Genomic DNA, 47542 nt, shown 5'->3' with positions numbered 1-47542 from the left:
TAAGTAAAACCCATAGCCCGCCTGGGAATGAATTCCCAGTCTAATAGCAAAAGTCATCTCAAGATGACTAAGAATTGTCTAAATCCTCAGTTTACTTTAGTAAACTTTGGCTATTAGACCTGAAATGAATTTCAGGGCGGGTGTGGCAGCAAACAGATAAGCCATTTCTAACTTAAGTAAAACCCATAGCCCGCCTGGGAATGAATTCCCAGTCTAATAGCAAAAGTCATCTCAAGATGACTAAGAATTGTCTAAATCCTCAGTTTACTTTAGTAAACTTTGGCTATTAGCCCTGAAATTCATTTCAGGGCGGGTGTGGCAGCAAACAGATAAGCCATTTCTAACTTAAGTTGACACCAATGAGCATTGCTAAACCCCTACACTACACCAAAATAATAATTCTAAATTTAAAATTGCTGATGTGACTCGCAAATCATTAACCGAAAAACAACGGGCTTTAGAAATTCTTTCCCGTATCCAGCATCTTTATCCAGACGCAACTTGCTCCCTAGATTATGCCACCCCTGTACAATTATTAGTAGCAACTATTCTTTCCGCTCAATGTACAGATGAAAGGGTAAACAAAGTAACGCCAGGATTATTTGGCAAATTTCCTGACGCGGAAAGTCTAGCAAATGCAGATTTAACAGAGTTAGAAGAATTGGTACGTTCGACAGGTTTTTATCGTAATAAAGCCAAGAATATTCAAGGCGCTTGTCGAATGATTGTTCAGGATTTTAACTCTGTTGTTCCCAACAAAATGGAAGACTTATTAAAGCTTCCAGGAGTAGCCCGGAAAACTGCAAATGTGGTTTTAGCCCATGCTTATGGTATTAATGCTGGAGTAACTGTAGATACTCACGTAAAGCGCTTAAGTCAGCGTTTGGGATTGACAAAAAATACTGAACCTGTGGGAATTGAAAAGGATTTAATGAAGTTATTACCCCAACCAGATTGGGAGAATTGGTCAATTAGATTAATTTATCATGGTCGGGCTGTCTGTAAAGCCCGTTCTCCTAGTTGTGATATTTGTAAGTTGATTGACTTGTGTGATATGAATTTATCTGAAGCAAAGTCACAAAAAACAAAGTAACTCATTCATAATCTAAATGAGTCATTGCAATCCTACAGGACTTACGCAACTGGCACATTGGTAGGGTGCGTCAGACTTGCATAAATCCTGCCAAGAAACAGATTATTGATATCTGACGCACCCTACAACAGATTTTTAGTGTGACTGAGGTAATTAATAAAGATGCTATTTTTGATTATTACAATTCATCAAAATAATAAGTTACGACTCCAGAAATGGGGTCATTACCAATTCTGATATGATTTGATTTCAGCATTTCTTGGAGTGTAGCTTCGACTTCTGCAAAACTCATTCCTGTAGCCTTAACACCTTGAGTTACAGTTAAACTACCACCCTTAGCTTCTGCGGCTTCTATTAGTTTAACAATCATTGGTTTCTCCGCCGGTTTGTGAACTTGGGAAATAAATATCCGTTCATTCATGGATACGCCTAAAGGTGATAAACCTGCTTTTAGTAGCAATTTCTGCTCATATTCGTCCACCATATTAGGTATGATTAATAAATCATAGATTTGTCCCAAGTAAAAGAACCCACAGGTAAAGAACCATAATAAACCAGTAAGTAGGTTGGCGTTGAAAATTGTCGTTATGGCAAGGCAAAAGGCAAGAGGCAAGAGTGAAGAGGGTTTAGGCGATTTTACATTTCTTTACACAGTTTGGTTTTATTGTGTTCACCTACTTAGCCGTTTTACCATTATATAAGCGATGTAAACCACCTATTCCCAAAAAACCAGCCCCACACAAGAGGTAAGAGACAAGAAGACGGTCTTTATGTTCAGTATTTTTTATAGTCATCTTATTTATGTCCATTAGGATTTACTGGTTTAAAAACCCACACTGCAATTAACTACCCTTGGTTAGTCTTCGATTCCCCAATTAACCATTATATTTATTTATCACCATGATTTCCCTTTCACCTGAACTCCAAGCTAGACTTTCCACACCCCTAAAAATCGGCTCATTTGAGGTTAAAAGCCGTGTTTTACAGTCTCCTTTGTCCGGGGTGACTGACTTGGTGTTTCGGCGTTTGGTGCGTCGTTATGCCCCAGAATCTATGCTATATACAGAAATGGTAAATGCTACAGGCTTACATTATGTTAAGCAATTACCAATAATTATGGAAGTAGATCCTAACGAACGTCCAATTAGTATTCAATTATTTGATTGTCGTCCCGATTTTTTAGCAGAAGCAGCCATAAAAGCAGTTGCTGAAGGAGCAGATACTGTTGATATTAATATGGGATGTCCTGTGAATAAGATTACTAAAAATGGTGGCGGTTCTTCTTTATTACGTCAACCAGAAATTGCGGAAGCAATTGTACGGGAAGTTGTCAAAGCGGTAGATGTGCCTGTAACTGTAAAAACTCGCATTGGTTGGAATGATCAGGAAATTACTATTCTTGATTTTGCGAAAAGAATGGAAGACGCGGGAGCAAAAATGATTACTGTGCATGGACGCACTCGCGCTCAAGGTTATAATGGTAATGCGCGGTGGGAATGGATAGCTAAAGTCAAGGATATTTTATCAATTCCTGTAATTGGGAATGGGGATATTTTTTCTGTGGAAGCTGCGGTAAAATGTTTAGAACAAACTGGTGCAGATGGAGTAATGTGTTCTCGTGGAACTTTAGGTTATCCCTTTTTAGTTGGTGAGGTTGATCATTTCTTAAAAACTGGAGAATTATTAACACCACCTAACCCAATTCAACGCTTAGAATGTGCCAGAGAACATCTTTTTGCTTTGTGGGAATACAAGGGAGATAGGGGAGTCCGTCAAGCTCGTAAACACATGACTTGGTATGCAAAAGGCTTTATGGGTGCGGCTGATTTACGGGGTAAGTTAAGTTTAATGGAAACTGTCCAACAAGGTTTAGATTTAATTGATGGTGCGATAGAAAGATTAGCAAATGGTTATGAAGTTGAAGAAGAAGTACCAGCTATTATTGCACTTTAGCATTGATTTCTAGATTAGGTTAAGCGATAGGTTAACACAAGCTAAGGGACTTCCAAATAAAAAAATACTCAACCACCTAACGCAAAAATCTCTCAAACCCTTATTCCTCTGTGTCCTCTGCGCCTCTGTGGTTCGTTAATCAGGATAATTTATTTCTTGGAAGTCCCTAAGTAGGTTGGCGTTGAAAATTGTCGTTATGGCAAAGCAAAAGGCAAGAGTGAAGAGGGTTTAGGCGATTTTACATTTCTTTACACAGTTTGGTTTTATTGTGTTCACCTACTTAAGTGCGATCGCTAATTCTTTAAACTCCCACTTTTTATAACAAACCCCGATAACGAATAAAAATCAAAATCACAGCCCAAGAACCTAATGCCACTTTAACAGCAACTAAGATATTTAATATTGGCAAAATTCCGCCACTAAAAAGCATTCCTAACTCACCGTGTGGTAACTCAAATCCCGACAAAGTTATCACTGATAAAACAATAAAGACTAACACCGAAATCTTTTCCCACATAGCCGCGTGCCAACGTTGGTAAATGTCCTGCATCCATTGGTATGATGAGGTAATTGCTATCAGTCCGATTGCTGTCCCTCCAGCGACTCCAGCCGCAAAACCACCCCCCGGACTCAAATGCCCCCTAATTGCTAATTCAATGCCCACTAATGCCGCAATTGTCGCCCCTAGACGAGCTAATATTATTGATGGTTGATCTTTAAATTGATAGATGCTGCAAGATGGTTTTTCATTAGCTAATAAAAAATTAGCTCCGAGAATGGCTATAGTAAAAACAATAACTTCAAAGATTGTATCATATAGCCGATTTCTGAAAATAATCCCTGATACTGCATTGGGAACACCACTTTCTTTAACCACTGTTTCCACAATGGAAATATCTGGTAAATTTAGTTCGGAATTAGGCATGATCAGCATTTTTACAAATAAAGCTATTCCGGCTAAAATGTAAACTAATTTCATAAATTTTGCTCCCCTGAATCTAAAACATTGAAATATCTTAAACCTGTCTTTGGTGATGACAGTTCGCTTTTTATGATGTTATAAATGCGTTGCACTCTAATCACGGTTTGGTATGTTTCTTCTGCTTCCACAAACTTTTCTAATGGCGCACAGGTAGCATGAATTTCTTTTTCTATTAACGCCTGTTGTAAATTTTCTTTAGTAGTGTAAGGTACGAGTTCTAGACGCAGATAATGTTTCTTGAAAATGCGGCGAAAGTCGCTCATAAGTTGTTGAAAATTGCCGTCTTGATTTTTTTCTATTGACTGATCTTCCATGACACCAAGACGTAATACTAAGGATGAACGAACTGCGATCGCATAGAGAGTAATTGATAGCATTGTTCCCATTAATGCTTCTGTTAAAGCCACATCTGCTGCACCTAAAACTGCATCTACCATTGCTGCAACTGCACCGAGTACCCCACGAATTACTAAGGCATGATAGGGATTAGTTTGAGTTACTAACATCCCCGCAGTTAAGGGTAATAAAGCAATGATTAAATAGAGATAAGTATCATTCATGTTTTTCCTCTTCTGTTGAACAGTATGCTAATACATAACCCAGCATAGTATTCCAAATTGCTAAGGAAATAATGCCAAGAACAAGTAATGGCCATTCACTGGGTATTTTCAGTAGTAGTCCGACAATAATCATCATTGAACCTAAAGTATCCGCAACAGAAAGTCCATGTAATTTGAATAATACTGATCTGTTGCTGACTAAATGAGAAGTTCCCCAAAACCAAAAAACTATGCCAATACTTATGCAGGTATAACTAAGAAGGTTAATCATACTTCACCTAATCTTCTGAGGATATGTGCTAATAACATTAAGCCGGCATTTCCTACTGTCAAAATAATCGCTGCAACTACACCAATCATCCAATCATCTCGCAAAACGGAAATTACAAGAATCATGATGGCTACTTTACTGGAAATGCTACCAAAAGCTAACATTTTCTGCCAGGTATCATCACTTTTCCAAGCTTCATAAATGGGAATAAGTAAAGCCAAAATCATTGCTATTAAGACTATTTCTAGGTTCATGCTTGTTTTTTCCTGGGTTTAATTTGGTGAACTTCATACCATCCTTCTTCGTGGTACTTCAAAACTATGGTTTTGGGGGTAAAGGTAATCAGAAATATATCGAGGAAAATCAATAAAGGTGATCTGTTTAGTTTGACTTTCTCCATGATAATTTCTTCTTGGTTATGGGGACGGAAGATAATTTCAAATGCCTCCATAAAAGCTACCGGAATCGCAATAAGGATCTTAATTATTACCTTTACCCAAGATTTTAATTTTTCTGGTGATGACTTACCACGTGGTAAAATTAAGGCAATAATTACACCGATGATAATATTTGTTAAACTCACATTAGCAGTGAGTAATAACCAAATTGTTAGTCTTAATATGAGATGTCCAATCATGGGAAAGCCATCCAAAATAATAGGATTAAAGTTAAACTCATGACACCAACTAAATGCTCAAATTCTTCAAATACACGAGGTAGAGATATGGATAATTTCTTGAAAATGAAATGATATCCTAACCAGCCCGCAGCAATAGTTAAAAGTGCTTTTGTGATATTGGTGATTTCATAAGCTGGAAGATAGACAATATTTGCCACAAATAATCCAGTAATTAAAAAGATTACTGATATCCAAAAACCGGATTTTGTTTTCTGTTCTTCTTCTTCTGCTTTTGCATGGGGGAGAAAAATAAATTTAGCAAAAGATATGGCTGTACCAACTGCGGCAATATTCATCAGTATAAATTGCCAAGATTCTAAATTTTTTGTCGTTAATACTTTTGCCTCAAAACCTGACAACAAAGGTAAACCAGAAATTGATAAACTAGCGATCGCTAAGGCTATCCAAATATTAGTATGAACGGGTTTATTTTGCAGTTCTTTAAAATTGCGACTGGGTAAAGAACCCGCAATCAAAAATAAAGATGACTTGACTAATCCATGGGTGAGGGCATAAAATCCACCTACAGCCGGTGCAGCAAGAATAAAGCCTAATTGGGAAATTGTGTGAAACGCCAACATTCGCTTAGTATCTTTTTCAAAGACAGCATAGGAGACACCCATTAAAGCTGTTCCCACAGCAAAAATTCTGACTATGGTATCAATTTCTTCGGAAACGAATGCACAACGTAATAAAGGTAAAACACTGGCTTTAACGACAATTCCTGACATCAATGCGGAAACTGGTGTTTCTGATTCAGAATGAGTTAAAGGTAGCCATAACCCGGAGACAAAAATCCCCGCTTTGATTAATAATCCCAGAAAAATTAATGCTAGTGCTTCTGGTGGTGATCCCTTTAAACTGGCAAAACTAAAGGAATGATGCGTCTGATAAACCAGCACTGCACCAACCAGATAAAACAACATTGCAGTATTACTAACAAAAAGATACCGTAAACCTACCCAAATTGAGCGATCGCTACGAGAATAAGCAATCAATAAGAAAGCCGCAATACCGCTTACTTCTAAAGCCACATATAAACTAATGAAATCTGCACAGACAAAGGCAGCATTCAGGCTACCATGCACAATAATCATCTGGGCATAGAAAAAAGCCGTTTTATCACTGCGCCAGCAGTAGAGGGCAACAGCAGCCGTTACCAGGGCATTTGTGAAAATAAAGTAACCGCTTAACTGGTCAGCTATTAAGGTGATCCCGAAACTATCCAGTAAATTCAGGGTGATGGGTGATGGTTCGATAAATAGCTGCAACCCATAAGCAGCAGAAGCAATAGTCCCCCACATTGTCAAATGTCGGTTAAGTTTGGGGACTAGAAAAATGATGAACCCTAGAAAAAATGGGGTAGCAATCCAAGCCAGTGTAATGGTATTCATGGTGTATTATTTTTCTCAATCTCGTTACTTTCCAATGTGGGATTATCCCGTGCTAATTTCATCACACCAACTAGCATCAAAGCCTGTATCGAGAAACCGATGACTATCGCTGTTAATATGACTGCTTGGGGAACAGGATCAGCATAAGCAATATTTTTTACCTCGGAAATAATGGGAGTAAATAATCCTTCTCGTGATGCAATTAGTACATAAAAGGCAATCACACCCGTACTCATCACATCCATTGAGACAATTTTCATTACCAAGTTTTTTTTGAAGATGATGCCAAAAAAACCACACAGTATTGTTATCAGTACGCACGCTTCTAACACGGGAATTATTTAATTTTTATATAAAGTGCTAACTCTATATAAGCACGAAATCTTAGTGCTAGAATAATTTCAACACTAGAATATTCTTATGATTATGATAGTTATACTCAATGATTTATGTTTTCACAACTTTTAAAGTTTGCAAACTTTCATCTGCACAACCAGTGATAAAACCACCCATTTTTTGAATTTCTTGCAAATGTTCTAAAGCTGATTCTGTAATGAGTTCTCCAGGCATTAATACAGGAATTCCTGGAGGATAAGGGCAAATAATTTCCGCGCAAATCCGATTTTGAGCTTTCTCGAAAGGCAAGATTTCACTATTAGCAAAAAAAGCCTCACGGGGAGAAATAGCTATAATATTACTTGTGTTATCTTTTTTGGGTTTACACAATAAATTTTGAATTTTTAATGGATTAACATGAGTAAGATTACTTAGAGATCTAATTAAATTTTGAATATCTGTTTCTGTATTTCCTAAGCTAATAATAAATGTGATATTTTGCCAAGATGAAAATTCTGGAGTTACATTAAATTTCTCATCTAAAATTTCTTCGGCTGCAAAGCCAGTAAATCCTAATTTACTAACATTAACTGTTAATCTAGTTTTATCTAAATCTATAAATCCCGGTGATTTTTCTTTTTGAGAAAGGGGAGTAGATAAACCAGGAATTTGATTAATTTGAGTTCTGGCTGCTTTCCCTAATTCCAAAGTTTGAGACATGAGCTTTTTTCCATGTATTGCCATTTGCTGACGTGCAGCATCGAGAGAAGCTAAAAGGATAAAACTAGGACTTGTAGATTGCACTAATTGTAAGGCTTTATTAACCCTATCAATATCAATTCTTTTACCTTGAATATGTAACATTGATGCCTGTGTCATTGCTCCCAATGTTTTATGAATTGATTGAACAGTTAAATCTGCACCTGCGCTTAAAGCTGACGTGGGTAATTCTGGGTGAAAATGAAAATGTGCGCCGTGTGCTTCGTCTACAATCAGAGGAATATTATATTGATGAGTAAGGTGTATAAATGCTGGCAAATCTCCACAAACACCATGATAAGTAGGATAAACTATCAGCACTGCTTTTGTATCTGGATGTTTTGCTAATGCTGCTTTTAATGATTCTGGTGTAATGCTGTATGCAATATCTAAATCTTCATCGTATTCAGGATTTATAAAAATAGGAATTGCCCCCGAAAGAATCAATCCAGAAATAACAGAAGAATGGACATTTCTAGGCAGAATTATTTTTTCTCCCATTCTACAACTAGCAAGAATTGCGGCTTCAATTCCGCAGGTAGAACCATTAACTAAAAACCATGTTTTCTCTGCCCCAAAAGCCTCCGCTGCTAGTTCTTGTGCTGCAAGAATTACGCTTTCTGGTTTGAATAAATTATCTAACTCTGCTAATTCCGTTAAGTCAGCCCGAAAGATATCTTTACCAATTAAATCGGTTAAGATTGGCGAAATTCCCGCACCGCGTTTATGTCCTGGGGTGTAAAAAGGTGCATGAGAACGGCTTGTACAGGCTTTTAAGGCATCTATGAGGGGGGTTTGGTTTTGATTTGGCATTTTTGGAGAAAGAAGCGTTGAAAGCTTAAAGTAAAAATTGATAAAATCTAGAATCTAAAGAAATAATATGATATATTATATTTAAATTCAAATCTTTATGCAGACTAAAACTATGCCTAACGAAGAAGTAATCTTATTTGAAGAAGAGGAAGATCAAGAAATTGAATTTGAGCCGCTGAGTGGATTAATTCCTGAATTAAAGCAAATTCCAGAAATTGTTGTTTCTGGTAGTGACTGGACAACAGAGACAATCTTTAATCAACTTGATCGGGGTAATATAGAGCTAAATCCAAGATTTCAAAGACGAGACGCTTGGGATATCACTCGTAAAAGTAGGTTTATCGAATCACTTGTACTTGGATTTCCAGTTCCACAAATAGTATTAGCTGCTAATCGTCAGGAAAAAGGTAAATTTATTGTTCTTGATGGTAAACAACGATTGTTAACTATTCTGCAATTTTATGGTGGAAGTGATGAAAATATATCGAATAATAACAATGCCTTTGCTTTAAGAAATCTAGAATTTAGACGTGATTTAATAGGCAAAAAATATGAAGATTTTAAAAATGATGTCTTTTTGAGTTCTGAACTTAATGCTCTCGATAACCAAACTATTCGTACAGTATTAATTAGGAATTGGCCTAACGAAAACTTACTATATAAAATTTTTCTGCGGCTGAATATAGGAGGCACTCCATTATCTCCTCAAGAGCTAAGACAAGCATTACATCCAGGTGATTTTATCAATTGGTTAGATGATCAATCAGTTGAAAGTAAGGCTCTGAGAAAGATATTTAAATCATCAAATCCTGATTCTCGGATGCGTGATGTTGAATTACTATTACGTTATATAGGATTTCATTATTTTTTATCTGATTATCGGGGAAATCTTAAGGAATTTCTTGACATGACTTGTGAAAGGCTTAATAATCAGAGATGTAATGATATTACAAATGTAGTTAATCAATTTGAAGAAGCAGTACAAACAACTATTAATATATTTGAAGAGAAAAACTTCTCTCGTTTATGGTCGAGCAGAAATAATAAATATCAAAGCCAATTCAATCGAGCAATTTTAGATGTGATGGTTTTTTACTTTTCAGATGAAATAATCAGGAAATCTGCTGAAGATCATCAAGAAAAAGTTAAAGTTGCTTTTCAGGAATTATGTTCATCAAACAGTGATTTTAGAGAAGCTGTTGAACGCAGAACACAAAATATTCCTGAAATTTACAATCGTCTGAGGTTGTGGGGTGAAAGTCTACAAAAAGTTTTAGAAGTAAACTTTAATTTACCTGAACTAGATGGGAATCGGATTATTTTCAATGGTTTGAGGTAGGTTCTTAATAAGATATGCCAGAATCTGATAAATTTATTACTTTAAGAACGCAGCTAAACAGGCTAAAAGACGAATTTATTCCTGAAATTAGCCCGACAGGTTCATATTCCGAGAGTCAGTTATCTAGAACTGCTGCATACAGAGTTCTTGCTCATGCTGAAATTGAGTATTATCTTGAAGAAAGAGCTTGGAAAATAGCTTTAGATGCTAAAGGAGCTTGGGATAGTACAGGTAAAACCTCTCGCACTCTGATATGTTTACTTGGTTTCTCTGATTTAACTATGGATAAACCACCAGATACACTTAACAAACCCAACAATGTAAGTCAAGATAATCACGACAAGCGATTGAAAATAACTGAAAAAATAAATTCAGCTATCAAGAGCTTTAAGAAGGTTATTGATAATAATCATGGAGTAAAAGAAAAAAATATTTTAGCATTACTATTACCCATAGGAATAAATAGTAATGACTTAAATACTAATACTGCTTGGCTTAATACCATGAATACATTTGGAGAAAAACGAGGTCTTGTTGCACATTCTTCAGCTACATCGTACATGACTAGTCAAATGCTAGATCCTGCAACTGAATTAAATAGGGTTCAACAAATTACTGAGGGACTTTTAAGAATAGATGAATTAATGAATAATTTAATGCAATAAAATGTAAAATACTCTTGGCTAAAAAAAAATCAAACAACATGAACTTAAAAGATATTAAACAAAAACTATTCCCCATCTTCAAAATTATATCCATTACACTCACAACCAGTGCAGTAGGCTTAGAATTATGGAATATCCAAACATCAATCACTAACAGTCAACTACCGAGAATCTTAACTCCAGCTTTAATTATCACTCATATTGTGCTGTTGGCTCATTTTCTCGAAGCCTTAATTGCTGCTTATTATGCACCTGCTCGCAATCAAGCATCAATCAAATATGCAGCTTATACATTTTTTGTAGGGATATTTGGTTTATTAGAATTATTTGACAATGATCAAGAACAAGGATTAAAGGAAAAAAGTTAAACGTTTTTTCTTGTCCCCTGGACTGACCAGCATTCATCCCAACCGTGCTTTAACAGCATGGCTGAATTCTGGTTTCTTGTACGGAATTTATACCGTGATTTATGAGTCAACGCATTGCCCAACCTTGTATTCTAGAACTAGCACTGATTTAATCTTGTTAATAAACTTTGTTTGTTTTCGATAACCATTCATTATACAATATACACAGAATCTCAGTGCAAAATAAATCCTGGCTTTAGGCTACGTCCCTTATTTGATAGCCTGCACGGCGTAGAAGTAGCACAGGTGTGTCCTCTTGAGTGGGGCGCACCTTTAAGGGTTTTGGGCATTTTTCTGATAAGCTCGAAAATTGTGTTAAATATGACACGATTAACTATGTGTTTCTAGATTGAATACTAGAGTGTTTATGGTTTTTAAGGTTTAATAAAGACTAAATCTAGTATTATCGAAAAGTCGGAAATTAGGTGTGGTGTGAAAATCAAGACAGGAGTGAACAAAATGGATTTACGTGGAGATGCGTTGCAAATCCTTAAAGACACTAGTAGAACTTTTTATATCCCAATTAGTATTTTACCATCAGGATTACAAGAAGCAGTGGCATCAGCATACTTGTGTATGCGTGCCATTGACCAAATTGAAGATGATCCAAACTTGGATAACGAGACTAAAAAACGCCTGTTGCAGAATATTAGCCTCACATTGCAAGCTGGAGTAGATGGTTTTTCGCTGGATGCTTTCTCTGTAGGGTTTAAAGGTTACGAAAATTCTTTACAAGAAGTTAGTTTACGGATTAGAGAATGGTCAATATTAGCACCTGAAAGTATTGCTCCGCGAATTTGGGATGCAACAGCGGCAATGGCTGATAGAATGGCTTATTGGGCAGATAAAAATTGGAAAATAGAAACAGAAGCGGATCTAGACCGTTATACCTTTGGGGTGGCTGGTGCTGTGGGCTTGTTACTCTCAGATTTATGGAACTGGTATGATGGAACTCAAAGCAACCGCACTCAAGCCATAGGATTTGGTAGGGGTTTGCAAGCGGTCAATATTCTGCGTAACAATGGTGAAGACCTCACTCGTGGGGTCAATTTTTACCCAGCAGGTTGGGATAATGACAATCTCCAAGAATATGCCCGTCGCAATCTTATCTTAGCAGATGCCTATACGAACTCTCTGCCCAATGGACCGGCTTTGCAATTTTGCCAAATTCCTTTGGCTTTGGCTCATGGTACTCTAGATGCTTTGGCTAGTGGTAAGGAAAAACTCAGCCGTAGTGATGTTGTTTCCCTGATTGAAAACCTCATGGGTGTGAACGCTAAAGCTAGTTAGGAAATAGGGTATGGGGAACAAATCCGCCCGGAACTTAAGTTCCGGTCTAAAAGCTAAAGTGCGTTAAAACGCACTCTGGTTAACTCAAAATCAAAAACTATTCTATTTATGTCAAAGTAGTCGGTTTTAACCGAGTTTAGCTTTTAGACAGGGAATTCATTCCCTGGTTGGCTTAAGTTGACAACTAACAACTAACAACTAAGTAGGTGAACACAATAAAACCAAACTGTGTAAAGAAATGTAAAATCGCCTAAACCCTCTTCACTCTTGCCTCTTGCCTCTTGCCTTTTGCCTTGCCATAACAACAATTTTCAACGCCAACCTACTTAACAACTAACAACTGACAAGAAAAATATTCATGAAAACTACTTTATTTTTGAGTCCACCTTCTTTTGATGGTTTTGATGGTGGTGCGGGGGCGCGATACCAAGCAAAACGAGAAATTACTTCTTTTTGGTATCCCACTTGGTTAGCACAACCAGCGGCTTTAGTTCCTGGCAGTAGGTTAGTTGATGCACCTCCTCATGGGCAAACTGTGGATGATGTGTTGAAAATTGCCAAGGATTATGAATTGGTAATTATGCACACCAGTACACCATCGTTGGCTAATGATGTTAAGTGTGCAGAAACAATCAAAGCTCAAAACCCCAATGTACAAATTGGCTTTGTGGGGGCGCACGTTGCGGTTTTACCAGAGGCAACTTTGCGAGAAAATCCAGTAATTGATTTTGTTTGTCGCAATGAGTTTGATTATACCTGTAAGGAATTAGCAGAAGGAAAACCTTGGGATGAAATCAAGGGTTTGAGTTACCGGGATAAGTTGGGAAATATCCACCAAACTGAGGAACGTCCTTTGATTCATGATTGGGATGCTATGCCCAGTGTGTTGCCTGTTTATGCTCGTGATTTGGATATTAGCAAGTATTTTATTGGCTATTTGCAACATCCTTACATTTCTTTTTATACTGGGCGGGGTTGTCCAGCAAAATGTACTTTTTGCTTGTGGCCACAAACTATTGGTGGACATTTATACCGTCATAAAAGCCCCGATGCCGTAGGCAGAGAAATGGAAGAGGCTAAGGTTCTCTTTGGAGATAAGGTGCGGGAGTATATGTTTGATGATGATACTTTTACCATTGATAAACATCGAGCGATCGCAATTAGCAAACATATGAAGCGACTCAATTTAACTTGGAGTTGCAATGCCCGTGCAAACTTAGATTATGATACTCTCAAAACTTTACGAGATAATGGTTTAAGATTGTTATTAGTAGGTTTTGAATCTGGCAATCAAGAAGTTCTCAATAATATCAAAAAAGGTATTAAGCTAGAAGTGGCGCGAGAATTCATGAAGAATTGCCACAAACTTGGTATTACTGTCCATGGGACTTTTATTATCGGGTTGCCAATAGAAACTAAGGAAACTGTAGAAGAAACAATTCGCTTTGCTTGTGAATTAAGTCCCCATACAATTCAAGTTTCTATTGCTGCACCTTATCCTGGTACAGAGTTGTATGAACAAGCCAGAGAAAAAGGTTGGTTTGCGAATGAGTCTTTAGTTGCAACTTCCGGTATTCAAACTTCAACTTTGCAATATCCCAGTCTTTCGAGTGCGGAAATTGAAGATTCGGTTGAACAAATGTATCGCAAGTTTTACTTCCGTCCGAAAGCAATTATTCCGATTGTGCGGGAAATGCTGGCTGATAGACAAATGTTAGTGCGTCGTTTGCGAGAAGGTAAAGAGTTCTTTGGTTATTTGAATGACCGTCGGACTCAAGCTTTAGCTAGGTAAATCGTCAGAATCAGGATTTACAAGATTTTAGGATGTTGAGGATTTGATTTAATTATCTTCTGAGAATTTTTTAATTAATCCTGTTAATCCTTTAATCCTGGTTATCCTGATTCTGACATTTTTAATCCTAATTATCTATATACCAATGTCTTATTTAATTATTAATGCTGATGATTTCGGGTTTTCCCAGGGTGTGAATGCAGCGATTATTCAAGCCCATGAGGAAGGCGTTTTAACTAGCACTAGTTTAATGGTAAGTGGTGATGCTGCACAAGAGGCGATCGCACTGGCAAAAGATCATCCTCAGTTAGCAGTTGGGTTACATCTAGTTTTAGTTTGTGGTAAATCAGTTTTACCACCTTCGCAAATTCCCCATTTAGTAGACTCTCAAGGTAACTTTTCCAGTAATCCCACCCAAGCAGGATTAAGTTATCAATTCAATCAAGCTACCCGTGCAGAATTGCGATTAGAAATATCTGCTCAATTAGAAAAATTTCGGGATTCTGGTTTAAATCTGGCTCATGTTGATGGACATTTACACCTTCATGTACATCCTGTTATTTTGAATATTTTAACAGAATTTGCCGCAGAATTTCAGATTAAATTTATTCGTCTACCTTCAGAAGAATTAAGCAAAAACCTCAAAATTGATAACCGTAATTTACTCACTAAAATAGTTTGGTCTATTGTTTTTGGACAATTACGCCGTTATGGAGAGGGTTTATTAAAAGCTAATAATATTAAATTTGCTGATAGAGTTTATGGATTGTTACAAACTGGTGACATGAGTGAAAAATATTTACTAGGTTTGATACCACAAATAGAATCTGAATTGGTAGAAATTTATTCTCATCCGGCTTTAGTAAATACTGAGACAAATAACGGTGGTGAAGTAGAATTAGCGGCTTTATTGAGTCAGGAAGTGCGTCAATTATTGACTGTGAAAGATTTTAAATTAAGTAATTATAATCAGTTAATTTAATTAACAATTTTGTATAAATATTAATATATAAAATATAATGTTGTTTAGCAGCGTCTGTTGTTGTCCATTCTAACTTTTATTGAATTTGTGTAGAATCTTCGAGAATAATTAAACGCAGATAAACGCGGATAAACACAGATAAATACCCTGATTTTACTTGCATCTACTATTATGGCACGCAAAACAAAAACAGTATCCTCAACTACAGTCACTCCTCTCGCGCTTTCTGACTTACATCTCCAGTTACAGGGTTTAGAGAAAGAACACCAATCTCTATTAAAGCAAATTAAGAAAAAGCGGACAGAATTAAATAACTTTGTCGAAAAAATGCGTTCTTTAGCGACAGAGGTATTTCATCGAGTTAGTCCAAATATGCAAACAATGGCCGAATTAGATGCAGAAATTAATGCTTTATTTGCAGAAATTTTAACTACGAAAAAAATGGGTAAACAAACCCAGAAAAATATCCAATCATTGTACAGAAGTTTACAAATGGGAGGAATTATTAGTTATAAACCTATTGAAGAAGAAGATGATGATGATGAAGAATTAGATGAACTATTTGAAGATAATGATTCTCAAGAAAATCATCAACGTCGTCGTCAATTTTGGGAAGCAGAACAAGATTCAGAATCTCCCACAGTAGCGAGAACAGATGAATCTAGAAAAATCCGACAGACCTTTTTGCGGTTAGCGGAAATCTTTCACCCTGATAAGGTTAAAGATAATGAAACCCAAATGACTCACACGGAAATAATGAAAGAAATTAATAAAGCTTACCAAGATGGAGATTTAGCGCGACTTTTGGAAATTGAACGTAAATATGAAGTCGGAGAAACAATTGATAATAATAGCGAAGATGATTTAAGTCGCAGATGTAAAAATATAGAACAACACAATCAAATTCTCAAAAATCAATATGAGAAATTGAAACAAGAACTTCGGTTAGCAAAAAATACCCCGGAAGGATCAATGGTTGCGGATTACAAAAAAGCAGCTAAACAAGGGATTGATTGTATTGAATTAATGCTGGAAACTATCCAATCTCAAACTAAGATAGTTGCGGAAATTCGTGATTTTGTTCAAGACTTTAAAGATAAAAAGATCACTATTAAAGAATTTCTCGCAGGTCCAGAAAGTCTCCGTTCTGTACAGGAAGATATGATGGAAGAACTACTGGAAAGAATGATGGAAGAATTTGGGGGGATGATGGATTTTAATTAGCAAATTATTTCAAGATTTGCTAATAATTATTAAGAGGGTGTTTGAAAAGTTATAGTTGATGTATCAAATATTTTTTACCCCACCCTAACCCTCCCCTTGTAAAGGGGAGGGAACTGGATTTTTATTGTTTCCCCCCTTTACAAGACAGGTTTCATCTTGATTTTTCAAATTATTACTCTAATTCCTGTATTTAAATGTTACGCAAAGTGCTGTAATCATGAAGATATAACCGAAAACTGTGATGATATAATTGATATTTAGTTTCCTTATTTGTGTGTATTTCTTGCAGAAATTCTAACCAAGTTTCCATAATTTCCGCCACATCAAAAACATCAGCTTTGATAATTTGACTAATAGCTACCGTTGACATCGGTTGAGTTTCTTCAGCAGTTAAAACCCGCAATATATCCATCGCAACATCAGATAAACCATCACCTTGCATCTTTTGCCATCGAGGGTAATGGTGATCGCATTTACCGAGTTACTATGACCTTTAAGGGTGAACTTTTCTGTTCCTGTTCCCAAATCCCAGATTTTGATAGTAGAGTTAACTTTTTTCTTCCTATTGCTAAATTCCAGATTTTGATAGTCTTGTCAAGTGAACCAGAAATCACGGTTTTTCCATCAATTTTTGGATATTTTGTCTCGAACATCCTATAAGTTTTGCAACATCCGTTATACCAACAAAATCAGGTGAAGCTTCTATAAGTTCTGCTTGTGGAATGGCTTTTCTTACATCTTTTATTGCACTGGATATCGCCTCACACGCAGATGATGCCTCACGAATAAAATCAAGTCCAATAAAACCTTTCATACCAATACCAATAATTGCATCATCACAGCCTGATTCATAAAGGACTTCAATGTACATATCAGGATCAGTAACAGGGTTGGGAAGTTTGAATTTTAGAGTGAATTCATATTCTTGCATTTTGCATTATCCTTCATTAGAAGTAGTCGGTTGTTTTTCCTCTAAACGAATACACTTATCAACTACTTTCCGAATTAGTTTTGCGTGATTAGTAGGATTTCTGGGTGTACTCCAAATACTATTGATACAAAATTGTCCACATCTGCATTCAGAATCATTGTAAGGGCAATAAATTTTACCCCAAGCGTGAGAACCTCCTACTTCTACAGACCAGCCTTTCGTAACCGCATAATCCAATGCAGCTTGTATTTCTTTATTAGGATGTTGTTTATTTGCCATTATTCTAGACACCTATAATCTTAGTCTGTAAAAAGTAGGTTGTCAACTGACAACTTACTTAACAATACCTTATAGCGGTATGCACTTGAGTGGGCGTAGAGAGCGGGTGGGGAATACCGAAAAATAGAGGAGATAAGCAAGAAAGTTAGATAACCTAAGCGATCAGGGCTATTTCATTCTAAAATCTGACATTTTGTGTATTTACGAGAATGCGCCATTTTGGGCTTGGTGGGATTCTATCTCACGATGGCTGGAAATACCTAAATTCGTTGCTTAAATCTAGAATGAAATCTGTCCGTTCGCTGATTTTGAAGAGACAAGAGGAATTAAAGCCTTAATGCAAAAGGAAACAGGTGATTTTCAAGTAATTCGTTAATTATAGGTAAAATTTATGACCATCACAGAAGGCTTCCAGAGGTGATTATTTAAGGCACAGGGATAGCATCAATCATAAAATGGCAAAAGCTCTATATGAGATGAAAATGCCTGAATCAATTGAATTGCCTGGATTACAAGCCCTGTAGGGCTTAATTAAATCTTGCGGGTTAAAAATGAGCGAACGGACTGTGAAATAGCCCTGGCATCAGCAATTTTAACATTATTTGATGTGGGTATTCTTTCTAGGTTAATAATTTTTAAATCTACAAATGAGTACAACACCATTAATCAAGTTTAGTGTGCCTTACGGCTTTGCCTAACACACCCTACAAATGCTATATTTACTAATAATTATTAACCATTTTCCTCATTACGAATTACCCGATGTTTTTGCAAATCTGCTAAATTACAAGCCTCTAAAGCCCTAGCATGAGTAGCTTCTAAAACTACGGTCGGTGCAACACCATCTTCTAAAGCTTCTTGCCATCTTGCAGCGCATAAACACCAACAATCACCGGGTTTTAAACCGGGAAAACTAAAATGATATACAATACAACACTTTGCGCGACTGAGACAGGTTTCATCTTGATTTTGCAAATTATTCCTTTAATTATTGTATTTAAATGTTACGCAAAGTGCTGTAATCATGAAGATATAACCGGAAACTGTGATGATACAATTGATATTTAGTTTCCTTATTTGTGTGTATTTCTTGCAGAAATTCTAACCAAGTTTCCATAATTTCCGCCACATCAAAAACATCAGCCTTGATAATTTGACTAATAGCTACCGTTGACATTGGTTGAGTTTCTTCAGCAGTTAAAACCCGCAAAATATCCATCGCAACATCAGATAAACCATCACCTTGCATCTTTTGCCAATGTTGTTGATAATAGGTTTCTAAATCTAGGGGAATTTGCTCAAAATTATTGACAGAATAAAAACCATCAGCCATAGCTTTTAAAACCTGCTGCACATACATAAAATTATCTTCATTTTCATTAATTAATTCAATTATATTTCTCTGCGAACTCTGCGTCTCTGCGGTTCGTTTCTTCCGAATATATGCTTGAATATCCTCCCGATTTTCCACTGGATAATCTGCTAAATCTAAAACCTGTGAAGGTGCTTCAATTAACAACCCACTATGGGACTTTTTATAAGGACGACGAGCGAAAATAAAATAAATTTGATCCGGTAAATATCGCGGTAGATAAAATAAATTTGTTCCTACAGCTTGACTATTTATATCAATTCCATCCAAACCATCAATGACAATAATTATTTTCTGATCTGGTAAATTCTCGCTGACTTGTTGCAATAAAGTAGAAAATAACCAACTTCCCTCATGTGCATTGATAAATCCTGTCTCCGTCATCCTTTGCGGGGAGGGTTGGGGAGGGGTGCTAGATAAATTCTCTAACAATAAATTTAACTGTGTACAAACCTCTGGAAAAAATGCCTCAACTCGATTTTTACCGGCAATTTGGACATTGTAATAAATAGTATGGGGATTTTGGCGCACAAATTGGGCAAGAATGGCACTTTTACCGCTACCGGGAACACCCACAATGGTGAAATAACCCTTGAGGTAACGGTGGAGAAAATTATTAATAGCAGTGAAGACAAAATCACGACCAACAAAATTTTCACTCTTTGCTGAAGCAGAGAAAGATAAACTATTCATCTGTCACCTTTCCTTGCAAACGCAGAAAATGTAACCTTCCTGATTCTTCTCTCGCAACTATTGTCACCCCATCGTGAGCAACTACACAGTGAGTTATAGAACGTTCTCCGGTGAAAGTTGCTATTTCCTTTCTGGTTGCTAAATTCCAGATTTTGATAGTGTTGTCATCAGAACCAGAAATCACAGTTTTTCCATCGGGTGTTACTACGATCGCATTTACCAAGTCACTATGACCTTTGAGGATGAACTTTTTTGTTCCTGTTCCCAAATCCCAGATTTGGATAGTCATGTATGAACAAGAAATCACGGTTTTTCCATCGGGTGTCACTGCGATCGCTTTTACCCAGTTACTATGACCTTCAAAGGTGAACTTTAATCTTCTTTTAATAAAGTTTTTCAGAAAACTAAAAAATCCTGTTCCCACATCCCAGATTTTGATAGTGTTGTCAAATGAACCAGAAATTACGGTTTTTCCATCGGGTGTCACTGCGATCGCACTTACATAGGAACGATGACCTTGAAGGGTGAATTTTTCTGTTCCTGTTCCCACATCCCAGATTTTGATAGTGTTGTCAGATGAACCAGAAATCACGGTTTTTCCATCGGGTGTGACTGCGATCGCACGTACATAGGAACGATGACCTTGAAGGGTGAATTTTTCTGTTCCTGTTCCCACATCCCAGATTTTGATAGTGTTGTCAGATGAACCAGAAATCACGGTTTTGCTATCGGGTGTGAGTGCGATTCCAATTATTAAGGAACTATGACCTGTGAGGGTGAACTTTTCTGTTCCTGTGACCAAATCCCAAATTTTGATAGTGTTGTCACCCGAAGCAGAAATCACAGTTTTTCCATCGGGTGTGAGTGCGAGTGCTGTTACCCAATCACTATGACCTTGAAGGGTAAAATTTTGTGTACCTGTTTCCAAATCCCAGATTTTAATAGTCTTGTCCCAAGAACCTGAACCAGAAATCACAGTTTTTCCATCGGGTGTGACTGCGATTGCTTTTACCCGATCACCATAACCTTCAAGGGTCAACTTTTCTGTACCTGTTTCTAAATCCCAGATTTTAATCCAGATTTTAATAGTGTTGTCCCAAGAACCAGAAATCATCGTTTTACCATCGGGTGTGACTGCGATCGCTTCTACTACCTTATGACCTTTGAGGGTGAATTTTTCTGTTCCTGTTCCCAAATCCCAGATTTTAATAGTGCTGTCCCAAGAACCAGAAATAAAAGTTTTGCCATCGGGGGTGACTGTGATCGTACTGATCACACTTACCGGGGAACAACTATGAACTTCAAGAGTGAACTTTTCTGTTCCTGTTTCCAAATCCCAGACTTTGATACTCTTGTCCCAAGAACCAGAAATCACCGTTTGTCCATCGGGTGTGACTGCGATCGCTTCTACCGAGTCACTATGACCTTCAAGGGTGAACTTTTCTGTTCCTGTTCCCAAATCCCAGATTTTGATAGTGTTGTCATCAGAACCAGAAATCACCGTTTTACCATCGTGTGTGACTGCGATCGCATTTACCGACTCACTATGACCAGTAAGGGTGAACTGTTCTTTTCCTGTTCCCAAATCCCAGATTTTGATAGTGTTGTCACCTGAACCAGAAATGACGGTTTTACCATCGGGTGTCAGTGCGATCGCATTTACCGACTCACTATGACCAGTAAGGGTGAACTGTTCTTTTCCTGTTCCCAAATCCCAGATTTTGATAGTGTTGTCACCTGAACCAGAAATGACGGTTTTACCATCGGGTGTCAGTGCGATCGCATTTACCGACTCACTATGACCTTCTAGAGTGCGAATTAATCCACCACCAGGAGGTGTGAGGCTACCTATTAAACTATATAAACCTGTATTTTTATCTGTGGCGATTTGTGCTAATAAATTTTTAATTTCTGGTAAATCAAAATATGTTAGTCGCGCTGATAACTGTCCCTTGAGTTGTTTTGGATATTTAAATATTATGTGTGTTGAGCTAAATAAAGCCCTTTGAATTAATTTTAATGCTTTGACAGTTTCCGCATAATTTGAATTATTCCTGATTTCAGAATTATCTAATAAATCATAATCTTCAATTAGTGATTGCACTCCAAATAAAGGATGATTAATTTTCTCTTCAATAAAGTAGTAGTTAGCCAATAATTTACATAGTTTCTCATATTCTTGATTATTGAATCGTAATTGGAGATATTCACGTAAAAACTGTTCTTTTTCTTCCTCTGACTTTTCATTAAAAAAACTGTGAAAGTTACTCATAGTATTAATCCCTCATCCATCTTATTAGCAACTTCCGCACCAATTTCTGGTAAACTCACCCCCGCAGCTTCCACAATATCCTGACGTTGTAAAAAATCGCGGAAACTTTCATGATAAAAGCGATAACGAGGCGGTTGATAGGTTTTTTGTTCCTGTAAAAATTGCGTCCAATCTTTCAGAACTTCCTGAACTGTGAGATTATCTTGCTGGGAATATTTGACAATCATTTCACGGGATACAGGACTTTTTAAAGCACACATCACATAAATGATTTTAATTTTATCCTTGGGTAAGGGTCTAGTAGTCATTCCCATAATTCGCCAATGACTATAATAATATCCCTCTAAACCTTCAGGCAATTCTTCTAGTTTTTCATCCTTATAAAATCCATCTGCAATAGCTTCTAACACAAGGCGTAAATACATGAAATTGTTTTCACTTTTAGCGGCAATAGTATCAACAAATTGCGCTTTACTAAGTCCATTTTGTTTATCTATCCAGTCGTCTAAACCTATTTGATATTTTGGTAAAGCCATAAATTCTAAAATATAGGCTTTAATATCATCTTTACTATTATCTTGATATTGTCTTAAATCCAATTCTACATACTTAGTATTTGGGGAAAGTGTTAATCTTTTCTCATCTGAATTGTAAGGTCTTCTGGTAAGTATCAGGTAAATATTATCTGGTAAATACATCGGTAAATTTAACAAATTACCATTATCTTCTTGATCAACTTCATCTAAAGCATCAATAACAATGACTAATTTTACAGAATCAGCTAATTTTTCACTAACTTTAGTTAATAAAGTAGATAAATTATCGTTTTCTGCATTTTGTAAGTTAAACCTATTTACTAATTGTTGACAAATTGATTTAAGGAATTGATCAGGGCGGTTTGTACCATCTGTACGAATATTAAAAAAGCAAATTGTACCGGGATTATCTACTATATATTTTGCAGATATGGCACTTTTACCCATTCCCGCGTCACCAAGAATACTAAAATAGCCGCTTTGGTGATTTTGGATAAATGCAGTAATAGCATCAAATACAAACTTACGACCGCAAAATATTTGTGTTTTATCCTCAATGACAGTTTTAAATTCTGTGGGGATAATGGGTAAGGATGAAGATATAAATGGTTTTAATTCTGGAGGAATATCTCTACTTAAATAATCTTTAAAAAACCAAATAATTAAATTATTAAGAGTTTGCTTTGTAACTGCTAAATCATAACTTTTTATTTCATCTGCTGGAACATTACTATCATGTGAAGCTAGATTACTATGAGTTCTGATTACTTCAAGATTAGATTTAATTTTATGACGGCTTCCTTGATGTTCAATTGTTATGTATTGTGAATCCTCTTCTTTAGTAACTATAGTAATTAGTTGACTCAAATCTACCTTACTTTTTCTGGTTTCTGCTGTTCCTGTATATTTCTTTTTTCCTAAGATAATTTCCTCACCAAAAGTTTCTCCATAATGATTAAGAATTATTGCTTTACACAAAGCCTCCCCTGCTTTCCTGGCATTATTCATTGCATCTTCAGCTATTGGATCAGAAAATGCCTGTTTTGACCACTTGATTAAATCTGAAATTTTCTCTTCTACTTTCTGATTCATAGCTACCTTGATCTGAGTTTTTAGTATAAAATCAGCAATTTTACCATTTGCAAGCATCATTTTATTTTACAGTGGCAAAATTGAACAAACCCGTCTTAACATCGGTATTGGTGTAATTTCTAGTGTGGTGTGGTTTAAATCTGCCAGTAATAGCAAGAATGAATTAAAGAAACTCTTAGAAAACTGTGAAATCGTAAAGGGCGGTAAATAAGGGTATTAGTTTGATATCATAGCTGTAAGGGTTTAGCAATGCTAAACCCCTACCCAATTTTACAATTTTCTATTCTTTAGTCATCTTTAGATGACTTTAGCTATGAGACTGGGAATTCATTCCCAGGCGGTTTATTGGGTTTATCTGTCAGCTTCCACACCCGCCCGGAAATCAATTTCCGGGCTAATAGCTAAAGTGCGTTAAAACGCACTCTAAAAACAGTCGGTTTTAACCGACTTCAGCTTTGAGACAGGGAATAAATTCCCTGGCTACTGGCTACCCAGATTTTTTCAAAATTCATATACTATTGCTATATTTGCTAATAATTATTACCCATTTTCCTGATTACGAATTACCCGATGTTTTTGCAAATCTGCTAAATTACAAACTTCTAACGCCCTAGCATGAGTGGCTTCTAAAACCACGGTCGGTGCTACACCATCTTCTAGGGCTTCTTGCCACCTTGCAGCGCATAAACACCAACAATCACCGGGTTTTAAACCGGGAAAACTAAAATAAGGTGCAGGTGTACTCAAATCATTGCCTTGGGATTTAGTATATTGCAAAAATTCCTCTGTGACTTGAGCGCAAACGACGTGCATTCCCGTATCTTGTCCACCTGTGGTACAAAACCCGTCACGGTAAAATCCAGTCATGGGAGAAGTGCAGCAAATTTCTAATTTTGTACCCAGTACGTTTTTAGCTTCTGTCATGATTAATTCCTCACAATTTTAATTTATTAGGGAAAACGAACCGCAGAGGCGCAGAGGACGCAGAGAAAGAGGGTTTGAGAGATATTTTGCGTAGGTCTTGATTTTTTAAGTTTATGGAAGTTTATCAAATTCAATTTTACCATAGTTTAATTTAATAATTCTATCGGCTAAATGAAAATAATGATCATCATGACTAATTACTAAAATTGTTTTTCCCTGGGCTTTCAATTCTGGCAGTAATTGAGTATAGAATATATCTTTGAACAAGGGATCTTGATCAGCAGCCCATTCATCAAATAGATAAATTTGCCGATTTTCTAAATATGCTGTTAGTAATGCGAGGCGTTTTCTTTGTCCTTGAGAAAGGGCTGTAGTGGAAAGTTGTCCATTTTTGATTTTGACTTTATGATCAAGTTGCAATTTCTCTAAATATTTTTGGGCTTGAATATCTAAGTTATTATTTTCTAATCCTAGTAGTTCTTCAAATAAATAAAAATCTGAAAATACTACAGAGAAATGTTGACGATACCATTCACGGTTATTTTCTGTAATCAAATTTTCATCTAAAATAATTTCGCCATTTTCAGGAATGTATAACCCTGTAATTAATTTGGCTAAAGATGATTTACCGCTACCATTACCACCAACAATAAAAACTAGTTCTTGAGGATAAAGGGTAAGATTAATTGGACCAAGAATAAAGCTATTATCTTCTTTGTCTGTGTAATAAGTATGCGTAATATTTTGAAGTTGTAAACTGTGCCAATTTATGAGAGAATTAGGAGGTGCAGTGGCAAGTTCTGCCCGACTGGCTAAAGATAAACCTAAAGATTCAATTTTTTGTAATGCTACGCTGGCTTTACTAATTAAGGGCAAATTATTGGAAATATTATCCATAGGTAACATTAAATAAGTAAATGTGAGAATATAACCTGATAATGTTTCCGCATCAATGGCGAATAAATGTGGTAAAATAAAGAGGACAAAACCAATGGCAAAGAAAAATATTAATTTACCCCAACTGGTAGTTGTGGCAAATAAGGTTAAACCTTGGACATTATGATTTCTAAATCTACTGGCTGTGGCTTCTAAACGATTATTCAGGAAAAATTGCCGGCGTTGATAGTGGAGTTTAAGTTCTTTGATTCCGGCTGTAATAGTGCTAAAGTTATTAAATAAGGCATCTTGATCTTCACGGGCTAAAGCTAATAATTTTTCTCCTCTATCTAATAACCATTTACAACTACCAATAGCTACTAGCATTAAAACCACAACCATGATAAATACTAACCAAGATAGCCAAGTTATATATAGTAAACATCCCAAAGCCATGGACATATCAATACATAAAAAGGGAATGACATAGACAGCATTGGCTACAGCTTGGACATCTTCTGTTAAAGTTGCTAATAAGCGGGGATTTCCTAATTGTTCTAAATGACTTAATTCCGAGGCTAAGATTTGCCGACTTAACTGCATTCGTAATTGCAAAACGGCATTTTGAGATAAGCGAATTAACATGATTTGGGAAATCACGCCGGTAATTAAGGCCACGGTGACTAAACCGACGAAACCCCAGGCTATAGTTGTCAGAGGTGCAGCATTGCTTTTACTCGCAGCACTACTAATGAGGGCAATTAATCCCGCGCTACTACCACCACTGAAAAAACCTGTAATAATGGCTATTGCTACCATTGTCCAAGAAGAACGCAAAAGAAAGTAAATTAGATTCATTATGTCAATTGTCAGTTGTCAGTTGTCAGTTGTTTTACTCCCTGATTTCCTATTCCTGATGTTAATTTTTTGTTTATCAGCCGTTTTATTTTACACCTATGGGGTTTATACAGCGATAGCGAAGCGCTCCGTAGGAATCGCTTTTTTGCGGGACTCTCCTCCCATAAACCCCGATTTCCATCCCCCTGTCACTATCCTTAAACCCCTGTGTGGTGTTGATAAGGGGACTTACGCCAACCTAGCTTCATTTTGTCAACAAGATTATCCCCAATATCAAATTATTTTTAGTGTCCGCAGTTCCACAGACCCTAGTATAGAAGTAGTTGAGAAACTAATTCAACAATTTCCAGAAATAGATATTAGTTTAGTGGTGAAAGATCATATTATCGGTGCTAATTTGAAAATTAGTAACTTAGCTAATGCTGTTACCACCGCCAAACATGATATTTTCCTCATTTCTGACAGTGATATTCGTGTCAGTTCAGAATATTTGCAAACAGTTATTCAACCACTACAAGATCAAAAAGTCGGTGTTGTCACCTGTTTATACCGTTCTACAGCCGAAGGAATAGCCACGATTTTAGAAGCTATTTGTACAGCCACAGACTTTCAACCGGGTATTTTAGTTAGCAAACAATTAGAGGGAATAAAATTCGCTTTGGGTTCAACCATTGTCATGCGTAAAACCACATTAGCAAAAATTGGCGGTTTTGCCGCCGTAGCTGATTATTTAGCAGATGATTATCAACTCGGCTATTTACCAACCCAAGCAGGTGACAAAGTAGTATTATCTAACTACATCGTCGAACACGGATTAGGACATAGTAGTTTATTAGATTCTATCAATCGCCAAATTCGTTGGGCGCGTTGTATTCGTGTTTCTCGTCCCTGGGGTTATATCGGCTTAATATTTACTTTCGGCACAGTTTCTAGTTTACTATTATTAATAACTAGCAGTGGTTCTATTTTTTCTTACTTGGTTTTCTCCATCACTTTGCTAATGCGATTAATTATGGCTTGGGTAATAGGAGTAAAACTTCTCAATGACGCAGTTACTAAAAAATTCTTTTGGCTGATTCCTGTTGCGGATATAGTGAGATTTATAATTTGGTGTTGTGGATTTTTTGGTAATACTATTGAATGGCGAGGGACAAAATTTAAACTAGTTAAAAATGGTAAATTGCAAATAATCAAAAGTTAGGAATCAAGAATTAGTAGAGATTTATACTCAAAACGGCTTGATTGTTTGATTCTAAACGTAGGGGTAAAGCAAGAGCTTCATAGGTGTCAACTTAACGTAAAACTGCTAATAGCAAAAGTTGTCTTTCGATGACTAAACACTAGTACACAACGGCATAAATAAACCAACTATTCTCAATCGTCCAAAAGCCTATACTGTCTTCGTTTTGACTTTTGACTTTCGCACTGCTTTACTAGTCCGTTTTAACGGACTTGAGCTATCAGACAGGGAATTCATTCCCTGGCGGGTGTGGAAGCCAATAGAAGACAAGCAGGGGGAGAAGAGAGGCAGGGGGAAGGGAAGAACAGAAGTTTTTTCCGATCATTACCCGTCAAAATAAATTTGACGAACTACTAAGTTTTTCATAATTTTGCAAAAGTCTAAGTAGGTTAGCATTGAAAATCGTCGTTATGGCAAGGCAAGAGGCACTCATGCAAAAGGCAAGAGTGAAGAGGGTTTGGGCTATTTTACTTTTCTTTACATAGATTGGTTTTATTGTGTTCACCTACTTATGTCCCAACCGTTTTGAGTATAGAAAACAGAAAAATGACTTTTTCCCTACGGTTTTAGAACGTTGGCGGGAAACTGCCCTTGCACGTTACCAGCGGGTATATAATGACAGACCACATAGAAAGCGTTGAATTTAGTCCCATTCATAGTTTTAGTGCCTCTTGCCGCACCACAACCTAACTGGGTGCTACTTTTCCACACAACCTGGGTAAAATGCCCGGTAGCAGAAGAGAAACCTGGACTATTATAGTTATAAGCTTTGACTTCATCGTACCATGACTGAACTGCTGTGTTAGCCAGGCTGTCTGAACTTATCGAAGGGGCTGTAGTGTAGTAAACATATAAGTTTTCTCCAGCATTATTGCGCTGATTAGCTGCACTGTGTTGAAGCAACCCATTGGCTGCTAAGTATTGCGCCCAGGTTTGAGCAGTGTTATTAGCAGAATTACTAATTGTCATATTGGGACTACGATGGATAGCTCGATAAACGTTATGTTTAGACAAAGCATTGCTTCTAAGAACATTCAAATCAATATTTGTTTGCGCTAAAGCAGGATTGCTGCCAATTGGCATTAAATTTGCCACCTGAGAGGGAATGATTCCTGTGAGTCCGAGGGTTAACGCTGTACCTGTTGTTAATGCAAAATATAAAAGAAGTTTATTCATGATTTTTATCCTTCCTATAACAAGAATGAATTTTGAACAAAGTCAGAGTATAGGGCGAATTGTGATTTAATCTTTACAGTCCCCGCTGCGGCTTTTGTTTGATTTACCTAATATGCAACTTAACAACATTACCGCTTATCTTTTAGTATCTCATGGGAGTCGTGATCCTCGTCCAGATATGGCTATGCAGCAATTAGCTAGGCTGTTAAGAGAGATATTACCCCCAGGGGAAAATTTCGTAGAAGTTGCTACCCTAGAGGCAAATATCCAACCTTTACATCTGCAAATTCAAGATTTTGCTAATCTTGTTCAGGCTTTTGGCTGTAAAAAGCTGCAAATTATTCCCCTATTTTTGTTACCGGGATTTCATGTGATGACTGATATTCCCGCAGAAATCGCCCTGGCAGAACAGGCTATCAGTGAAGGAATGATAATAGAATTGCGTCCTTATATTGGTAGTTATCCTGGTTTAGAAAAGTTTTTCGCGGGGATAATGACTACGATTAAAGCAGATGTATCCATTATTTTAGCTCATGGTAGCCGACGGGCTGGTTCTCATACCTCTGTCGAAAGTATAGCAGCTACTGTCGGCGCAGTTACAGCCTATTGGTCTGTCCCTCCCAGTTTAGAAGTCAGAGTACAAGAATTAATCGCTGCTGGTTATGGACGAATTGCGATTTTCCCCTATTTTTTATTTACAGGTGGGATAACTGATGCGATCGCTCTGGCAGTAGAAACGCTAAAATTACAATTTCCATCAGTCAGTTTTCAACTCGCACAACCATTAGGAACAAGTCGAGAATTTGCGAATTTAATCGAGAATTTCATCAAAGAAGAGGAAAAAGTTGTTGGGTAAAGTCTATTTAGTCGGTGCAGGTCCTGGAGATCCTGGACTCATGACTCTCAAAGGAAAAGGTTTATTAGCTTGTGCAGATGTGGTTATTTATGATGCTTTGGTGAGTCCAGAAGTGCTGGAAATGATTAACCCCCAAGCCGAACAAATCAACGCGGGTAAACGTATGGGTAGACATTCACTGTTACAGGAAGTCACCACCCAATTACTCATTGAAAAAGCAGAAAATCATGCCATAGTTGTCCGCCTCAAAGGTGGTGATCCTTTTATCTTTGGTCGTGGTGGGGAAGAAATGGCGGAATTAATAGCCGCAGGTATCCAGGTAGAAGTTGTCCCCGGAATTACATCGGGAATCGCCGCTGCCGCCTATGCTGGTATTCCTTTAACCCATCGGCTTTATAGTTCTTCTGTCACTTTTGTAACTGGACATGAATCCGCTGGTAAGTATAAACCCCAGGTAAATTGGCAAGCGATAGCTCACGGTTCGGAAACTATAGTAATTTATATGGGTATTCATAATTTACCCTACATTATTGAACAATTTACCCTAGCTGGATTGAGTTTAGATACACCCATTGCCTTAATTCGCTGGGGAACTCGGCCAGAACAGGAAGAATTAATTGGTGAGTTAGGAACAATTGTCAAACAAGTGGAAACAAAAGGATTTCTTGCCCCAGCAATAGCTGTAATTGGTGCAGTCGTTAAGATGCACGATATATTATCTGGTAAGGAAAGAAAGGAAACTAAATAATTATGAATTAGTTAAGTTTAACAACATTGAATGCCTCCTGAATACTACCTTAGAGGGTGTTTGAAAAGTCATGATTGTTGTATTAAATGTTTTAAGTAATTAGACAAAAATATTTACAGTCATTGCGAGCGAAGGGAAGCAATCGCAAGGGTTGTGATTGCTTCATTTCACTTCGTTCCATATGGCTAACGCCACGCTGCGCTAACGCAATGACATTGTGTAATTAATTTTGTCTCACTACTTAAAGCAAAAGCTTAATGGTGTCAACTTAATCTCAAATCCCTACCACATCTCGTTCCTAGTCTCTGACTAGGAATGCAGTTAATGAGGCTCTGCCTCTAATATCATTGAAGTCAGAGCCTTCTAGAATTCATTCCCAGTCAGAGACTGGGAATGAGATAACTTGAGTTCTTTGCGGGATAGATGTTTTACGTTAAGTTGACACCAATGAAGCTCTTGCTTTACCCCTTAACGGGTGACAAGTTATGTATCACTTCTTTGTCAATTTGTCAATAGGAAATTTTTGCGATCGCTCAAATTAGATCATTTCTGAGCAAATTTATGGCTAAAATTTTTGTAAAGTTTTGTATTAGCCTGGGAAATTAATTTCTGAAACTACTGTCAATAAAGGGTTTGAGACTAACATCTTCTGAAAGATCCAAAATTGACAATAGTAAGCCAATTATGAAATTCTCTGAAATTATAGCAAATCGCTGAAAGTATAGCAACCTCGTTGATAAATAGAAAAGATTCTCAATTAATTATTAAGAAAATCTAAAGGCAAATTGCTAAAAGTTATAAATATCAAAAGTATTGTTGATTTTCTATAATTTAAACTTATCATACAGCCATTATGAATAATATAAGTAGGTCAAAATTATAAAACCAAACTGTGTAAAGAAAAGTAAAATCTCCCCAAACCTCTTCCCTGTTCCCTTGTCATAACGACAATTTTTAACGCCAACCTACTTAGCAAAATTCAGAAATCATCAATAAACATTTAAAATTCAATATTAAGCGGATGTAGTATTTTGTCTTCCTAAAAGAGCCGCACCTATATATGGTATTTATTGCCTCGAATACTGTATAATCAAGAAAAACTTCACTAAAAACATATATATAATTATGAATACATTAGAAAAATTAGAACTGTTGGGTGAAAACTGTAGCGACAACACAGAATTAGATAGAATTATTGGACAACTTTTAAATTTAATTTTAACCCGTTATCGTCAAAAACTCGCTATCTATAACTTAGATATAGATAAATTTGAGAAAAAATATCAACTCACTTCTGAACAATTTTTAGAACAATTTAACTCAGGAAATTTAGGAGATGAAATGGATTTTTTTGAATGGTTCGGCTTATGCGAACTACGCAAAGATATTTTACAAAAAATCCATAAAAGACAAATTTCTGAACATATAAAATCTCAATTAAGTTAGTGCGATAGCGAACCGCGACCTACTAATCGGATCAAAATCATCAAAAATATTAACCTTTCCTTGCCAAAAACCCCCAATTCTCGCTCTAATGAAATGCAATGGAGGGCGCAGACCCTGCGCCCCTACGGGTTTGGCGATAAAAAACCGTACCTCATAACATCAGGAAGTGCTGTATAGCACCAGACAGGGTAGTTAGGACGTTCCGGCGGAATATCTCTACTTAATGGCTATAAACCTCATCCATTTTGAAACCTGAAGTAATGCGAGCATCTTGCTCGCTACTTAACAGCAGGGAGCAAGATGCTCCCACTACTTTCAATAACTATGGTTTTCATCTTAGACGGGGTTTAGCTATAATTATTACCAGAAATAGCGATTTTTTCACCAAATACCGTAATGTCATTGTCATTGCAATATGCTATACTCAACACGCCTTAATAATTTGATTCTGTGGGTAGGAGTAAAGCAAAAGCTTAATGGTGTCAACGGTGTCAACTTAACGCAAAATCTTCATCCCGCAAGGAACTCAAGTTCCTTGCTAATAGCGAAAGTCATCTAAAAGATGACTAAATACTAGGAAAATTCATTAGTCCGTTTTAACGGACTTGAGCTATGAGACAGGGAATTTATTCCCTGGCGGGTGTGGAAGCCAAACAAATAAGCCATCTGTAACCTAAGTTGACACCAATGAGTAGTGCTAAACCCCTACCATATATCGAAGTTAAAGTGATTCATATTGACTTCATATCACTAAAATTAATAACGTTGAAAGGTTACTAATCACTTATTTGTCAATTTGTCAATAGTAAATTTTTACTATCGCTCAAATTAGATCATTTCTGAGCAAATTTATGGCTAAAATTTTTGTAAAGTTTTGTATTAGCCTGGGAAATTAATTTCTGAAACTACTGTCAATAAAGGGTTTGAGACTAACATCTTCTGAAAGATCTAAAATTGACAATAGTAAGCCAATTATGAAATTCTCTGAAATTATAGCAAATCGCTGAAAGTATAGCAACCTCGTTGATAAATAGAAAAGATTCTCAATTAATTATTAAGAAAATCTAAAGGCAAATTGCTAAAAGTTATAAATATCAAAAGTATTATTGATTTTCTATAATTTAAGCTTATCACAACATATCTAATAAATAGCATCTAGGATAAAACTAAGAGCATATTATTAGATTATGATTGTGCGATCGCAAAGTGCTGCTGCAAGCAGTTCGCTCTTTTGGCACACAAACCCTAAATCTAGCCAGATTACCAGCTTGGACAATTGAAGATGGTATCATATATTCTCGTTTTGCTGGATTACGCGCGAGGAAATAAGTGAAAGTTTTAGTTATCGGGAATGGGGGACGGGAACACGCTCTAGCGTGGAAACTGCTGCAATCTGATAAAATCGAGCAAGTGGTCTGTGTACCAGGTAATGGTGGTACTGCAACTATGCCCGGTTGTGAAAACTTGCCCTTAGCAGTGGATGATTTTGCTGGTATTAGCGAATATGCGGTAAATAATGATATTCCTCTAGTAATTGTTGGACCAGAAGTACCTTTAGCTCAGGGAATTACTGATTATTTGCAAAATCAAGGCTTAATGGTATTTGGTCCAAATAAGGAAGGGGCGCAAATAGAAGCAAGTAAAGCCTGGGCTAAAGCCTTAATGGCAGAAGCCGGAGTTCCCACAGCTAAATCTGCGGTATTTACAGAAGCAGCCCCAGCAAAAGCTTACATTCAATCCGCAGGTGCGCCCATTGTGATTAAAGCCGATGGTTTAGCGGCTGGAAAGGGGGTAACAGTTGCCGAAACCATTGCCCAAGCTGAAGCAGCAATTGAGGCAATTTTTCAAGGACAATTTGGATCTGCTGGTAGTTCCGTTGTCATTGAAGAATGTTTAGTCGGGCAAGAAGTATCTATTTTAGCTCTCACCGATGGTTTAACCATTCGTCCATTATTACCTGCTCAAGATCATAAGCGTGTTGGTGAAGGTGATACAGGAGACAATACCGGGGGCATGGGTGCTTATGCTCCCGCCCCAATAGCCACACCGCAGTTAATGGCACGGGTACAAACAGAAGTATTAGAAAGAACTATTCACGCCTTACAGGCTAGGGGCATTGACTACCGAGGCATTTTGTATGCGGGGTTAATGATTTCACCAGATGGGGATTTTCGGGTTTTAGAATTTAACTGTCGCTTTGGTGATCCAGAAACCCAAGTGATTTTACCAATGCTAGAAACACCTTTGGAAGATTTAATTTTGGCTTGTATAGAACAGCGGTTAGGAAATATGCCGCCGATTGCTTGGAAACAAGGGGCAGCGGCGACGGTGGTGGCTGCTTCTGGTGGTTATCCGGGAGAGTATATTAAGGGTAAGGTAATTACTGGTTTTGCCGCAGCCCAGACCGTAGGGGCGACGGTTTTTCACGCGGGGACAAGGTTAAATGCCGTCCAGGAAGTTGTGACAGATGGCGGTAGGGTGTTAAATGTCACTGGTTTGGGTGAGGATTTTCAAGCAGCTTTAGCTCAAGCCTATGCAGGTATAAAGAGCATTCAATTTGATGAAATGTATTATCGCCGAGATATTGGTTATCGGGTTTTAGGCTGATTTTTGGGTACTTGAATTAGATTTTTTGCTCTCGCAGAGGCGCAGAGGCGCAGAGGAATCTTAAATAAATCCTCCCCCCCTGCCCCCCTGCTATATTTTCTTGTATCGCAGCCCTCCCCGCAAATTGCTAAAAGTTTGTATGCTGAATCTATATGGTTGTTTATAGTTCTTAATTAAAACTGGTGCAAGAAGATTTTCGTTTAATTATTGATTTAGTTTTGGTGTTTGCTGTTGCAGCTTGCGGTGGACTATTAGCTGCGCTGTTAAAACAACCTGTTTTGCTGGGATATATCATTGGTGGGATGGTTGTTGGTCCTTCTGGACTGCGACTGATTAAGGAACTTATCCAAGTGGAAACCTTGGCTCAGTTTGGGGTGGCGTTTTTGTTGTTTGCTTTGGGTGTGGAGTTTTCCTTAACGGAACTTAGGAAAGTTAAAGCGATCGCTCTCGGAGGTGGTACTTTACAAATTATCCTGACTATTCTCATCACTGTTTTGGTCTGTGGTGTCACTGGCGCTTGGGGAACTTTACCCGCTAAAGGTGTATTTTTGGGTTCGATTTTGTCTCTGTCTTCCACTGCGGTGGTTCTCAAGTGCTTAATGGAACGCAATGAGACGGAAACACCTCACGGTCAGGTGATGCTGGGGATGTTGGTTGTCCAGGATTTAGCACTGGGACTAATGTTAGCTGTCTTACCAGCCCTCCATGCACCAGGAGAGGTGATTGGCATTGCTGTGCTAATGGCATTGCTAAAGATTGGTTTATTTGCCGCTGGTGCGGTTGTAGCGGGGATTTGGTTAATTCCTCCCTTACTCAGATTATTAGCCAGAACGGAAAGTAAGGAGTTATTTTTATTAGGTATTGTCACCATCTGTTTAGGAATTGCCATATTCACAGAATACTTGGGGTTATCTATTGAAATGGGGGCATTTGTCGCTGGATTGATGATTTCTGAGGTGGAATATGCTGATGAAACTTTGACTATTGTTGAACCATTGCGGGATATATTTGCTAGTTTATTTTTTGCTGCCATTGGGATGTTGATTGATCCGGTATTTTTGTGGCAAAATCTAGAATTGATTCTCGGATTGGTGGCTTTGGTTTTTGTGGGTAAGTTTTTAATTATTACTCCTTTAGTAAGCCTGTTTCGCTATCCTTTAAAAACATCTTTAATTGTGGGGTTGGGATTAGCACAAATTGGGGAATTTTCTTTTGTTCTGGCTAGTGAAGGGCAATCTTTAGGTTTGGTGTCTCGGCGGATATATTTACTAATTTTAGGAACTACTGCCGTTACTTTAATGTTGACTCCTTTTGTCTTGCGATTAGTGCCATTTTTATTCGATTTTGCTGAATCTATGCCTTGGCTAAAACCATATTTGGTGGATGACCAAGCTCGTGATTTTTCGGAAGATTTGCCACAGAAAAATCATATCGTAGTTTGTGGTTATGGACGACTGGGTAAAAATTTGGTGAAGTTGTTACAGCAATATCAATTATCTGTGGTAGTAATTGACCAATCAGAAAGTCGGATTCAACAGTTAAGGGAAGCAGGAATTGCCTATGTTTATGGTAATGCGGTGAGTCTTCATGTCTTAGAAACTGCTGGTGTTAGTCATGCTCAAGGAATGGCGATCGCACTCCCAGATCCTGCTAGTATTCGACTATGCTTAAAACGATCTTTGGAAGTATGTCCAGAATTAGATACAGTTGTCCGTGCTACCCAAGATAAAAATATTGAGCTTCTTTATCAATTGGGGGCAAAGGAAGTTGTCCAACCAGAATTTGAAGCTAGTTTGGAAATGGTAAATCATCTCTTAATTACTGTGGGTTTGTTACCAGAAGTGGTACAAGAGAAAATGCAACAAATTCGCCAAGATCATTATTTGGATTTACGCCCTGAAAGTTCTGCTGCTGAAGTTTCTCAATATTTACAAAAAGTCACCCGTGATCTAAATCGTCGTTGGTATGATTTACCAGCAGATTCACCTTTAATTGGCATGACTTTAGAAGAAGTGAATATGCGTTATTTAACTGGGGTGAGTTTAATGGCTATTTGTCGGGTTGATGGAGAAGAAATTGATTATCCCAATAGTCAAACTACACTCCTTTTAGGCGATCGCTTATTAGTGGTAGGATCAGCAGAAGAATTAACAGCTTTAATCCAATTTGCTGAAGGTAAAATCACCATTAAGTAGCAATACTTGTCGGTTAAGGGAACACCAAAAAATAAATTACCCAATTTTGTGGGATGGGCATCCTGCCTGTCCTTGATCATTAGCAGGCTTTTCGTCCCGCACCACAAGAAATTTTTGGGTAAGTAATTGGACAAAAATATTTACAGTCATTGCGAGCGAAGGGAAGCAATCACAATTTTGTGGGATGGGCATCCTGCCTGTCCTTGATGATTAGCAGGCTTTTCGGCCTGCACCACAAGAAATTTTTGGGTATTTTTTTAATTGGAAGTCCCAAGGAAATGTAGGTTGGGTTGAGCGATAGCGAAACCCAACAAAATCCATGATAATATTGGGTTATGGCTGATGCTTCCGGCTCCCGCAGGGGTACGCCTATAGCTAACGCCTCCCGTCAGGGATACATTTACGTTCCACAACCCAACCTTGTATCTTAGAGGTATGTTAGAGGAAGGAAGGTTAGGTTTCTGGAGATGATCGGTTGCATCTAATACTTTTCAAACAACCTCTAAAATTCAGGGTTTTGATAGGCGAGATAAACAGCTTCTAAAAATACATCTGAAGCAATATTTCCTGGCAGAATTTCTAAATTAATAATAGATTGAACCTGTTGGGTGAGTTTTAAAGAAAGTGCTGTCCGCGCTTTTGTGGACATTCCACCGCGTCGGCGTAAATATTCTCGAATAATGGCAAAATCATCTGGTAATAAAAGTGATAAATCGGCTATTTCTCGTAATTGAATATGGAAAGATTTAGCTGTTTCAGAAATAGCTAAATTTGATGATTTCACAACTGTTTCTGCCTGAATTACAATTGTCCCAGCAGCTAAATCACCAAGACGCTTTTCTCGATTACTAAAAGTAATTAAAAAAGCACCAATAAATAAGGATTCATCAAGAGGACGGAGTAAGGCTCGTAATGCTGATTGTTGTAAACCCACAGGTCTACCATCATCGCGCACAACACGAATTTTAGCAATCCTTTTACCGGGTGTTTGTCCTTGCCAAAGAGTTTCAAAAAGGACGAAATAACCTGTGTAAATAAAGAAAAAACTTAATAGAGATATGGCTATCAACCACAAACCAAAATTAGAGCCAAAAATACTAACTCCCAAATCAGTAATTTGCTGAAAAATAAACGACCATATTAACGCCAATATTACTAAAGTAAAAGCTAAAATTAGGTAGTCAATCATTAGTGCTAAAGCCCGACTACCAATTCCAGCCAGGGTAAATTCTATTTCTACACTTTCAGGTGTAGTGAATTTAATGCGATTAAAAAGGTGCATTATATTTGAATTTAATTAAATATCGTGATCACGTAATTGTAAACCCAACCCTTCTCGCCGACTTCTAAGGTCATAATAAATAACGGCTTTAACTGTTTGCCAAAAAGGTGTAATTAATGCTAAACCAGCAAAAGTCAGCCCAAGAATTAACAGGGAAAAAATCATTGAAAAACCAGCATTTCCCTCTTTTAGTAAAGGTGTGAAAATCAACTGAACAATACTAGTGATGATTTGAATAATAAGTTGGATGGGAATGGTTATTAAACTACCAATTAGGGAGATTAACACTATTCTGCCGATATTTCCTTTGGTTAATTCCCAGCTACGATTAATCGTTGAACTACCGTTAACATCATCCTCAATAGCTAGGGAAACATCTACTAAATAAAATCTAGTTCCTATCCATACAATTCCTGTAAAAATGATTATTATTTCTACCAAAGTTATTAAAATGATAATAGCTATATTAGCTGGATTTGCATCCTGTAATCCTCCTAGTAATTCTGTTGATATACCTATTAGTAAACCACCAATAAGTATAGATCCAAATGTAATTCCTAGAGTAATGACGAGCATGAGGATAATGTTGACAAAAAATTCCCATAAGCGGGAATTGACAAACCGCTCACCGGATGAGACGCTTTCTGGTTGGTTAACTAATTCGCCAAAAGCTAATCGAGAAATCAGGGCTGAAAGGGCATAAAATTTCACCCAACCGTAAATAGGAACTAGTAACCAAGCATAAGCTTTAAGGGCTATGAGAAAATATTTTTTGAGATGGGAACGGTATAATCGTATTCCCGCACTGACAACACTACCTAAACTCAATGGTTGTATGGAGCTAGAAGAACCAAAATTTCCAGACATGGTGTTAATTTTTTCCTAAGATACGGTGCTTACTTTGAAGTTATTTTAAGCTAATCTGTACTAAGTATTTAGAAATTTTATGAATATTCAACGTTGGATAGGAAGACGCGAGGCTAATTGGCAGCGTTTAGATGCTTTGTTGAAGAAGGTAGAACAAAAACGCTTAAAGTCCCTGCGTTCGGCAGAAATTAGGGAACTGGCGAGTTTATATCGTTCTGTAGCAGCGGATTTAGCTAGGGCGCGGACTCAGCAAGTTGGTAAAACTTTAATTCAAAGTTTACAATCATTGACAACTCGCGCCTATACACAGATATACCAGGGTTCGCGGCGACAGGAATGGCAAGCAGCGAAAGAATTTTACCTGTGGGGATTTCCTCAAGTGGTGCAGCAAACGTTGCTATACATTGCCATAGCCACCGCTATGTTCATTTTAGGAGGCTTAATTGCTTGGTGGTATGCTTGGCAAGATCCGAGTTTTATGTCTTTGGTAGTACCGGAAAGGTTGATTTCTCTGGTGCGAGATAAGGGTGAATTATGGATGGGTTCGATTGTGGGGATTGAACCATTAGCTTCTAGTAATATTATGATGAATAATATTTCTGTGTCTTTTGGGGCTGTAGCTGGGGGAATTACGGCGGGTTTATATACGATTTATTTATTAGTATTCAATGGTTTGTTAATGGGCGCTATTGGTGCTTTAGTTGCTCAAAATAATCTGGCTTACCCGTTTTGGGCGTTTGTATTTCCTCATGGTGCTTTGGAATTACCTGCGATATTTTTTGCAGGAGGTTCAGGTTTGTTGCTGGCAAGGGCAATTTTATTTCCTGGTAAATATCGTCGTCTGGATGCTTTGAAGTTTTATGGTTCTTTGGCTGTACAATTGGTTTTTGGGATTGTGCCGATGTTGATTGTTGCTGGTTTAATTGAGGGTTTTTTGTCTCCAAATCCGATTGTTCCAGATCCAATTAAATATTTGGTGGGGATGGGTTTGTTTGTGGTTTTGGTGCGGTATTGTAGTCGGAAGAAGAAAATATGAATGTCTCACGCAAAGGCGCGAAGGAAGAAATTGTATTGTTTTACCAATGACTCCTGGGCGCAGGCCCTGCGCCCCTACCTCCATTAATTCCTGCAATATTTCACAGTTGATTTCTGGCTTTAAGTTGTAAATATCTATCTACTAATTGTTCGGAAATTTGATTTGCTGGTGCGTCAAGAACTAATACTCCTTTTTGTTTTAATTGGGCAAATGCCAGTTGTCTTTGTGCTAATAAATCTAGTGCAACTGCGCGAATATAAGATTGTGTGGCATCTTCAGTAAATGTATGTGCTAAATTATCAACTTGAGGATCTCGCAGGGTGACGCAAAAGGGTAAATAACGGGGTGCGAGTCTGGTAAGGGCTACGAGAAGTTCGGAGGAAGCGGTGATATCAACTAAGTCCGTAATGATGACTACGAGCGCTCTGCGGGTTTGTTGTTTGACGACGTGGGTAACTGCACCTAAATAATCAGATTCGAGTAATTCTGGTTGAATAGGGGTGAGTTTATCAATGAGTTGATTGAGATGATGTTGTCCTCGTTCCGGGGGTATCCACGTATGTATTTTGTTGTCAAATACACTAATACCAACGCGATCGCCTCTGTGCAATCCTGCTAATGCTAGGGACAATGTGGTGTTTAAACCCCAATCAAATCGTTGCAAACCTTGGACTTTGGCTGTCATAAGTCTGCCACGATCTAGTAATATCAATAATGTTTGTTCTTGTTCTGGTTCTAAAACTCTAACGAGGGGTCCTGTATTACCGTAGGCCCGTCTAGCAGTGGCTTTCCAATCAATAAAGCGTAAATCGTCACCGCTGCGGTAGTTTCGCAATTCTGCAAATTCTGTGCCTATACCCATTTGCCGAGTTTTGCGGATAGAACCTGATGATTGTAATGTCAGACGAATAGAGAGCGATCGCAATCCCACTAAATCAGGATATACTTTTACCTGTGTACTGTGGGGAATTTGCCAATCATGCCACACAAACCCCCACATTCCCAACTGTCGAACCTGGATATTTCCCCAAGAAAACTCTCCTCGTTGATTCGGGCAAACTGTGTAAGTTAATTCCTGGCTTTGATTAGCATTAATATTAGCTGTAACTGTGGTTGTAGAAACAGTAAATTCTTGTGGGTAATAATCGTGGATTTCAATAACTGCATCAATTTTCCCAGCTTTTACTTTTAAAATAACTGAATTATCTCTACCAATAGATAAACGTGATGGTAATTCGCGGGTAATTTCTACGCGGTTTGCTTTCATTCCCCAACCATCAATTACCATGAAGGTGAAAACCGTAAGATCAAATAAACAAGTTATGATTATGGTTTGATAAATTCCCAGAATCATAGATAAAATTGGGGAGATAAATATTCCCGCAATTAATAAAAAATAAACTTTTTTGGATGGAATCATATTATCAAGGATGAATTTATGAATACTGACTTCTGCGGTCAATTTTGTGACAAATTGCAACTAGACTATTAGGAAAATTTCAAAATGTTCCCTTAAATGCTGCATAACTCAGAGCCATAATAATTGGGAGAATAATAGAGATAGAAATAATCAGTCCGGTTTTGCCAAAATGAATTTTTTGCCCATCTGATTTCAAGAAGATAATTACAGATGCAGTTGCCATTAAAAGCCAAATTATTGCAAAAATAATAAAGATAATAAATGCTGAATCATTCATGGTTTTTATTAACTATCCTTGTCTCTTTAGAGACTTCCAAATAAAAAAATGTCCCAAAACTGATGCAAAAATTCTCTCTCTGTGTACTCTGTGCCTCTGTGGTTCGTTTCTTGGGATAATTTATTTCTTGGAAGTCTCTTAGGGAACGTAATTCTTGTGATGAGAGTCGTTTTCAACATGAGATTATCAATGAATTAAGTAGGTGAACACAATAAAACCAAACTGTGTAAAGAAATGTAAAATCGCCTAAACCCTCTTCACTCTTGCCTCTTGCCTTTTGCCTTGCCATAACGACAATTTTCAACGCCAACCTACTTATCTAGGAACTGGAACTTGATTAATTACTGCTGCAACTACTGCATCAATTTGTAAACCATCTAGCATTGCTTCCGGTTTCAATAATAAACGATGACGCAATAAGGGTGAAGCCACTGATTTTACATCATCTGGAGTGACAAAATTCCTTCCTGATAACCAAGCTGCGGCTTGAGAAGTTTGCAACCAAGCACCCGCAGCGCGAGGAGATGCACCTAAAGCTAAATCAGGATATTGACGGGATTTTCTGACAATTTCTAATAAATAATCAACTATTGTTTCTGATACTTGAACTTGTTTTACAGCTTGTCTAGCTTGCAAAATATCAATTACTGTAGTGACAGGTTTTAAGTTAGCAATATCTGTACGTTTTGCAGTAAATCCAGACTGACGATTTAATAACATTTGTTTTTCGGCTGCTTGTTCTGGATAATCTACAACTAATTTAAACAAAAACCGATCTAATTGTGCTTCTGGTAAAGGATAAGTTCCTTCAAATTCTAAAGGGTTTTGGGTAGCAATTACCCAAAATAAATCAGGTAATGGTAAACTTTCACCGTCGAGGGTAACTTGCATTTCTTCCATTGCTTCCAAAAGTGCAGCTTGGGTTTTTGGAGGAGTGCGGTTAATTTCATCGGCTAAAAGTATTTCTGTAAAAACGGGACCTTTTTTTAATGTGAAATCGCGGGTATTTAAGTCAAAAATATTTGTCCCTGTAATATCTGACGGGAGAACATCTGGAGTTAGTTGAATACGACGAAAATCAGATTGGATTAATTGTGCCAATACTTTAACTAACAATGTTTTTCCTGTGCCAGGAACTCCTTCTAAAATAATATGTCCACCTGCTAATAAAGCAATTAATGTCTGTTTAATCAAAGCGGGTTGTCCAACAACTATTTGATTAATTGCTTTTCCCAGGTTAATTAAAACCGAATTATTAGTTTCACTCATATTTATCAATCACTCACAAAAAAAAGGAATAAAAAAAGATTTCGAGAAATATCATGTTCATCAAAAGATCTATACCAAATTTATCTAAAGCTGCACAGAATCATAATCATCCGTATTTATCTGCGTTTATTTGCGTTCATCTGCGTTTAATTATTTTCGCAAATTACGCCATTTCTCTAACCAGCTTATCAGTTCTCGTTCACTTATTCGACGTTTTTGTGATTGTAGTTGTAATACTGCATTAAGTTTTTCTGTATTATTCCCTGTTTGTTCTTCCCAGATTTTTAGTAAAACCTGATTGTCTACAGGAATTTGACTCAAACCCAAAGCTTTTTGCAGTTGTATTTGTTCTTCTTTCCCCAACATTTCCACGACAAAATCGGTAGATTCTGCTTTGTGGAGAACTCCCGCTAAAGCTTGAATATAAGCCTGACTATTATTTATGACAGGTGTTTCTAAGTTTACTGGTTTACCAAAGCGGCGATTTTCTGCCCAAATTAATGCCAATAATAGGACAATTAGCTGGATAAAGGCTGGTAATAGGGGAGTTTTGGCGAAGTAATTGAATATACTATCTTCTCCTACTTTTTTCTGAATATCTTTGTCTTTATAGCCATGTATATATTCGTCTACAAATACTTTTTGACTATTTTTAGTGACTAAATCTGCTAATAATTTAAAATTACTGTCATTCTCTTGATAGGCATTAGCAGCTAAATATGGTGTTGTTACTAAAATTACTTTGCCTTTACCGGATTTTTTCTGCCAAATTATTGCTCCAAATTCGTCTCCTAATATGACTTGTTCTGCTTTTGAAGTATGATATCGGCGACGGGTATCAATCTTGATGTTTCCGAAGGGTGATTGCTGCTGTGTACTAAATACTGCTGCTGTTACTGGTTGTTTAATTCCTAAAATTACGAGGTTATTCCCTTTTTTTACCCATTCTTCTGGTTCTGAATATATTTCTATTTCTTGAAGGGCGCTATTAACTTGTAATAAAGTAATAGGGTTTTTTGTTGTTGGTAAATCACTAAATGGTTTTTGCCAACGTTGAATACTGATATTTTGATCTTGCATAAAGGCATACCACGCACCATAGCCATCAGGTCCGCGATTATAAGTAGAACCACTAGTTATTTGGGTGTTGGGGGCTGCTATAGTGGTAAGTAAAATAATCACGGCTAAGACTATCGCACCTAACCAAGCAACGCGCTGATTGCGTTTCATGATTTATCTGAATTAGGAATTTCCAAGAAAAAAATTATCCCAATAAATGAACAAAAGAACCACAGAGGCACAGAGAACACAGAGAGAGAAGAAATAGAGAGAGTTTTTGCGTTAGTTTTGGGACATATTTTTATTTGGAAGTCCCTTAAAAGAAACTTTTACTCCTGACTCCTGACTAATGATTCCTGGATTTTTCTATAAGCTTGCCAACACTGTTGATAATTTTCTGCTAAAATCTCATGCTGACTAAAGCACAGTTGTTCATGGGTGGTGATTAATGTTTGATATGGTTGGAGGAGGGTGACGGAGGATTTGAGTAATTGCAAATATTCTCCGTCCGTGCGGCTGGGTTGTTGGCGAGCGATCGCTTGTTCATGTAATTGTTGTAACATTGCTAAATAAATACAACGACAGGCTTCTCTATAATTATACTGCCGTTGAAATTCCTGAGCTTGGCTTAATAACAGGGTAATGGATGTTTCTCTGGAATTAGCTTTGGTTTTAGAACCCCTAGCATTACTCACCGCCTTCAGCCAAGTATAGATATAAGGATTAAATTCCTGCCATAAGCGCCAACCTACCCATAGCAAGAATAAACCCAATCCTGACCAAAATAGGATTGTTAGTAATTCATTTAACCAAGGACTGATTGACCAGCCAGGAGGCAACTCTGGTAAGGTGGTTTCAAATCTGGAAAATTGGTATTCTACCCATTCTCCTACCTGCTGTTGGAATAAGGAAAACTGCCACACCCAATTTGTTTGTTCAAAAGCATCTGTAGTCATAAAACAGAATGGCTTAACCTATTATTTATTTACATCATTACTGATTTTGCTAATGTTATAGCGGTATGTACTTGAATGAAGTCCAAAAATTAAGTCAAAAGCCTTACAGCACTCCTCCTGACTGGGCGCAGTCCCTGCACCCCTACCTCCTCCAATAGCATGACTATTTACTTTTATAAGGTTTCCCAGCCATACGGGTGTTTTTCTAATTTTTCTCCTCACGGGATTGATGTCGAAGGTACTTATTGGCCAACTGTTGAGCATTATTATCAAGGACAAAAGTTTGTTGGTAGTCCAGATGCCCCGATTATACCTTTAATCCACGCTGCTCCTACCCCTGAAGAAGCTGCTGCTTTAGGACGTTGTCCCTCTCGTTGTCTCCGTCCAGATTGGGAATTGGTGAAAACTCAGGTGATGCGAAGGGCAGTATTCAAGAAATTTATCACTCATCCTGATATTAGGGAAATATTATTAATCACAGGTGATGAAATGCTCATAGAAAATTCGCCTACAGACTGTTTCTGGGGCTGTGGTGCAAATCATACAGGAGAAAATCACCTCGGTAAAATCCTCATGAGTGTACGGGCAGAAATACGGTTACAGTTATTAGAAATATGAAAAATTTTATACTGCTTGTCTATTAAAATACTGTTTAGCTTAAACAGTAGAAGCCTCTCACCTACCCGATAGGAAGGCGATGAGGAATGAACACTTTCTTGATTTTTTTTCAAATATTTGATATAATTTTCAAGGGTAGGTGTAACTCAATTAAATGCTGAAAAGCAGCCTATCAAAAAAGTTAAAAATTATCTCAAAAAGTCCCTAGGGCATAGGGCTTTAAAGCTCGGTTAATGTCTTCATAGAGGAGTCGCCGAGAAGCCCACACTCACCTGAAAGGGAGTGTGTGGAGTATGTCACGAGAAAAGCAAAAGGCACTGGTCTTTTACAATCAAGCTTTACCTTTAATGCGGGCTGTGGGCGATCCCTATGGAGAAGTTACCATTCTTGATAATATTCGTGCATTAGGAGGGTTTTAAGGTATTTTAGGGTGCATGAGGGTGAAATCTGTTTTGTTTCAAAACTTAAAAAATCCTGAGTAATTACTCAATTGCATCAAAATAAAATTACTGCTAAAAGTAGCGTGTAATTCCCAAAAATATAGGTTTTCATCAAACTTATGTTTTTTATTTAGTAAAGTTTAATTGCAAAAATGTCCCATCGAATTTAAAGCTGTTATCTTAATAGTTGAAGCAGGTATAGCTTCCCTGGCAGATACGACAGCTAGAGAGAAAGAAGAAAGAAACCACAAATGAGAGGTAAAAGCGCTGTTTAATTTACATCTGTCTCGTCAACAAACAACAACACCCAACGCGAAAGCTGATATTTCCTCAAATGAATGAAAATCAGGGGGCGCTGTGACTGGTTTCCATCCCTTGTTGATCAAGTTGATGAAAGGTAGTACATCCCTGGCTAGAGTTAACAAAAAGAGGGATTCAACAAGCTAGTAGATGTCTGGGTGTTGTTGTTTGTAATTTTGTACTAGAATTAAATAGAAAGAGATATTGAAAATAGCGCCTTATGTCAATTATTGCGCTCAGAGCGTGGTATCTACCGGATTATGAACCGATTGCAGAACTGGAAAAACGTCCTCCAGATATTCGGCTGAGTAAAAAAAGCTTATTAAAATCAGGATTGCGAGCAGACTTTTTAGAGGATAGCGACGCAGTAAAAACATCAACTTGGTTTGGGCGATATTTAGAAGGAGAAAATATTGAGTTTTATATTGAAGGCAGCGGTGGATATTCTGTAGCTAACATTGACTTGATTAGTCATGAAATTTATTTTACTAAACAGGCTGTATTAGCCCAATTAGATCCGACAATATATTTCTGTTATCAAACCGAATATGGGACAGCTAATGATCTCCTCAGAGAAGAATTGCTTACCACTTTAAAAAGTATAAATGAAAAATCGCATTTTCCCCTAACTTTAGTAGAATCACCTCGTCCAAAAAATGCTTGTTTGCGTTTAAATCGCGCCAGCATGAGAAAAATCCGTAAGAGTTTATTATTTATTGCTGATACCACTGCCATAACTAGCATTGACAGTCAGGAAACAAATCAACTAATTCCCAGTCCTCATGTCTGTGTCGAAATGGGTTATGCTATTCACAGTAAACGGACTGAACAAATTTTGCTGGTGCAAATGCAACGTCCAGACTTGGTAGGGCAGTTTCCTTTTGATTTACCTACCCAGCAGGTTTTACAATTTCAAAATGGTACGGAACTCAAGCAAATGCTGACAGGAATGATTGAAAACCAATTGGCTAAATTCAAATTATTTTAAATAAGTAGTGAGACAGAATTAATTACACAATGTCATTGCGTTAGCGCAGCGTGGCGTTAGCCATATGGAACGCAGTGAAATGAAGCAATTCCAAGGGTTGTGATTGCTTCCCTTCGCTCGCAATGACTGTAAATATTTGGCGTTGCTGAACTAAGGTATGAAATTCCCAAATTAAACCTTTAAAACTCTGACCTTTGCGTCTACTCTTCGAGATCACGAAGCGTGATTGCGCCTTTGCGTGAGACTAAAATTCATACCCTTAATCAGCAACACCAAATATTTTTGTCCAATTACTTACAGCAAATTGCAGATTAATGAGGTACAGAATCTAAATTCTACCCCGGACAGCAAGCGGGTTTTACTCTTAATTCCTGATTGGGCGCAGGCCCT

At 37.4% G+C, this 47542-nt stretch carries 45 protein-coding genes and 1 pseudogene; 20 read left to right on the top strand and 26 right to left on the bottom strand.

The window, feature by feature from the left end:
- Window positions 1-421 precede the first annotated feature (421 nt).
- Window positions 422-1093 (top strand): endonuclease III, encoded by a 672-nt coding sequence (nth, locus tag AN486_RS12400; RefSeq protein ID WP_190384683.1) that lies wholly within the window; start codon window positions 422-424, stop codon window positions 1091-1093.
- A gap of 178 nt (window positions 1094-1271) precedes the next feature.
- Here nth and AN486_RS12395 read toward each other — a convergent pair whose 3' ends face one another.
- A complete protein-coding gene (locus tag AN486_RS12395) occupies window positions 1272-1706 on the bottom strand; it encodes a hypothetical protein (protein WP_053539412.1) in 435 nt (144 codons plus the stop codon).
- Window positions 1707-1993: 287 nt separating this feature from the next.
- Here AN486_RS12395 and dusB point away from each other — a divergent pair, with 287 nt between their 5' ends.
- Window positions 1994-3046: a tRNA dihydrouridine synthase DusB gene (dusB, locus tag AN486_RS12390; RefSeq protein WP_039201721.1), complete on the top strand. Its 1053-nt coding sequence runs from the start codon at window positions 1994-1996 to the stop codon at window positions 3044-3046.
- A gap of 316 nt (window positions 3047-3362) precedes the next feature.
- Here the strand turns inward: dusB and AN486_RS12385 are convergent, their stop codons facing one another.
- The 8 genes from AN486_RS12385 to AN486_RS12350 all read right to left on the bottom strand — a co-directional run bounded on the left by AN486_RS12385 (window position 3363) and on the right by AN486_RS12350 (window position 8840).
- Window positions 3363-4025, bottom strand: coding sequence for a Na(+)/H(+) antiporter subunit B (locus AN486_RS12385; protein WP_053539413.1), 663 nt, complete (start codon window positions 4023-4025; stop codon window positions 3363-3365).
- Entirely contained in the window at window positions 4022-4588 is a 567-nt protein-coding gene (locus AN486_RS12380) for a DUF4040 domain-containing protein (RefSeq protein ID WP_290600872.1), read from the bottom strand. The genes AN486_RS12385 and AN486_RS12380 overlap by 4 nt, the downstream gene beginning before the upstream one ends.
- Window positions 4581-4859, bottom strand: a complete 279-nt coding sequence (locus tag AN486_RS12375; RefSeq protein WP_290600870.1) for a monovalent cation/H(+) antiporter subunit G — start codon at window positions 4857-4859, stop codon at window positions 4581-4583. Before AN486_RS12375 ends, AN486_RS12380 begins: the two co-directional genes overlap by 8 nt.
- Window positions 4856-5113 carry a hypothetical protein gene (locus AN486_RS12370; protein ID WP_053539415.1) on the bottom strand — a complete coding sequence of 86 codons (258 nt, stop codon included), beginning with the start codon at window positions 5111-5113 and terminating at the stop codon, window positions 4856-4858. Before AN486_RS12370 ends, AN486_RS12375 begins: the two co-directional genes overlap by 4 nt.
- Window positions 5110-5496, bottom strand: a complete 387-nt coding sequence (locus tag AN486_RS12365; protein WP_039201717.1) for a Na+/H+ antiporter subunit E — start codon at window positions 5494-5496, stop codon at window positions 5110-5112. Before AN486_RS12365 ends, AN486_RS12370 begins: the two co-directional genes overlap by 4 nt.
- Window positions 5493-6932 carry a cation:proton antiporter gene (locus AN486_RS12360; RefSeq protein WP_290600867.1) on the bottom strand — a complete coding sequence of 480 codons (1440 nt, stop codon included), beginning with the start codon at window positions 6930-6932 and terminating at the stop codon, window positions 5493-5495. Before AN486_RS12360 ends, AN486_RS12365 begins: the two co-directional genes overlap by 4 nt.
- A complete protein-coding gene (locus AN486_RS12355; protein WP_039201263.1) occupies window positions 6929-7264 on the bottom strand; it encodes a cation:proton antiporter subunit C in 336 nt (111 codons plus the stop codon). Before AN486_RS12355 ends, AN486_RS12360 begins: the two co-directional genes overlap by 4 nt.
- Before the next feature lie 115 nt (window positions 7265-7379).
- Complete coding sequence (locus AN486_RS12350; protein WP_168636938.1) at window positions 7380-8840, bottom strand: aminotransferase class I/II-fold pyridoxal phosphate-dependent enzyme; 1461 nt, start codon at window positions 8838-8840, stop codon at window positions 7380-7382.
- A 97-nt stretch (window positions 8841-8937) separates the two neighbouring features.
- Here AN486_RS12350 and AN486_RS12345 point away from each other — a divergent pair, with 97 nt between their 5' ends.
- From AN486_RS12345 to AN486_RS12315, 7 genes are all read left to right on the top strand, one after another.
- Complete coding sequence (locus AN486_RS12345) at window positions 8938-10179, top strand: DUF262 domain-containing protein (protein WP_039201261.1); 1242 nt, start codon at window positions 8938-8940, stop codon at window positions 10177-10179.
- 14 nt (window positions 10180-10193) lie between these two features.
- Window positions 10194-10844 (top strand): HEPN domain-containing protein, encoded by a 651-nt coding sequence (locus tag AN486_RS12340; protein ID WP_039201260.1) that lies wholly within the window; start codon window positions 10194-10196, stop codon window positions 10842-10844.
- Between the two features lie 38 nt (window positions 10845-10882).
- Window positions 10883-11212, top strand: coding sequence for a hypothetical protein (locus AN486_RS12335; protein ID WP_168636939.1), 330 nt, complete (start codon window positions 10883-10885; stop codon window positions 11210-11212).
- Window positions 11213-11710: 498 nt separating this feature from the next.
- Window positions 11711-12541, top strand: a complete 831-nt coding sequence (locus tag AN486_RS12330; protein ID WP_168636940.1) for a squalene/phytoene synthase family protein — start codon at window positions 11711-11713, stop codon at window positions 12539-12541.
- A gap of 358 nt (window positions 12542-12899) precedes the next feature.
- Window positions 12900-14333: a hopanoid biosynthesis associated radical SAM protein HpnJ gene (hpnJ, locus tag AN486_RS12325; RefSeq protein WP_168636941.1), complete on the top strand. Its 1434-nt coding sequence runs from the start codon at window positions 12900-12902 to the stop codon at window positions 14331-14333.
- Window positions 14334-14478: 145 nt separating this feature from the next.
- Window positions 14479-15315: a hopanoid biosynthesis-associated protein HpnK gene (gene hpnK / locus AN486_RS12320; RefSeq protein WP_053539420.1), complete on the top strand. Its 837-nt coding sequence runs from the start codon at window positions 14479-14481 to the stop codon at window positions 15313-15315.
- A gap of 171 nt (window positions 15316-15486) precedes the next feature.
- On the top strand, window positions 15487-16539 hold the full coding sequence (locus AN486_RS12315) for a J domain-containing protein (protein WP_053539421.1): 1053 nt from the start codon (window positions 15487-15489) through the stop codon (window positions 16537-16539).
- A 190-nt stretch (window positions 16540-16729) separates the two neighbouring features.
- On the opposite strand, the gene AN486_RS12310 is transcribed toward AN486_RS12315, so the two are convergent.
- The 9 genes and pseudogenes from AN486_RS12310 to AN486_RS12270 all read right to left on the bottom strand — a co-directional run bounded on the left by AN486_RS12310 (window position 16730) and on the right by AN486_RS12270 (window position 26372).
- On the bottom strand, window positions 16730-16981 hold the full coding sequence (locus AN486_RS12310) for a hypothetical protein (protein ID WP_053539422.1): 252 nt from the start codon (window positions 16979-16981) through the stop codon (window positions 16730-16732).
- A 168-nt stretch (window positions 16982-17149) separates the two neighbouring features.
- Window positions 17150-17470 (bottom strand): hypothetical protein, encoded by a 321-nt coding sequence (locus AN486_RS12305; protein ID WP_290600861.1) that lies wholly within the window; start codon window positions 17468-17470, stop codon window positions 17150-17152.
- Window positions 17471-17476: 6 nt separating this feature from the next.
- Entirely contained in the window at window positions 17477-17749 is a 273-nt protein-coding gene (locus AN486_RS12300; protein WP_053539424.1) for a hypothetical protein, read from the bottom strand.
- Between the two features lie 732 nt (window positions 17750-18481).
- Window positions 18482-18667 (bottom strand): annotated as a pseudogene (locus tag AN486_RS12295) (DUF2237 family protein); the annotation flags it as partial.
- Window positions 18668-18746: 79 nt separating this feature from the next.
- A complete protein-coding gene (locus AN486_RS12290; protein ID WP_053539425.1) occupies window positions 18747-19814 on the bottom strand; it encodes an ATP-binding protein in 1068 nt (355 codons plus the stop codon).
- Entirely contained in the window at window positions 19807-22086 is a 2280-nt protein-coding gene (locus AN486_RS12285) for a WD40 repeat domain-containing protein (RefSeq protein WP_290600858.1), read from the bottom strand. Before AN486_RS12285 ends, AN486_RS12290 begins: the two co-directional genes overlap by 8 nt.
- On the bottom strand, window positions 22083-23774 hold the full coding sequence (locus AN486_RS12280; protein ID WP_199924248.1) for a hypothetical protein: 1692 nt from the start codon (window positions 23772-23774) through the stop codon (window positions 22083-22085). Before AN486_RS12280 ends, AN486_RS12285 begins: the two co-directional genes overlap by 4 nt.
- 480 nt (window positions 23775-24254) lie before the next feature.
- On the bottom strand, window positions 24255-24638 hold the full coding sequence (locus AN486_RS12275; protein ID WP_053539427.1) for a DUF2237 domain-containing protein: 384 nt from the start codon (window positions 24636-24638) through the stop codon (window positions 24255-24257).
- A 111-nt stretch (window positions 24639-24749) separates the two neighbouring features.
- Window positions 24750-26372: a cyclic peptide export ABC transporter gene (locus tag AN486_RS12270; RefSeq protein ID WP_290600855.1), complete on the bottom strand. Its 1623-nt coding sequence runs from the start codon at window positions 26370-26372 to the stop codon at window positions 24750-24752.
- Window position 26373: 1 nt separating this feature from the next.
- Between AN486_RS12270 and hpnI the strand changes: the two genes are divergently transcribed.
- Window positions 26374-27573, top strand: a complete 1200-nt coding sequence (gene hpnI, locus AN486_RS12265) for a bacteriohopanetetrol glucosamine biosynthesis glycosyltransferase HpnI (protein WP_290600853.1) — start codon at window positions 26374-26376, stop codon at window positions 27571-27573.
- 597 nt (window positions 27574-28170) lie between these two features.
- Here the strand turns inward: hpnI and AN486_RS12260 are convergent.
- Window positions 28171-28788, bottom strand: a complete 618-nt coding sequence (locus tag AN486_RS12260; RefSeq protein WP_168636949.1) for a CAP family protein — start codon at window positions 28786-28788, stop codon at window positions 28171-28173.
- 112 nt (window positions 28789-28900) lie between these two features.
- On the opposite strand from AN486_RS12260, the gene AN486_RS12255 reads away from it, so the two are divergent.
- From AN486_RS12255 to AN486_RS12230, 6 genes are all read left to right on the top strand, one after another.
- Window positions 28901-29644: a sirohydrochlorin chelatase gene (locus AN486_RS12255; RefSeq protein WP_290600850.1), complete on the top strand. Its 744-nt coding sequence runs from the start codon at window positions 28901-28903 to the stop codon at window positions 29642-29644.
- Window positions 29637-30392, top strand: a complete 756-nt coding sequence (cobA, locus tag AN486_RS12250) for a uroporphyrinogen-III C-methyltransferase (protein ID WP_290600849.1) — start codon at window positions 29637-29639, stop codon at window positions 30390-30392. Before AN486_RS12255 ends, cobA begins: the two co-directional genes overlap by 8 nt.
- Window positions 30393-31517: 1125 nt before the next feature.
- Complete coding sequence (locus tag AN486_RS12245; protein ID WP_053539433.1) at window positions 31518-31838, top strand: hypothetical protein; 321 nt, start codon at window positions 31518-31520, stop codon at window positions 31836-31838.
- A gap of 1206 nt (window positions 31839-33044) precedes the next feature.
- Complete coding sequence (locus AN486_RS12240) at window positions 33045-33167, top strand: hypothetical protein (protein ID WP_268871214.1); 123 nt, start codon at window positions 33045-33047, stop codon at window positions 33165-33167.
- Window positions 33168-34445, top strand: coding sequence for a phosphoribosylamine--glycine ligase (gene purD, locus AN486_RS12235; protein WP_053539434.1), 1278 nt, complete (start codon window positions 33168-33170; stop codon window positions 34443-34445).
- Between the two features lie 182 nt (window positions 34446-34627).
- On the top strand, window positions 34628-36640 hold the full coding sequence (locus AN486_RS12230) for a cation:proton antiporter (protein ID WP_053539435.1): 2013 nt from the start codon (window positions 34628-34630) through the stop codon (window positions 36638-36640).
- Between the two features lie 502 nt (window positions 36641-37142).
- Here the strand turns inward: AN486_RS12230 and AN486_RS12225 are convergent.
- Together AN486_RS12225 and AN486_RS12220 are read right to left on the bottom strand one after the other, a co-directional pair.
- Window positions 37143-37922: an RDD family protein gene (locus AN486_RS12225; RefSeq protein ID WP_053539436.1), complete on the bottom strand. Its 780-nt coding sequence runs from the start codon at window positions 37920-37922 to the stop codon at window positions 37143-37145.
- A 15-nt stretch (window positions 37923-37937) separates the two neighbouring features.
- A complete protein-coding gene (locus AN486_RS12220; protein WP_168636954.1) occupies window positions 37938-38789 on the bottom strand; it encodes a DUF975 family protein in 852 nt (283 codons plus the stop codon).
- Between the two features lie 79 nt (window positions 38790-38868).
- On the opposite strand from AN486_RS12220, the gene AN486_RS12215 reads away from it, so the two are divergent.
- Complete coding sequence (locus AN486_RS12215) at window positions 38869-39825, top strand: stage II sporulation protein M (protein WP_290600843.1); 957 nt, start codon at window positions 38869-38871, stop codon at window positions 39823-39825.
- Window positions 39826-39925: 100 nt separating this feature from the next.
- Here AN486_RS12215 and AN486_RS12210 read toward each other — a convergent pair whose 3' ends face one another.
- The 5 genes from AN486_RS12210 to AN486_RS12190 form a co-directional block, all read right to left on the bottom strand.
- Window positions 39926-41245: a DUF58 domain-containing protein gene (locus AN486_RS12210; RefSeq protein ID WP_290600841.1), complete on the bottom strand. Its 1320-nt coding sequence runs from the start codon at window positions 41243-41245 to the stop codon at window positions 39926-39928.
- Between the two features lie 79 nt (window positions 41246-41324).
- A complete protein-coding gene (locus tag AN486_RS12205; RefSeq protein ID WP_190383429.1) occupies window positions 41325-41522 on the bottom strand; it encodes a hypothetical protein in 198 nt (65 codons plus the stop codon).
- Window positions 41523-41837: 315 nt separating this feature from the next.
- Window positions 41838-42791, bottom strand: coding sequence for a MoxR family ATPase (locus tag AN486_RS12200; protein WP_053539441.1), 954 nt, complete (start codon window positions 42789-42791; stop codon window positions 41838-41840).
- Between the two features lie 150 nt (window positions 42792-42941).
- Window positions 42942-44021, bottom strand: a complete 1080-nt coding sequence (locus AN486_RS12195) for a DUF4350 domain-containing protein (protein WP_053539442.1) — start codon at window positions 44019-44021, stop codon at window positions 42942-42944.
- Between the two features lie 158 nt (window positions 44022-44179).
- Window positions 44180-44806, bottom strand: coding sequence for a DUF4129 domain-containing protein (locus tag AN486_RS12190; protein WP_053539443.1), 627 nt, complete (start codon window positions 44804-44806; stop codon window positions 44180-44182).
- Window positions 44807-44965: 159 nt separating this feature from the next.
- On the opposite strand from AN486_RS12190, the gene AN486_RS12185 reads away from it, so the two are divergent.
- From AN486_RS12185 to AN486_RS12175, 3 genes are all read left to right on the top strand, one after another.
- Window positions 44966-45424 (top strand): NADAR domain-containing protein, encoded by a 459-nt coding sequence (locus AN486_RS12185; protein WP_053539444.1) that lies wholly within the window; start codon window positions 44966-44968, stop codon window positions 45422-45424.
- Between the two features lie 293 nt (window positions 45425-45717).
- Window positions 45718-45843 carry a hypothetical protein gene (locus tag AN486_RS12180; RefSeq protein WP_256366891.1) on the top strand — a complete coding sequence of 42 codons (126 nt, stop codon included), beginning with the start codon at window positions 45718-45720 and terminating at the stop codon, window positions 45841-45843.
- A 541-nt stretch (window positions 45844-46384) separates the two neighbouring features.
- Window positions 46385-47152 (top strand): hypothetical protein, encoded by a 768-nt coding sequence (locus AN486_RS12175; RefSeq protein WP_053539445.1) that lies wholly within the window; start codon window positions 46385-46387, stop codon window positions 47150-47152.
- Window positions 47153-47542 lie beyond the last annotated feature (390 nt).

It is taken from the genome of Anabaena sp. AL93, assembly GCF_001672085.1.
GTDB lineage: Bacteria > Cyanobacteriota > Cyanobacteriia > Cyanobacteriales > Nostocaceae > Dolichospermum > Dolichospermum heterosporum.
The sequence above is the reverse complement of the archived record's forward strand: the minus strand, read 5'-3'. Positions and strand labels throughout refer to the sequence as shown.

Bases quoted from the DNA above. Each gene is read 5' to 3' on its own strand.
- dusB (WP_039201721.1), top strand. From the start codon at position 1,994: ATGATTTCCCTTTCACCTGAACTCCAAGCTAGACTTTCCACACCCCTA.
- AN486_RS12385 (WP_053539413.1), bottom strand. From the start codon at position 4,025: ATGAAATTAGTTTACATTTTAGCCGGAATAGCTTTATTTGTAAAAATG.
- AN486_RS12380 (WP_290600872.1), bottom strand. From the start codon at position 4,588: ATGAATGATACTTATCTCTATTTAATCATTGCTTTATTACCCTTAACT.
- AN486_RS12375 (WP_290600870.1), bottom strand. From the start codon at position 4,859: ATGATTAACCTTCTTAGTTATACCTGCATAAGTATTGGCATAGTTTTT.
- AN486_RS12370 (WP_053539415.1), bottom strand. From the start codon at position 5,113: ATGAACCTAGAAATAGTCTTAATAGCAATGATTTTGGCTTTACTTATT.
- AN486_RS12365 (WP_039201717.1), bottom strand. From the start codon at position 5,496: ATGATTGGACATCTCATATTAAGACTAACAATTTGGTTATTACTCACT.
- AN486_RS12360 (WP_290600867.1), bottom strand. From the start codon at position 6,932: ATGAATACCATTACACTGGCTTGGATTGCTACCCCATTTTTTCTAGGG.
- AN486_RS12350 (WP_168636938.1), bottom strand. From the start codon at position 8,840: ATGCCAAATCAAAACCAAACCCCCCTCATAGATGCCTTAAAAGCCTGT.
- AN486_RS12345 (WP_039201261.1), top strand. From the start codon at position 8,938: ATGCAGACTAAAACTATGCCTAACGAAGAAGTAATCTTATTTGAAGAA.
- AN486_RS12340 (WP_039201260.1), top strand. From the start codon at position 10,194: ATGCCAGAATCTGATAAATTTATTACTTTAAGAACGCAGCTAAACAGG.
- AN486_RS12335 (WP_168636939.1), top strand. From the start codon at position 10,883: ATGAACTTAAAAGATATTAAACAAAAACTATTCCCCATCTTCAAAATT.
- AN486_RS12330 (WP_168636940.1), top strand. From the start codon at position 11,711: ATGGATTTACGTGGAGATGCGTTGCAAATCCTTAAAGACACTAGTAGA.
- hpnJ (WP_168636941.1), top strand. From the start codon at position 12,900: ATGAAAACTACTTTATTTTTGAGTCCACCTTCTTTTGATGGTTTTGAT.
- hpnK (WP_053539420.1), top strand. From the start codon at position 14,479: ATGTCTTATTTAATTATTAATGCTGATGATTTCGGGTTTTCCCAGGGT.
- AN486_RS12315 (WP_053539421.1), top strand. From the start codon at position 15,487: ATGGCACGCAAAACAAAAACAGTATCCTCAACTACAGTCACTCCTCTC.
- AN486_RS12310 (WP_053539422.1), bottom strand. From the start codon at position 16,981: ATGCAAGGTGATGGTTTATCTGATGTTGCGATGGATATATTGCGGGTT.
- AN486_RS12305 (WP_290600861.1), bottom strand. From the start codon at position 17,470: ATGCAAGAATATGAATTCACTCTAAAATTCAAACTTCCCAACCCTGTT.
- AN486_RS12300 (WP_053539424.1), bottom strand. From the start codon at position 17,749: ATGGCAAATAAACAACATCCTAATAAAGAAATACAAGCTGCATTGGAT.
- AN486_RS12290 (WP_053539425.1), bottom strand. From the start codon at position 19,814: ATGAATAGTTTATCTTTCTCTGCTTCAGCAAAGAGTGAAAATTTTGTT.
- AN486_RS12285 (WP_290600858.1), bottom strand. From the start codon at position 22,086: ATGAGTAACTTTCACAGTTTTTTTAATGAAAAGTCAGAGGAAGAAAAA.
- AN486_RS12280 (WP_199924248.1), bottom strand. From the start codon at position 23,774: ATGATGCTTGCAAATGGTAAAATTGCTGATTTTATACTAAAAACTCAG.
- AN486_RS12275 (WP_053539427.1), bottom strand. From the start codon at position 24,638: ATGACAGAAGCTAAAAACGTACTGGGTACAAAATTAGAAATTTGCTGC.
- AN486_RS12270 (WP_290600855.1), bottom strand. From the start codon at position 26,372: ATGAATCTAATTTACTTTCTTTTGCGTTCTTCTTGGACAATGGTAGCA.
- hpnI (WP_290600853.1), top strand. From the start codon at position 26,374: ATGTCAATTGTCAGTTGTCAGTTGTCAGTTGTTTTACTCCCTGATTTC.
- AN486_RS12260 (WP_168636949.1), bottom strand. From the start codon at position 28,788: ATGAATAAACTTCTTTTATATTTTGCATTAACAACAGGTACAGCGTTA.
- AN486_RS12255 (WP_290600850.1), top strand. From the start codon at position 28,901: ATGCAACTTAACAACATTACCGCTTATCTTTTAGTATCTCATGGGAGT.
- AN486_RS12245 (WP_053539433.1), top strand. From the start codon at position 31,518: ATGAATACATTAGAAAAATTAGAACTGTTGGGTGAAAACTGTAGCGAC.
- AN486_RS12225 (WP_053539436.1), bottom strand. From the start codon at position 37,922: ATGCACCTTTTTAATCGCATTAAATTCACTACACCTGAAAGTGTAGAA.
- AN486_RS12220 (WP_168636954.1), bottom strand. From the start codon at position 38,789: ATGTCTGGAAATTTTGGTTCTTCTAGCTCCATACAACCATTGAGTTTA.
- AN486_RS12215 (WP_290600843.1), top strand. From the start codon at position 38,869: ATGAATATTCAACGTTGGATAGGAAGACGCGAGGCTAATTGGCAGCGT.
- AN486_RS12210 (WP_290600841.1), bottom strand. From the start codon at position 41,245: ATGATTCCATCCAAAAAAGTTTATTTTTTATTAATTGCGGGAATATTT.
- AN486_RS12205 (WP_190383429.1), bottom strand. From the start codon at position 41,522: ATGAATGATTCAGCATTTATTATCTTTATTATTTTTGCAATAATTTGG.
- AN486_RS12200 (WP_053539441.1), bottom strand. From the start codon at position 42,791: ATGAGTGAAACTAATAATTCGGTTTTAATTAACCTGGGAAAAGCAATT.
- AN486_RS12195 (WP_053539442.1), bottom strand. From the start codon at position 44,021: ATGAAACGCAATCAGCGCGTTGCTTGGTTAGGTGCGATAGTCTTAGCC.
- AN486_RS12190 (WP_053539443.1), bottom strand. From the start codon at position 44,806: ATGACTACAGATGCTTTTGAACAAACAAATTGGGTGTGGCAGTTTTCC.
- AN486_RS12185 (WP_053539444.1), top strand. From the start codon at position 44,966: ATGACTATTTACTTTTATAAGGTTTCCCAGCCATACGGGTGTTTTTCT.
- AN486_RS12180 (WP_256366891.1), top strand. From the start codon at position 45,718: ATGTCACGAGAAAAGCAAAAGGCACTGGTCTTTTACAATCAAGCTTTA.
- AN486_RS12175 (WP_053539445.1), top strand. From the start codon at position 46,385: ATGTCAATTATTGCGCTCAGAGCGTGGTATCTACCGGATTATGAACCG.